Origin of the sequence: Alistipes shahii WAL 8301 (assembly GCF_025145845.1) — a bacterium.
Lineage (GTDB): Bacteria > Bacteroidota > Bacteroidia > Bacteroidales > Rikenellaceae > Alistipes > Alistipes shahii.
Genome location: NZ_CP102253.1, coordinates 113,418 through 171,088, shown reverse-complemented (window position 1 = coordinate 171,088; position 57,671 = coordinate 113,418). Strand labels below are relative to the sequence as shown.

Genomic DNA, 57,671 nt, shown 5'->3' with positions numbered 1-57,671 from the left:
ATCGCCCGGAGCCGTGCTCACGGTGTTGAACTCTCCCGTTTGCTCGTTCATTTCGCTGACCAGACGCAGATCGTTCGTCTTTTTGTCGAGGACGGCCAGCACGTCCTTCGATAGCTTTTCCTGTTCTCTTGCCATAATGCAGATAATTAAATGAATAAATTGAATGAATGGTGAAAATCCTCCGCCAAGATAAAGCCTTTTTCAGTTCATAACACCAAAGGCGCCCCTTCTGGCGGGAAGAGGCGCGGGTTGGCAGAAAATGGCATACTTTAATGTAAAAATATCTTTATCGAATAGGGATGCTAATCTCTTGAAATTTACTCCTTGATAAATTTTTCATCAATATTAGTCACAACAACTTTTGTGCTTCGATATATTCTATTGAATCCTTTTGGAGCTTGGATAATACTTTGTGTTTATCTACTTTTTTAAGTTGTCCATTTTCTGAAATAAATGCACCTCTGCACTCCTTGAAAATTTTTTGTGCAGAATATCTCGACAATCCCATATTTTGCAAAGCGATTATTTCTCTGTTTTGAGTTCCATACTCTAAAAGCATCGCCCAATTTTCTCCGGCATTATCTTCTCCCAAAATATTTTTAACCATCATATGATAATGATTGAAATATTTTTCAAGCTGAAATCGAAGAACAATCTCTATTTCATCTATAATATTCCCAATTAAAGCATTTATATGTGTTTTGTCATTTTTATCAAAATCAACCAAATCACCATTATTTATTCGAAGTTTCCGATTGTGGTCATGGAAATAGTCAATAGATTCCGAGATAATTTGGTTCAAACTACTATTGTTGATCCATTTATTCATTAACATGGCAAAATATTTCAGCGAATTTTCTTTCCCGAGATATTTGTCATTCCAACTATATAGTTTATATAGTTTTGTTAATGTTTCTAAAATATTGGGATAGTTGATTTGTGCCGGCAATAATATATTACGCTTTTGAGCATGTAAATATTTCAACTGTTTATATGCGCTATTTTGGGTCTTCAGTTCTATTGATTCATTCGCAGACAATATCAAATATGGCGTTTCATTTTGAGCCGATTTAGATTTGGCCAATTCAATAATCTTCGTTTTGTTTCGTTCTATTAAAGCTGTTATTATAGGGCTTTTATACCCATTCTTAGGTTCAAGTGTATCTATACAAATGATATTGGCTATATATCTCAATATGTTCTGTTCTATATCTGTTCCAGAAATCTCTTGTTCTTGAATAATCTTCTCAATCTTTTTCAGATTATGGTCGATTCTTTCGTATATTGTTGGTACGAGTTGTATATCTTTTTCCTTGAAAAATGATGGCTTATCCCAACTTACATCTCCATGTTTAACACAAAACACATTTCCTTGAAGCTCTTTCGCAAGACGTCCTGCTCTACCTGCCAAGTTCCAAAAGTCAATAGGTCTTAAAATCTTCTTCGCTTTTTTATCATCTAAAATAAATAGATTTTGCGTGGGCATATTTACACCTTCCAGCAAAGTTGAAGTGCAGAAAATATATTTCAGATGACCGTCTCGATATAAATCTTCTATCAAATTACGGATCAATTGCGGCATATTTCCGAAATGGTATGCGATTTCTTTTTGAACCAAGTCTGCAAGGTAGTAATCGGGGTGTATATAAGCTCTGATAATAGACGCCGCTCGCTTCAACGCTTTATTGTCGGAGCATTCTATGGTCGCCGCAAGTTCTTTCGCATAACTAATTGCTTTTGATTTCGCATTACAATATATCAAATTGCTACGTTGTCCGAAGCGAAGCAATACATCATTGATGGACGAAATATCTGCCAATACCGGATGATTTATCGGTATGAATTCATCATTCAAACAATAGGATAATTCCTTCTCTAATAAATCTATGAAATATAAGTTTTGTGCAACTGGAGTTTCTTGCGTCTTAAAAGTATTTTCTGCCTTTCCATTTCGAAACATGGATAATAAGATCTCAGGATTGGAGACATTGGGCGAGGCAAAATAAAGTTTTATATCCGGATATTTTTTCAGCGTTTTTTCAATAGACGTATAGGTAGTTATACTGCGGGCGTCTTCCGTTTGTGCTAATTTGTGCGCTTCATCCACGAAAAGGAAACCTATCGAAGGATTCTTTTCCTGCGATATGTAACTGATCAAACGCTCGGGCGTAAGAATCAGAACATAATTGCATTGTTCATTTATTGGCAGCTCCGCGATATTTGAGTTGGTGACTATTTTATAATTATTGGTTTCCAACAATGCTCCCATTTCAGATTTCAGTTCAATGGCGTATTGATTTATCAATGCACGACTTGGAACCAATATGATAAAGTTTTCCTGCGGTGTATTTTGAATTGCACATCGCAGGAACGCTTTGATGACAAAAGACTTTCCCATAGAAGTCGGCCCGGAAAAACTGAATTCGCGTGATGAAATCAATTTCGAAAACAAATCGTATTGAATATCCGTAAAAACGTGCCCTACGCCATCGGGAACTTCCTGTATAAGTTTTTTTGCTTCATTCTGAACCGAGCGATCGAACGGCAAATTAGAGGTGTTATTATTGTCGGCTTCTAAATAAGATATAGCGGGGAAATTGCCCAAGTTACTATAAACAGCTTTTGCAACGGTGTGATAGTACACATTATCCTTGTAGTAAGGATTTAGATAGGTAATGATTTTATATGCGTAATTACGCGCATCCGAGATAGAAGAGGTCGATAATAAGTCTGCAAATCGCAATAAGTCGCGAATTTCTTTTTCGGTATATTTTTCTTCGGTGTCAATATTCAATGTGCGCAAAACAGAACGTTCAACGCACACTCTGTATAATTTTAGAAAATATGAATCCGAAATAATCGTTTGGGCTATCTGATTTGCAGCTGTCATCTTCCATCTATTTTTTTAATTCAGCAATCATCTTTTTTCTCTGTTTCTTAAGCTCGGAGAATGGAACGATGTATATGTAGAAACTATATCCTCTGAAATCGTCTTGTTTAATATGATCATTTATCGTCGGAAGAATGGCCCGCACTGCGTTCTCAACTTTCTCATAGATAGTTTCTCTGAAATCTGCATTATTTAACTTCCGTTCATCATCCGTAATCTCGACATCGAATCCCAGAAATATCCCAAATGAGTGGTCGATATTTAGATCCTCATCATTTTCTCTTGGGATCAGCAATTTTTTCAGCAGGTCTACAGAATGTTCATCATGCGCCTCTTTTAAGAAATTTGAATTGACGAGTTGAATTTCATAGCGCAACTTATTCAAATCCTCTTTCAAAAGATTTTTCAAAGATTCAAAAGCCTTCTTTACGCCTTTTTTTAAGTCGGAATATAGTTTGGATTCACCGAATATGAATTGGAATGTATTGTCATCTATTTTTAATAGATGAACACCGTCCGCCCCATTTACATAATGGTTTGGATCGGTCTTCAATTCAAGTTTTGTTAACAGTTTAGGTGCTTTCAAGTGAGCCTCTAACATGGTATATAACAAAATCTCACCCAATTCTCCATCATTGCTCTCTGCCTTTCTTAAACGTTCTTTCGCTTTGGATACAAGAGTAGTGTATTTCTTTTGGCTGCACAATTCATCATATGCGCTTCGGGAAAGAGCATATGCCGTTAGAATATCTCCAAGCTCCTCTACCAAAGTAGCATATGAAAACGCATTATTCGATATTTTCAATGAGAACAAGTTCAATTTATTCCCATTCTCGATTGGTTCGTTTTCAAAGATTTTATGGAAGAGGTTCAAGAATTTTTCAGGAACATCAATTCTTAACGGCATAACGCATCTATTTATATTTTACCACTTTATGATTTCTCCGGCCGAAGTTTTCATATTCTTCTCTCCATTATAGATCGCAAAGCATTGTTCTGGGTTTGCTCCCGATAGCTTAGCCCATTTGGCGATGCCCTTGAAGAAATCCGGAGAATAGGTCGCTCCCGATTTGATTTCGTAAGCGTACGGCTTGCCGTCGATATATTGCAGCAAATCAACTTCGTTGCCGGTGCTGTCGCGCCAGAATGTTAGATTGGGTTCTTCCCCCTTGTTATAGGCTTGTTTCACGAACTCGTTAATTACAAGATTCTCGAACAAACCGCCTCGTAAAAAGTGTGTCGATACCTGCTCGGCTGTCCGTATGTCCAGCAACGAGCACGCCAAGCCCGTATCGTAGAAGTAGAGCTTCGGGGTCTTGACCAATCGTTTGGCGTAATTGTTATGATCGGGTTTCAACAGGTAACAAATGTAGCTTGCCTCCAATACGGAAATCCAAGTCGAGATAGTCGAAACGGCAACGCCGCACTCATTGGCCAGCGACGAAAGGTTGAGCAGCTGTCCGATACGCCCTGCACACAGTTTAATGAAGCGAATGAACTTGCTCAGATCGCCGATGTTCTTCATCAGACGCACATCCCGTTCTACATAGGTTTGGATATAAAACGGGTAGTAATCCGACGGTGCTATATCCTTATCATAAAGACGAGGATAACCTCCGTTGAAAATCTCGTCATCGACTGTCCGTGGAAGTATTTCGCTCTCTTTCATTTCCGCATGAGAAAACGGCAGAAGTTTCAGTATGGCAGTTCTTCCGGCCAACGATTGGTTGATATTTTCCATCAACAGGAAATTGTGCGAACCGGCCAGCAAATACATCCCCTCGCGTCCCTCTTTATCCGTATGCGTCTGGATATAGGAGAACAGAGCCGGAACCCGTTGGGCTTCGTCGATAATCGTTTTGTCCGGATAAGTCTTAAGAAAACCTCTCGGATCATCCGTTGCGAACAAACGCATATCGGGGTCTTCAAGCGAAACATATTTATAATTGGGAAAAGCATGACGCAGCAAAGTCGATTTACCCGACTGCCTGGGGCCGGTCAAGGTCACTATTGGATATTTTTGCGTAAGTTCTGAGAGCTTTTTATGCAGTGTTCGTTCAATCATACTCAATCCTTTTTTTGCAAATTTACGATTAAAAAATAAATTTGCAAATATGCTGTGGGCGGAAATAGATCTTGTACAGGGTTGTATAAGTATGAGCGTATCTAAATTTGTAAAATAGAGCATAGCGATTTTTTCAAAAAAAATCGCTATGCGAAATGGAGATTTTACCAAACCACTATCTATTCGGATTTCTCTAATAACTTTTCCGCCAATTTTTCGTCCTTCTCTATCCTCTTCATTTCAGCTTCGATGATGTCGAGCGCATCCTGCTTGATGCGGCGGTAATTCTCCTTGATCTTCTCCTGCATGATGTCCCGTCCGTCGGCGTCGAGGAACGACGATATTGCGGGTATGGGTTTGTACTCCGCCATTTCTTTTTTCACGGCGTCGTTGTCCACGACGATCCGGGCATGGAAAATCTTCTGCTCGATCTCCTCTCCGAAGTTGTCGCTCACAGCCCCGACGAACACGCCCTGCGAGAGCGTCGAGATTTTCGACGCAGGAATAAGACTGTCGAGCTGGGTGTTTATCGACGTCGAGGTATCGCTGCGGTTGATGCTCACGGACAGTCGTTTCTGCACGATCTTTCCGAATCGTTCGGAGAGTGTCCGGGCCGTTTCTCCTACGACCTGCCCGCTGAAGATATTGCCTACGGTATTCTGAATCACGGCGGCTTCCTTGTCTCCGTAGTCGCGCTTTAGCTGGCTGAAATCCTGAAAACCCAGACACACGGCAACCTTGTTGGAACGCGCCGTTGCGATCAGGTTGTCCAGCCCTCGGAAATAGATCGTCGGCAGCTCGTCGATCACCACGCAGCTTTTGAGCTGCTTCTTGCGGTTTATCAGTTTGACGATGCGCGAATTATACAATCCGAGCGCCGCACCGTATATGTTCTGCCTGTCGGGATTGTTTCCCACGCAAAGAATCTTCGGTTCCTCGGGGTTGTTGATGTCGAGTGTAAAGTCATCTCCCGACATGACCCAGTAGAGCTGCGGTGAGATCATGCGCGAGAGGGGAATCTTCGCCGAGGCGATCTGCCCCATCAGCTGCTCTGCGGCTCCACCTTTCCATGCATCCACGAAGGGCGAAAGATAGTTCTCCAACTCCTCGTGAGCCATCAATACGGTGAATAACTCCTCGTAGGGTTTGTTCAGCAGTTCGATGGCATGGGGAAAGGTACAGTATTTTCCTCCGTCGTAAATCTTCAGGAACCAGATGATCGCCGCGAGCAGCACGATCGGCGATTCGACGAAGAAATCTCCCTGCTTCTGTATCCACGAACGGTTGAGATTAAGCATGATGACATAGCTGGCCTCGTATGCGTCGGTAATGTCGGACATGAGATTCGGCGCGAGCGGATTGCATCGGTGCGAACGGCGCGGATCGTCGAAATTTATGACATAGAATCTCGGCGGCGTCGCTCCGTAAGCCTTGAGGTTCTTGCGCAAATGGTTGTAAGCGATAACCAACAGGTCGTCGAACTTGAAGTCGTAGACGTAGAGCGCATATCCCTTTTCGATGGCCTGCTTGATGTAGTTGTTGATGAGGGCATAGGATTTTCCCGAGCCGGGCGTTCCTAAAACGATACTCGCCCGGAAGGGATTCACGACGTTGATCCATCCGCTGTGCCTGCGTCTCCGGAAGACGAACTCGGTCGGGAAGTTGAACGAATCGTCGTTTTTCAGCAGGCGTGTTTCCTGCATGAAACTCTCGTTTTCGGCATTGAACGGATCATCCGTCATACGGTTTTTCAGCAGACGGCTGCTCCATAGTCCGGCCGCCAGCATGCCGAGGAATCCCGCCAGCAGCGTCGCCGTATAAAGCGCCGCCCGCAGGGTCGTAGTGACATTCATTCCGAGTAGCCAGCCGTTTCCGTAGAATAGCAGTATGCCGATGCCGCCTGCCGCGGCGATATGCTTCCACGATATTTTCTCGTCTTTCACGCCACGGTTTCCCATGCACGACAATGAGAGAAATACCGAGCAGAAAAGCTTGGTGCAGAGCGGCGATGAGAACAAGGCAGCCGTCCGCTGGAAATTTTGCAGGATGCGGTCTGCGACGGAAATCGTTCATCCCGTCTGCGCAAACCACTCGTAACAGAACCAGTAGATGTGAATGGCGAGAAACAGAAAGCTGATCGCCCGCATGAAATCCGCGACTTTGGCCAAGCCGCGCAGATCGTCTTCTTCTTGCATGATCGTAACGTATTGAGGTGGTTAAATTCTTTTCCGGATTTTCCGCCGCCGCTTCTTCCTGCGGGGGAAGAGCCGGTATTCGGGAGCTGTTTCCCACTCCTTTTCGGGCGTATATTCCATGAGTTCGCCCATTACGTCGGGCATCGAAACGTAATGGGTCTCGATGTACTCCTCGAACTCTTCGACCGAAGATAGTCCCGGCTGGGGCGGTTCGAGGGGCGGCAACGGCCGTAACTCTTCCGGCATGAGTGTGGACGCCTCTTGCTCCCGACCGTTGAACCACGCCTCGAAAGCGTCGGCCGCATACTCCTTTCCGAGCCGGGAGCCGTTGAACACCTGATGTGTCGTGCGGTCGATGAAGGTGACTCCGTAAATCCGCCCGGCGTCGTTTTCCCGGAAAACAGCGTCGATACCGCTCTCACGAAGTTCGGCCGTGAACTCCTCGCGGTTGCGGTCTCCGCTCCGGGCACGGTCGATTTCGCGGCGTGTGCGGTCGAGCGTTTCGGGATGTTGCCGAAGCCGTTGTTTCGAGGCGTCGAATTTTTCTTCCAGCGCCTTCCATCCGAAGAAATCGCCCAGCCGGGACGCTTTGACCGCGGCTCCCGTGCGCTGCCCGTCATCATCGAGCACGTGGTAAACGAGCCCCCGATATGGTCTGCCTCGCACGTCGCCTCGGATCTCTTCGGCTGCGACGCCAAAGCGTTCGAGCAACGTATTGAATTCCGCGAGGGACTGGAATCCGTACTGCTGTTTGAGCGTCATCACGACGTTGCGCAGCTGATGCTTCAGATCGCTCCGAAGGTAATCGACCCGGTGCAATTCTTCCGGTTCTGTTTGCACGCCGCCGTCTTCGGGCACATGCAGGCCGTACTCGTGTTCCAACTCCCTGCAAACCGCCATGGCGCGCCGCAGTTCGTTGTTGTGGTCGATCTTCCGGCCCTGCTCGTCCACCCTCACCGAGACGACGTGCATGTGTCGCCGTGCGATGTCTTCGTGCAGAAAGACGACGTAGGGCTGGCGGCCGTATCCCATACGTTCCATGAACTCGGCGGCAAGTCGCGTGAGCTGCGCTTCCGAAAGCCGGTCTTCGGGCGAGGGGTTGAGCGAGAAATGCACGACCGGTTTTCGGACACGGGGATTGAGCGCCGTGTAGTACCCGAAGGCTTCCGCACACTCCTCGATACTGAATCTGCCGTCGCTGCGTTCGGGTATTCCCTGCATGTATAATATCCGGCCATCGCCGGCTTCGACCTTAATGCGGTTATACTGAAGTACGCCGTAGACGTTGGCCCCGGAGTTTACTTTCGGCACCATTGCAGCAGCTCCTTCGTAAGTTCGACGACCGCCTTCACGAGTTGTTCCAGCCGTTGCGTTTCGAGCGTCAGACGGTAGAGATAGGCCAACGCTTTCTTATCGCCGAAGGTCGTGTGTATGGCTTTGACGCACTGGTTGTAGTTCACCCCGACAGCCCGGAACTGGGCGTAAAATCCCGTCAGCCGGACATAGAAATCGTAGGTGTTCTTGTCTCGAACGACGACCGTAAAAGGTCATCCGAAGATGCGGTGGCAGATGAAATCGGCTTTATTTTTCATTCCGGAGTGTTCGTACATGCGCAGGAAACGCTCGTTCTGCTCGCTTGTCAGGCGAACGTAATAGCGGTGTATGCGCGGATCGTCGAGGGCTTTGCGGCCCGCGGCGGAGGTCGGTTTATCGGCAGCATCCATAGGGCATCGGTGTTTTGAGGTTACGACTCGGGAGTAACCGTCCGCCGCGCCGCAGGTCGCGGCGGCACTTTCGGCGGCTCGGAATATTCCGAGCGGCTGAAAGTACCCCTTGCTATATGCAGGCGCATATAGAAATCCGGCCAAGGGCCGGATGAAGGTGCGCGCCTTCGGCGTCGCGGCGGGATTACTCTTTTCGGAGGCAAAGGTAGAGCATTTTATCTTATGTTGTATCAGACATATACCTGCCAACGGACGCCGATACGCGTCTTTGGGCGCCACCCGTTTTCGGAGCCGCCGAACGGGGGCGTTTTCTCATTTTCTTTGTGCGCGGATCAGTACTTACGAATCTACCTGCCCGCGTAGTCTCTTACTCCCGTACCTCCGTCATTACGCGGCTATGCGGATACGGATATAGATGTCTGCATAGATGCCGAAGTTCGTATGTGACAGCTTATATCCGTATCTGCCGACAAAAGTATGTGAATCCGCAAAAGCGTATGAATCGCCGAAGATACGTGAATACGCAAGTACGTATCCGCGTATCGAAACAAGTTAAATATTAATCGCTTAATTATTCTCGTATGGAACAGAACCCGTTATGCATCGCTTTCGCCTCCCAGAAAGGGGGCGTCGGCAAATCGACCCTCACAGTACTGGCCGCCTCGTGGCTGCACTACCTGCACGGCATCCGCGTCGCGGTGGTGGACTGCGACTACCCGCAGCACTCCATCCTCAAACTCTCGAACCGCGACAAGGCCGTCGTGCAATCTTCGGCGATCTACGGCAGACTCCTCGTTTCGCTCGCCGAGAACAAAGGGGTGAAACCTTATCGTATTCTCTGCTGCAAACCTTCCGAGGCGATGTCGGAATGGCGGAAATGGGCCGCCGTCGCCGAAGAACGATACGATGTCGTGCTGTTCGACCTTCCGGGAACGGTGGGCAATGAAGGCGTCCTCTCCACGATCGTCGAGTTGGACTACCTCTTTATTCCGATGAAGGCCGACCGCATTGTATTGGAAAGCACGCTCAATTTCGCCTCTGTTCTCAACGACCACCTGATTAAGACGGGACGGGCGCATCTTCGGGAGCTCTTTCTGTTCTGGAACTTGGTAGATCGCCGCGAGCGGACGCCGCTCTATGAACAGTACGAGAAAGTCCTCGATCAGTTGGGGCTGCGGCATCTGCGCACGCATATTCCCGTGCGGAGCAACTTCAACAAGGATATTCAGGAAGCGGGCGGCCCGGTGTACCGGTGTACGCTGCTGCCGCCCGACCGGGCTTTCGTCGCCGAGTGCGGTTTCGACCGCCTGATGACGGAGATCTGCGCCGTTCTGAAACTTCCGAGCCATGAGTAGCAGGAAGGCTCCCGCCCAACAGGAGATCGACGAAGAGTACCTGCGCAGCCTGATGGCGGCCCCGGAGCCGGCGGCTTCTTCGTCGGATACCGAAGTGTCGGAACAGGCGGAAACCCCGGCTTCGGAGCCGCGCGTCAGGCGTTCGGATGCGGAAGACTATGCGTCGCGGTTTCTGAAGAATACTCCTTCCGAAGCGCGGCAATGCGTCTATATCGACCGGCGGCTGCACCGCAAGATCACGACCCTCGTGGGCGTTGCGGGCAACCGGCGTTTTACGGTCGGGAACTTCATCGACAACGTATTGGAACAGCACTTCGAGCGGCACCGGACGGAAATACGGTCGCTCTGCTCCAAAGGACTCAATAAAATTCTATAAGGATGACACCCGTTATGAAAATCACAGAAGCCCTCGTCGTGCTGTTCCTCGTGCTGTTCTGCTACCTGTTTCTGGATAAGTTCCTCTTCCGGGGCGAGTTGGGCGAGATTTGCTTCGGCCCGATGCGCCGGGCGCTGGCGCGTTGGCATCGGCGGCAAGCCGACCGTCTCGACCCGCCGCGCCGCCGCAGGCGTCGGACGGCAGCCGTTACCCCTAAAGACGATGCGCTGGTCGTCACCCGGGACTACGGCGCCGGTCAGCGGACGCCAGCACGCGCCGCGTCACGCCACTCCCGGCGCAAGGGGAACAATTCAGACAAGAGCGACCATACATTTGTACCGGCAAGCGACAGCGATAAGGAACATCGCGCTGTGCAAGCGACCGTTCAGGGGTGGATACATAAGGAACCTACGGCGCTCACCGCGGAGGAAGAGAACACCCTGATGCGCGAAGCTGCGACCGAAGAGGTGATGGACATAGGATGCGAAACGACGGCCCCGCCTGCCGGGACGCAGAGTTTCTCTCCGCAGCAGTTGGATTGCATCCTCGCCTTGTGCAAGGGGCAGGCCGTGCCTGAAGAGCAGCGGCAAACCCTGGCCGGAGTGCTGCGTGACATCCGCCATACGGAAGTGCAGCGTACACTCATGGACGCCATCTCCGGCGCCAGCCCGATCATCGCCCGTTATCTGGACGATGCCGAGAAGGAAGCGGCGCAGCGTATAGCTGCCGCTCCGAAATAGATTGTTCAACTTAAAAAATGCGAAGCTATGAAAGCTCCCGGATACTACGATTCAGGCTGACGACAGGATGAGCAGCACGCATGAATCACGGGCCCAGCGCCCGGAGAGAAAATCTGAAGTCGAATTAAAAAACACAATCATCCATGAAAAGAAAACTCATTTTCAGTTCGGCATGAATCGCCGTATGACTGCTCGCCACGGTGCAGCACGCCGCAGCGCAGCAAGGCAACGGCATGGCCGGCATTCAGGAGGCTACGCAGATGGTCACGTCGTATTTCGACCCGGCGACCAAGCTGATCTACGCCATCGGCGCCGTCATCGGCCTGATCGGCGGAGTGCGGGTCTATCAGAAGTTCAGTTCGGGCGATCCGGATACGTCTAAAACCGCTGCGAGCTGGTTCGGAGCCTGTATCTTCCTGATCGTCGCCGCCACGATTCTGCGTTCGTTTTTCCTTTAGACGATGGCCGAATATCCGATCAATAAAGGCGTGGGCCGCCAGGTGGAGTTCAAGGGGCTGCGGGCGCAGTACCTCTTCCTCTTCGCCGGCGGCCTGCTCGCCGTTTTCATTCTCGTAGTCGTACTTTATATGGGCGGTGTCGATCAGGTGGCATGCCTTGTCGCGGGCGTGGGGCTGGGCGGTGCGCTTGTGGCGCTGACCTTCCGTCTGAACCGCAAGTACGGGGCTTACGGACTGATGAAGCTCCTCGCCGCACGGCGGCATCCGCGACGTATCGTCTCCCGAAAAAGTGTGGCAAGAATTCTAAACCAACATTAGAAACATGAATAACACCCTGAAAACCGAAACCCTCGAACGGAAATTTCCGATCTGAAAGGTCGAACACGATTGTATCCTCTCCAAAGACGCCAACATCACGGTGGCGTTCGAGGTTACGCTTCCGGAGTTGTTTACCGTCTCTTCGCAGGAATATGAAGCGCTGCACGGCGTATGGCTCAAAGCGGTGAAGGTGCTTCCGGACTATACCGTGGTGCACAAGCAGGATATTTTCGTTCAGGAGCAATATCGTTCCGACATCGGGAAAGACGATTTGAGTTTCTTGAGCCGGTCGTTCGAGCGGCATTTCAACGAACGTCCTTTTCTGCATCATACCTGCTACCTGTTCATTACGAAGACAACCCGTGCGCAAAGCCGTCGTCAGAGCGATTGCAGTGTGCTGTGCCGGGGTACGCTCGTCCCGAAAGAGTTACAGGACAAAGATACGACGACGCGCTTTCTGGAAGCTGTGGAGCAGTTCGCCAGCATCGTCCGCGAGAGCGGCCATATCCGGCTGCGGCGTCTCGGAGCGGACGAGATTGCCGGGACTCCCGAATCTTCGGGAATCCTCGAACGTTATCTCACGCTGTCACCGTCCGGGAAGACTCCGTTACAAGACATGCGTCTCGATCCCGACCGGATGTGGATCGGCGACAAGGCGTTGTGCCTGCATACGCTTTCCGATCTGGACGACCTCCCCGGCAGCGTTCGTACGGATGACCGCTACGAACGCCTCTCGACGGAGCGTTCCGATTGTCGGCTTTCATTCGCCGCTCCCGTAGGATTGCTGCTCTCGTGCAACCACATCTACAATCAATATGTGCGACAAGAGGTCGTGTAAGTAATTGTTTAACAATCAAATGAAGTAACAAATATCATTCAGATCAGATTAAACCTATTGTTCCGTCAATAGTAGCCTACGGTCACGTGCGTCGCTCAAAAGGCGGGGTGCGAAGCTGGCCGGACAAAGTAGCCCTTCCGCAAGGAGAAGCCCGAACCGCGAGGGAACGGCAACTGCTCTTAGCACAAAAGAGTCGGGGAGCGAGGCTGGGCGGTATGGTTAGCACAAGCGAACTGTTATAAGCGTCGTAATGTACGAACAAGCCAAAGTTGCTGAGAGGCTTGAACCAAAAGGTAACGCAGTCGGATAACCCTTTGTATTGTGGGGTTACACGGACAAAGCACTGCCGGCGCAACGGACAGAACCTAACCCGCTCATTTGTTACTTACGCGAAACTTGGTAAACCCGTATCTCTCCTGCCTTCGGGCAGGTAAGCCGACCGCAAGGAAAGCCGAATGAGGTGCGGGTATGGGAACGCAGAAAAAGCGAATGCCGTCCTGTAACGGGGCGGATAGGAGTTTCAACGTCACTCCGCCGCGAAAGCGGGCAGACTTCTGCGAGGTGACTCTTTACAAGAAACTATGTAGAACTTTCTAAAAGAAGGAATGCAAATGAACGAGATTAATTTATCGTGTGCGCCTGCTGACCGTAGGCAGTGGAACAACTGGACCGACATTGATTGGGCCGGATGCGAAGCTGCGGTTCAGAAGCTGCAAGGACGTATTGTAAAGGCTCAGAAAGAGGGTCGTCCGGGCAAGGTAAAAGCCCTGCAATGGACATTGACCCACTCGTTTTACGCCAAAGCGTTGGCGGTCAAACGAGTTACCTCTAACAAAGGTAAGAACACGGCGGGAGTGGATAAAGTTCTCTGGACTACTCCCAACGCAAAAATGGGTGCTGTCGCCGATCTGAAAAGACGTGGCTACAACCCGCAACCGTTACGAAGGGTACATATCAAGAAGAGTAACGGCAAACTCCGTCCGTTAGGAATACCCACAATGAAAGACAGGGCCATGCAGGCATTATACCTCATGGCTCTGAACCCGGTAGCAGAAACTACCGCCGACAGACACTCTTACGGCTTCCGTAGGGAAAGGTGTACGGTCGATGCGATAGTACAATGCCATACGATACTTTCAAAAGAGGTATCTCCGCAATGGATACTCGAGGGAGACATCAAAGGTTGTTTCGACCACATCAGCCACCAGTGGCTACTCGACAATATCCCTACGGATAAGGTCATGCTCTGTAAATGGCTGGAAAGTGGATTCGTATTCAACCGGCAACTGTTTCCCACCGAGGAAGGTGCGCCGCAGGGCGGTATCATATCGCCGACACTCGCGAATATGGCACTCGACGGCCTGCAAGCAATGCTTGCAGAGAATTTCAAACTGAGACGTACCAAAATGGGATATTTCAATCCTATGGTGAATCTGGTACGATATGCAGACGATTTTATAATTACCTGTTCCGACAGGGAAACACTGGAAACACTTGTCAGACCTGCAGTCAGTGAGTTTCTTCAAGCACGGGGGCTTACCCTATCAGAAGAAAAGACGAAGATTACTCATATCGACGAAGGATTTGATTTTCTGGGTTTCAATGTTAGGAAATATAAAGGTACGCTGCTTATCAAGCCGTCAAAGAAGAATGTTAAGGAATTCCTCGCCAAGATTAAAGCCATTATTCGTAAGAATCAGGCCATCAGGCAGGATAAACTTATCGGACTTCTGAACCCCGTCATAACCGGTTGGGGCAACTATTACAAGGGTTGCGTAGCCGCCAAAACCTTCAAGAACGCAGACGCACAAATCTTCTACAAACTGTGGGCGTGGGCATTACGCCGCCACCGCCACAAGGGTAAGAAGTGGGTTTACAACAGGTATTTTCTGTCGAAGAAAGGCCGGGCGTGGACATTCGGTACGATGCTGAAGAACAACGGGAAACCATTTCCGTACACACTGAAGTATCTATCCGATATTGATACGAAGACCAAGCCTATCAAAATCCGCAGCAAAGCCAACCCATTCGACCCGGAATGGCGACCATACTTTGAGATGCGTAACAGGATGAAAATGTTAAGCTCTCTCAAAGGCAAACAGGGCTTTCTCAGAATGTGGGAGAAACAAAATCAGCGTTGTCCGTTGTGCGGCGAGATAATCGACGCGGATAAAATCTGGACTATTGCGGAGTTATCCGACAAGTCCGGCAAATCCAAAATCATCGCCCATGACAGATGCAGTCGTACACTTACCCGTAAAATTAGAGCTTATGAGCCGGTTTCATAATAGAAACTTTGAGTTGCTTGAGCCGTATGATGCGAAAGTATCACGTACGGTTCTTAGAGGGGAAGGGAGCAGTAATGCTCCCGACCTACTCGACCTGTTTTTGGATAACAGCGACGAGAACCTCAGGCAGTTCGAACGTACGGCCCGTAACATGCAGTCGCTCGCGCAGTATAGTCGTTCGAATCAGATCAACAAGGAATGGGTGCGATACGTCGCTGTGTAAGTAATTGTTAAACTTAGATTTAACCCGTTGTTTCGTCAACGGTAGCCTATGGACAGATGCACCAATAGTAATATACTGTATCAAAGCTGTCCAGACAAGGTAGCCCTTCCGAAAGGAGCAGTCAGAACCGTGAGGGAAAGACAATGGCTGTTAGTATCATACAGTCAGGGAGCTTGGCTTGGGTGGTATGGTTAGCGTAAGCGAACTGTCGTCTAAACGTCGTAAGGTTGAAGAAGCCAAAGATACTGATAGGCTTCAGCCCAAAAGGGAAGCAGTCGGTTATTCCTCTCCATTCTGGGAATACACGAACAGAGTACTGCCGGTGTAATAGACAGAACCTAACCCACTTATAAGTTACTTGCACGGAACGTAGTAAGCCCGTATTTCTCCTGCCAATGACAGGTAAGCAGACCGTAAGGAATGCCGAATGGAGTGCGGGTATAGGATTGCAGAAAAAGCGAATGCCACCCTGTAATGGGGTGAATAGGGATTGAAACATCATCCCGCTGCGAAAGCAGGCTGACTTCTGCGGTAGGTGATTCTTTACAAGAAACTTTTAGAACTTTTAAAAGGAGAAAAGCAAATGAACGAAATTAAAAAATCGTGTGCATCGACTGACCAAACGCAGAGCAAATGGGACAGTATAAATTGGCTCAAATGCGAAGCTGCGGTTCAAAAGCTACAAGCGCGTATTGTAAAGGCTCAAAAAGAGGGTCGCCACAACAAGGTCAAAGCCTTGCAGTGGACACTGACCCACTCGTTTTACGCTAAAGCATTAGCGGTAAGACGTGTAACTTCCAATAATGGGAGTAAAACGGCTGGCGTCGATATGGTAACATGGAAAACGCCAGATGCTAAAGTGTGTGCAATAACCGAACTGAAAAGGAGAGGTTATACACCCCAACCTCTGAGACGAGTACATATCAGAAAGAGTAACGGGAAATTAAGACCATTGGGTATACCAACTATGAAAGACCGGGCTATGCAGGCATTGTATCTGATGGCACTGGCTCCCGTAGCTGAAACAACGGCTGATGCCAATTCTTATGGTTTCAGAAAAGAAAGGAGCACGGCAGATGCCGTTCAACAATGCTTCAATGACCTGGCAAGGACGACATCCCCACAATGGATCTTAGAAGGTGATATCAAAGGTTGTTTCGACCATATCAGTCATGAATGGTTGCTTGACAATATCCCTATGGATAAAGTTTTGCTCCGTAAATGGTTGAAAAGTGGATTTATTTTCAACAAGCAACTTTTTCCGACAGAGGAGGGAACTCCTCAAGGCGGCATCATCTCCCCAACTCTTGCAAATATGACTTTGGACGGACTGGAAAAACTGCTTGCCGATAGCTTTCCGATAAACCGCTCGAAGAAAAATTACTATACTCCTATGATAAATCTTGTTCGCTACGCGGATGATTTTATTATCACAGGAGAGAGTAAGGAGTTGTTGGAGAACCATGTTAAACCATTAGTCATTGAGTTTCTTCAAGCAAGAGGGCTTACCTTATCAGAAGAAAAGACTAAGATAACTCATATAGAAGAAGGGTTTGATTTTCTTGGGTTCAATATCAGAAAATATAAAGGCAAGTTTATCACAAAACCATCCAAGAAGAGTCGAAAGAGATTTTTAGATAAGGTTCGTGAAATAGTGGACAAGAACAAGTCTTCTAAGCAACAATCTTTGATACGATTGCTAAACCCAGTCATTAGAGGATGGGCGAACTACTACAAGGGGTGTTCTGCATCGGAAACTTTCCGTAAAACAGATGCACAAATTTTCAACAAACTATGGCGATGGTCTCGCAGAAGACATCCCAAAAAAGGTAAACGATGGATTGCCAACAAGTATTATCACACTGTAAGAGGTAGAAGCTGGACTTTTGCCGTACCGCTTGAAAACAGGAAAGTGGATAAATACCACACTCTTGTGAGATTGTCGGATACGAAAATAAAGCGACATATCAAAATCCGCAGTGAGGCCAACCCATATGATGCCGATTGGAAAGATTTCTTCGATCAATACAAGACCCGAAGAATGCTTGCACACTTAGACGGCAAGCAATATATCTATCGCCTGTGGAATCAGCAAATGCAATGTTGCCCTGTGTGTGGCAAGCACATCACACGGGAAACTCCCTGGAAAATTACTGAAATGACAGGGAGCAGTAGAAAGGCGAAAGTCCTAATACATGATCATTGCAGCCGAATTACTAACAGAAATAAATGGAAGTTACTATGAGCCGGCTTTTAGTTACAAATAAAAGTTTTGAATTGCTTGAGCCGTATGAGGGGAAACTCTCACGTACGGTTCTTAGAGGGGAAAGCTCCCGTAAGGGGGCTGACCTACTCGACATCGACGATTACCTCAATGAGGCGCACTCCTTCTCTCTGACCTCGATACGCGCCCATTTCAATGTCATGGCATGGGGCGAAGGGAGCGAGGAATTGAAGCAGATCCGTAACGATGTAGGGGCGCAGCTGGCACTTATGGGGTGCACGCCGCGTCATAATACCGTGGATGTTCCGACGCTTTTCTGGGCGGCAATCCCCGGCAACGAAGGGGATTTTCCCGCCGAAGAAAGTTTCTATACGTTTCTCGAACAGGGCTTGTGTCTGTTTAACGAAGAGACGAACTATCGCTCATCTTTGTCGCCTTTCGGCATTAAGATGGCGGATCGGGTGAGCGGTATCCCCATTCACCTCGACATCTCCGACTACCCGATGAAAAAAGGATGGATAAGCAACCGGAACCGTGTGGTCATCGGGCCTTCAGGGGGAGGCAAAAGTTTTATCCTCAATCATATATGCAGGCAATATTATGAACAGGGCGCACATATCGTGATTGTCGATACGGGAAACTCCTATCAAGGATTGTGCTCGCTTATCCGGCAGAAAACCAAAGGTCGGGATGGAATATATTTCACCTATCAGGAGGATGCCCCCGTTGCCTTCAACCCCTTCTTTGTCGAAGACGGAGTGTACGACGTCGAGAAGCGCGAATCGCTCAAGGCGCTGTTGCTGACTTTGTGGAAGCGCGAATCCGAGGAACCGACACGTGCGGAAGAGGTGGCCTTGTCGAATGCCGTGAACCTATACCTCTCGCAACTCAAGACCGGCACTGCGGTCACACCTTCGTTCAACACCTTCTACGAGTTCGTCGCAACGGATTACCGCTGTCTGTTGGAAAAAAAGCGCGTCCGGGAAAAGGATTTCGATATTGAAAATTTTCTGAACGTTCTCGAACCTTACTATCGTGGCGGGGAGTACGACTACCTCTTGAACTCTGACAAGCAGTTGGACTTGTTGGATAAGCGATTCATCGTCTTCGAACTGGATAATATCAGCGAAAACAAAGTCCTTTATCCTGTCATTACACTGATTATCATGGAGACCTTCCTTACAAAGATGCGGCGGCTGAAGGGTATTCGCAAAGTTTTACTGCTCGAAGAAGCATGGAAAGCTATCGCCAAGGCGGGCATGGCGGGATTTATCAAGTATTTGTGTGCGCCCGTACAAGCTGCTTAGTAAATATCCCACTGGCAAGGGATTAGGTAAGTGTTCTTTGAAAAACCTATCATCACCCGACTTATCCGAAAGGGAAACCGGACGGGGAGTGTAGCATGTCGGGAACGTCGTAAGTCAGTCAGTTACCAGACTGCCACTGAACGGCAAGATGAAACGATGGATATGAGGATGAAAACCGAATTGTTTGAACGACAGTCCGAGCTGCTCTACTTGAAGGCTATGACGTAAGGTAACTGAAATCGTCATACTGCGGTACTGCTCCGGTGTATAGGTACGGACGCAAGCAAGAACTTGCCGCAGAGCAACCATGATAAATGGTAAAGGACGGAAATCGCATCCGACAATCCATCATGCCAACAGTTACTAAGTAAGTAAACGGGGATTACCTAAACCGGAACGCCGTAAGGCTATGAGGTGCAGACCTCTGAATATCCGGCACGGTAACGGAGCCTCCGTAGTAGTCCGGGCAGGGTAACGCCCTGCACATGGCGAAGGGAGGCAGCTAATTTTCTTTAATACAATTTAATGGATAATGTGAGAGACATTATGAGAAGTCCGGAAAGAGTATTAAACAGTCTGAACGAACACAGTAAGGATTCGAGCTACAAGTTCGAACGCCTTTACCGGATTCTGTTCAACGAAGAGTTGTTCTATGTTGCCTACCAAAAGATCGCATCGAACGGAGGCAGTACGACCAAAGGCTCCGACGGTCGCAGTATCGACGAGATGAGCCTTGCCCGGATCGAAACGCTGATAGCCTCGTTGAAAGACGAAAGTTATCAGCCTCACCCGTCGCGGAGGGTGCATATCCCGAAGAAAAACGGGAAAACGCGCCCTCTGGGAATACCGGCTTTTGAAGACAAGCTGGTGCAGGAGGTAGTCCGCATGATTCTGGAAGCCATTTACGAGGGACATTTTGAGACCACCTCGCACGGTTTCCGACCTAAACGGAGCTGTCACACTGCATTACTTCATATTCAAAAGACGTTCAGCGGGGCGAAATGGTTTATCGAGGGCGACATCAAAGGGTTCTTCGACAACATTGACCATGATGTACTTGTCGGAATCCTGCGGGAGCGCATTTCAGATGACCGTTTTATCCGTCTGATACGGAAATTCCTGAAAGCGGGATACGTCGAGGATTGGACGTTTCACAACACTTACAGCGGAATGCCGCAGGGAGGTATCGTCAGCCCGATTCTGGCGAATATATACCTCGATAAATTAGACAAGTACGTGAAAGAGTATATCCGACATTTCGACATGGGAACCAAACGCAGGCCGGGCAAAGAGAGCAACGATTTGGCCAATGAACGAAAACGGACTGTGCGGAAACTGAAAAAGATAAAAGACGGGACTGAGAAGGCGGCTTTGGTCGCAAGACTCAAAGCCATCGAACAGGAACGTGCAGCATTTCCAAGCGGAGATGAAATGGACGGAAGTTACCGCAGGCTCAAATACATCCGTTACGCCGACGATTTTATTCTGGGTGTAATCGGTAGCAAAGAGGATGCACTGCGGATAAAGGAGGATATTAAATCATTCCTATCCGAAAGCCTCGCCCTCGAACTGTCCGAAGAAAAGACGCTGATAACCCATACGGGTAAATCGGCGAAATTTCTCGGATATGAGATTACGGTAACACGGAACAATCATCAACGACGGGATGTGCAAGGACGTCTGCGACGCACCTACGGCAAGCGTGTCCGGCTGAATGTCAGCATGGCAACGCTGCGGGACAAACTTCTGGAATACGGAGCTATGGAAATCAAGCTCCGCAACGGGAAAGAGATTTGGAAACCCAAATGCCGTTCAGGATTGATATTCAACGACGATCTTGAAATCCTCGACCGATACAATCGGGAAACAGTGGGATTTTGCAACTATTACCTGATCGCCAACAACTGCGTCGTACTGCACAACTTCAGATATATCATGGAGTACAGCATGTATAAAACATTTGCGGGCAAATATAGGAGCACGGTACGAAAAATCAACAAAAAGTACCGTCTCAACAAACTGTTCACCGTAAAGTACGAGCAGAAAGGGGTAATCAAGTCCCGAACCTTTTACAAGACAAGTTTCAAACGCCGGACAACGGCGTTCAACGGAAGCTGCGACATCGAACCGTACTCTATCGCAGACGCGAGCCGAACCAATTTGACAGACAGGCTCAAAGCGGAAAAATGCGAATTGTGTGGGGCAACGGGCAAGCTGATTATGCACCATGTCCGCAACCTCAAAGACCTGAAAGAGAAAGAGAGTTGGAAACGGCTCATGTCAGCCCGAAAACGCAAGACCATTGCGTTGTGTCCGAGTTGCCACAGGCTGCGGCATCTGGGAAAAGTTTAGACTGAAAAAAAAAATTAGTGGAGAGCCGGATACGCCGAGAGGTGTAAGTCCGGTTCGGGGGCGAGTTCTTGGAAACCTGCCGTAGAAATACGGTAAGGCGCCGGGTGCTTAGCCTACATAAAACCTGCCGCAAGTATTTCGGCGAGTGTATGTGCGTAACGCAGGAGTTGGACGACCTGCTGTCGTCGCCCGTCCTCAAGGAGAGCGTCATCGCCAACTGCGACTGCCGCATCCTTTTGGACATGCGTAAGTATGCTAACAAGTTCGACGAGATTCAGGAGTTGTTGGGATTGAGTGATAAAGAACGCAATCAGGTGTTGTCGATCAATCGGGCCAATGACCCCAAGCGCCGCTACAAAGAGGTGTGGATCGGACTCGGAGGCGTGCACTCTGCTGTCTATGCTACCGAAACGAGTCTTGAGGAATACCTCTGCTATACCACCGAAGAGACTGAAAAACTGGAGTTGCAACGTCTCACGGAGAAGCTCGGCGGCAATATCGAGCTGGCCATACGCCAGTTAGCCGAGCGAAAACGCAATGAAGATCATTAACCTAAAATCCGAAAATCATGTTCATATCCAAAAAAGAACTCGCCGCGCGAGACGAACGGCTGCGCCGGGCGCAGGAAGAGATCGAGTCGCTGAAACAGACCGTCCGGGAGTTGCAATCCGAGGTTGCCGACGACCGTATCTGCGGCTGCTGAAAGAACGAATACGGAGAGCGGATCACGATCCGCAAAACGGCTCCGGGATATGCCGCGACGCTTTTCTGCGGCGAGCGTCCCGTGCGGGACATGGTCATTCTCAAACGCGATGACGGTCTGTGGCTCCATGTCTTGTACGGGCAAACCGGCGGATGCGTCATTCATCACACGACCAACGATATTCTGCATATCGGATGTTTCGGGCTTTTCGTCCGCGACGACCGGCCGCAGCGTATAGGGACGGAAGTAATCCTTCAGGCTCCGGTGCGATGGGACGGCGAATAGGCTTCGGCCTGCTGGCAGCGATGCTGCTGGCAGGCCATCCGCTTCGGGCGCAGTGGGTCGTGAGCGACCCTTCGAATTTGGCGCAGGGTATCGTGAATTCCACCAGACAGGTCGTCGAAGCGTCCCGGAACGGAAGTACGCTGCTTCAGAGTTTTCAGCAGACGGTAAAGATTTACGAGCAGTCAAAGAAATATTACGATGCGCTGAGGTCGGTGCATAACCTCGTCAAAAGCGCCCGTCGCGTGCAGCAGACGATGCTGCTCGTGGGAGACATCTCCGATATATACATCTCGAACTTCCGGTCGATGCTCGACGATACGAACTACTCGGCCGAGGAACTCACGGCAATGGCCGCAGGCTATACGAAGCTGCTGTCGGCGAGTGCCGACCTGCTGAACGACCTGAAGCAGATCATCACTCCGTCGGGGCTTTCGATGACCGACAAGGAGCGGCTGGATATTATCGACAGGATCTATTACGAGATGCTCGAATACCGCAATCTTACGGAATACTATACGCGCAAGAATATCTCCGTGTCGTTCCTGCGCAGCCGTCAGCGCGGGGATTCGGAGCGTGTGCGGGCCTTGTACGGCGGCCATAACGACAGATATTGGTAACCTATGACGATGCCGTTAGCCGTAGAGTGGACGAACCTGCATCAGATTCTCCGCTCGTTGTACGCCGATATGTTGCCGTTGTGCAGCGATATGATGGGCATTGCCAAAGGACTCGCCGGGCTGGGCGCCCTGTTTTTCATCGCATACCGGGTCTGGAAATCCCTCGCCGCCGCGGAGCCGATCGAGGTATTCCCGCTACTGCGGCCCTTTGTGCTGGGGCTGTGCATCATGGCCTTCCCGACCCTCGTATTGGGGCCTTTGAACGGTCTGCTGTCACCTATCAGCAATGCCACATCGCATTTGGTCGATCGACAGGCGTTCGATCTGGAGAAATACCAGACACAGAAGGATGAATTGCAGCGTCAGGCGATGCTCCGCGATCCGGAGAAAGCCTATCTTATCAGTAATGAAGAGTTCGACAAACGGCTTGACGAATTGGGCTGGAAGCCTAAAGACCTCATGGCGATTGCCGGGATGTATGCCGAGCGAGCCGGGTATCAATTCGGTCAGAAAGTCCGTGAGGCATTCCGGACGTTTCTGGAAACGCTCTTCCAGGCGGCATCGCTGACCATCGACACCGTGCGGACGTTTTTCCTGATCGTTCTGGCGTTGCTGGGGCCCGTGGCCTTCGCCTTCTCCGTGTACGACGGCTTTCACAATACGCTGGCGTCTTGGCTGGCACGCTATATCTGCATCTATTTGTGGCTGCCCGTCAGCGACCTGTTCGGTGCGATCCTTTCGCGCATCCAGATTCTAATGCTCCAGCAGGACATCGAACGACTGCAAGACCCGACGTTCATACCCGACGGAAGCAATACGGTCTATTGCATTTTTATGATTATCGGAATCGTCGGATATTTCTGCGTGCCGACCGTTGCGTCGTGGATCATTCAGGCCGGAGGCGCCGGAAGTTACGGCGATAAAGTCGCAGGCGCAGGACGTGCCGTGGCGATGGGCGCTGCCGGAGTCGCCGGAGCGGCGGTCGGAAATGTCGGAGGCCGTATAAAAGGGGCTTTGAAGAAACGATAAAACGTAATAAAATATGGAATTCAAAACATTGAAGAATATAGAATCGTCCTTTCGCCACCTGCGGCTCTTCTGCAAGCTCTTTCTGGGAGCCTGCACGCTGATCTCGGTGGCGGCAGTGTGGACATCCTACCGCTTCGCGGAAGCCCAGCGGCAGAAGATCTACGTACTCGATCAGGGCAAGTCGCTGATATTGGCCCTCTCGCAGGATATGGCCCAGAACCGTCCCGTCGAAGCCCGCGAACACGTGCGGCGCTTCCACGAGCTCTTCTTCACCCTCTCTCCCGACCGCGAGGCCATCGAAGGCAATGTCCGCAGGGCACTGTACCTTGCGGACGGAAGCGCCATCGCCTATTACCAGAGCCTCGCAGAGAAGGGATATTTCAACCGCATCATCGCCTCGAACGTATCGCAGAATGTCGTCGTGGACAGCATCCGATGCGATTTCGACTGCTATCCTTATGCCGTGGAGACCTTCGCACGGCAGAAGATCGTCCGTGAAAGCAACGTCACGGAGCGGACGCTCGTCACGACATGCCGCCTGCGAAATGCCGTACGCTCGGACAACAACCCGCAGGGATTCCTGATCGAAGATCTGCGTATTCTCGAAAACAAAGACCTCGGAAGTTATGAGCGCTAAAGATTTACAGACGCGGGCCGAAGCGTGGCTGAAGGCCCGCATGAAACGTCTTACGCCGCGCCAGCGGCTCGGGCTGGTTACTGTGCTGCTGCTCGTCTATGCGGCGGTCGCCCTGATGATTCTGTTCGGTGGAATGCGGAGTCGGGAGACGTCGATTCCCGCCGTCGAACACCTCCGGCAGCCACTACTGCCGGAAAGGAGCCTGTTACCTCTAAACACGAGTAAAGATGACACGCAGGAGCGATAACGGAGCAGTTGAAAAACTGTCGCAACTTCTCACGCCGCAGCGCCTCCGGCAACTTAAGTTCGTAGGTGTCGTGACGGTGATGACACTGCTGTGCGGCATTTTCCTATGGTACCTGTTCGCCCCGAAACCGGCTCCGCAGCAGGCGGGAACGGGCGGATACAATGTTACGATTCCGGAAGCGACGGTAAAGCCGGCGGAAACGGACAAACGCAAGGTCTACGAACAGGAGCAGTACGAGCAGCAGCGGCGCGAGAAACTACAATCGTTGGGTGATGTTATGGACGACCGCTTGCCTGTGACCGGGGAAATGGCGGATGCTACAGTTCCGGCAGCACCGACGGCGATCGACGAATCGGATGCTGCCTACCGGAGGATATCGGGTGAAATGGCGGCTTTCTACACCCCGGCCCCTTCTTGCGGCAATACCGAGGTCGAAGCACTGAAAGAGCAGGTCGCGGCCCTGCAATCCCAGCTCGATGCCGAGCGGCAGCAGCCCGACCCTCTGGAACTGGCCGAGGAGCAATACAAGCTCGCACGGAAGTATCTCGGCGGCGGAACGGCCGCGGACGAAGAGGCCGGGCCGACGAAGCAGCGAAGGGATTCGCGTCTGTCCGTCATGCAGCCCGTTCGGGAGGGTGAGGTCGAAGCCTCGACACTCGATCCGCGGGCGGATTTCACCGTCGAACGTAACTTGGGATTTCTCACGGCAGCAGGTGATGTCGCGCATGCCGACATTCCGACTGTCAGGGCTTGTGTCGCTCAGACGCAAATCATACGTGCCGGAAGCACCGTACAGCTGCGGCTGCTGGAAGCCGTGCGCATCGACGATACGGTGATTCCCCGCAACACCCCGTTATACGGTCTTGCGACGATCTCCGGGATGCGGCTGCAAGTCATGGTGTCGTCCGTCGAATACGGCGGGCGGATCTTCGCTGTCGAAGCCGCGGCTTACGACCTCGACGGCCAGCCGGGGCTCAACGTCCCGAACTCCCGCGAGCGGACGGCCCTCAAAGAGGCGCTGGCGTCCGTCGGGCAAACCGCCGGCACGAGCGTAAACGTCACCCGTTCGGCCGGGCAGCAGGTGTTGTCCGAGCTGGCACGCGGAGGATTGCAGGCTTCGTCGCAGTATGTCGCCGGGAAGCTCCGCGAGGTGAAGATCACCCTCAAAGCCAATCATCAGTTATTATTGATTTCAAAAGAATAGAACACACATGAAACGAGACCTTATTTATCTGATCCTGATCGTCGCGGCAATCGCAGCGGTAAAGGTTACGGCGCAGATGACACCGGAAACGCCGGCTGAGATCCGGCCCCTACGTATCGAAGCGGGATTCACCAAGACCGTACACATCCTTTTCCCGTCGCCCGTCACGTATATCGACATCGGCTCGATGGACATCATAGCAGGCAAGGCCGACGGAGCCGAGAACGTCGTGCGGGTGAAAGCCGCCGTGCGGAATTTCGCAGCAGAAACAAACCTGACGGTTATCACCGAGGACGGCGGATTTTTCACCTTCGACGTGCATTATGCCGAGAATCCGGCTGTCTCGACCCTCAATCTTACAGTGCAGGAACCGCAACCAGAAAGTATGAAGAAACCGGCTGCTGTGGGCTATCCGCAGCCGACGGCCCCAGCATCCGAAGGCCGGGTGCTGCTGCGCGAGGTAGGGCGCGAGAAACCTGCGACCATAAAACGCATGTTGAGCGACATATACCGCCAAAACCGTACGGACGTGAAGGGCATTCGCACGAAGAAGTACGGCATTGAAGTCGAAGTGTTGGGGATTTACGTGTTCAATGACGTGATATACATTCACTCCTGTATCTCGAACGACACGAATATCTCATTCGAGGTAGATGCACGACATTTCATTGTAGCGGATCGCAAACTCACCAAGCGTACGGCACAACAGCAGTCGACGCTCGAAGTCCTGCGCGTATGCAACGATCCGGCAGTCGTGAGGGGACATCAGCGTCAGCGGACGGTATTCGCACTGCCCAAACTGACGATCTCCGATGACAAGGTGCTTTTGCTGGAAATCATCGAGAAGAACGGAGCCCGGCATCAGACGGTGGAAATACCAGCCGAAGAGTTGTTAGAAGCAAAACTGCTGTAACGGGAAAAATAAGATTCGATGTTCGTACACTTTCTAACGGCTATTTGCCTGACAATGGGAATATTGTCGGTACTGGTCGCCATCGGACTATGTTGGTTGATCCTCTTTCCGGAGTATCCGAAACACAGATATTGATCCGGGGTTGAACCCAATTAAAAGTGCCCGGTAAAACCGGGCACTTTTAATATTTTACAACTTACAATTCTCTGGTGTGGCGGGCAGGTCATTCCACGACTTGTCCGCCATAGTGCAATGTGCATATTTCACGATGTATCTGCCGACATAGCAGCTCGATAACCCGTTCGGAAAGATCGTGCCGCACCGTGTGCATGAAGCGGCGGTTCTCGATGCGGCTGAACAGGCTTGTGCCGTCTTCGGCGACGGCGCAGCAGATTTGCGCCTCGCGGAAACGGTCGTAATCGGTGAAATATTCCACATCGGGAGCGATACGTATATAAGATTTCATAGGTTCGTCAGATGATGTTTTGACACAATTCGGGGTGGCGGTATGGCGGGAGCCGCGGGCGTCCGCCCGTTCGCGTCTGCGGCAGTCATGCCGCAGACGGAAACCGGGACTTATTTATGGTGTCGCAAGGTCGTTGAATCGCAGTTCGATAGTTGTCAGCAACAATCCCGGCGGACAGGAATAAGTGCCCCTTATGTCCGATTCTTCGGAGAAGATATGCACGGTATAGCGGCGTGCCGCTCGCTCCCGGGAAATCCGGATACCCCAAGTATGGCCGTTTCGGCGTGCGAAAAAAATGTGATTTCCCGCACCTGTCTGGATCAGATCGAAAACGGCGATTCCATGCCGGCGAAGATCGTCGATAAATTCTTTCAGCATGATTCTATTCGGTTTTATGGGGACGGCCTGCGGGCCGTCCCCGATCAGACTTTAGGCGGCTTTCTTTGTCGTTCTCTTGGTGCTCTTACCCGTTTTGCCCTCTTTCTTGGCGGCTTTGGTCTTGGCTTTCTCCTGCGCTTCGGCCACGGCAATACGCTCGTCGAGACGGTCGTTGCGTTTCGTGTATTCCTCGTCGAACTGCGCTTTCACAACCTCGTATTTCTCTTTGTGGTGCAGGGCTGCAAATTCCATCAGCAGTTGCTTCCCCGTTTTGTCGAAACCGATGTCGGATGTAAGGCTTTTTACCAAGAAATCGCGGGTGATGAGATCGCGTTGTTCGTCGGTCAGCGCATTGACGACAGCGATTTTCTGTTCGGATGTCAAATAATACGCTTCGGGGAATCCCACGGCGGCGAGGTGTTCGCGCCGCAGGCTTCTGAGCATGATGTAATAGAGAATGTTGTCTTCCAGCTGGGTAAACGGCGTCGGGGCGATCTCCTCGTCGCGGACGATCTGCCGGACGGCTTCGACGGTTTTTTCGTGTGCGAGTTCCGTGTTGCGGATTTTCTTCTCCTCAAGGAGGGCGATCAGTTCCCTGGTTGATTCCCTGCCTTTAGCGGCTTGGTTCACATAGACCAGCCGGGCGTCGTCGCGCGAAGTCTTGACGAAGATACGGATCGCCCCGGCGTCGTGCTTGGCCAGCAGGTCGGCGGTCTTTTCCTCGGCAGCCTTTTTCTGCTGTTCATAGATCTGCATCGCCGCGGTATAATCGGCATCGGTGGCATAATCCGCCGGACTTGGTTCCGCGGGCATAGCGGGCATTTCCTGCACCTGCCCGTATTCGAACGCCTTGCATTCGACCCCGTTTTCGGTCATATGCTCTATGGCCTTATCATGGTCGTCGCATCCGTAACGGTCTTTGCAAAGGATGAATTTCGGGTTTTGCGCGAGCAGTTCTCCGCTTTTTCGCTCGATGAACTTGCGGTTCTTGGCTTCGAGGCATTCCCGGTTCGTGCATCGTCCGGCCCCCGTAGCGAACATATCGTAGGTATTTGCGTTGTACTTGCATGCGGCACACGCCGTCTGGTCGAAGCGATACCGGGCCAGATCGTTCGTATAATGGGCGTCCACCATCCGCTTGAACTCCTTTACGGAGTATTTCCGCCACCCCTCCTCGTCTTTGAGGCGGTCTTTGCAGATCGTCTTTTGCAAGTCTTTCCCGTATCGTGCCAACTCCATAGCGAGACCCAATGTAATAGAGTTTTCGCGCAGGAGTTTTTTTACGTCGGGGATCAGTTCGTTGAGTTTCATCCGGTAGTAGATATACTGCTCGCTCTTGCCGAAGCGTGCGGCCACGGCGGCGGCGTCCCCGCCGAGGGTCTGCATGGCGGCTTTGTAGGCTTCGGCCTCGTCGAGCGACGGCATCTCCTCGCGCTGAATGTTCTCCGAAAGCGCGAGGTCGAAGATCGCCCGTTCGTCGGCGGGAGCGGCATCGACGATTGCCTCGATCTCGGTCTGGCCGAGCAGTTGCACGGCGCGGTAGCGGCGTTCTCCGCAGACGATGATATAACCGCCTTGTTCTGCGGCTCGCACCCGGATGGGCTGAATAAGGCCGTGCGTGGCAATGGAGGCGGCCAGTTCCGCGAGGGCATTCTCGTCGTAACTCCGCCGCGGATTGTTGGGGTTGGGGCGGATTTTGTCAATGGAGAGCAAAACGGTCGATTTCGTGCTCTGGGTGGCGGTTGCGGTCGTGGTGTCGGTTTCGTTCGTTTTCATGGTGTGATGGTTCATTAGAATTGATATGTTATTGTGGAATTAATTGATCAGATGATATGCTGTACCGCTGGCAAGGTATTCCCATGCGTTACTTTCAGCCAGTTCTGCGAAATACTCCTCGCTGCAGCAATACCGGGCATCGTCGCGGCATGCCCGGAAAAAGGTGTCCAGACAACATTCGATCAGATCGTAGAAAGTCGTATCGTCCGGATGCGTGAAGAAGCAGTATATCGGATCGAGGATCATATTGTCCATATAATACCCTGTCAGCGGACATTCCGTCGTACAGAATAGGCGGCTTCGGCGGCGTCTTCTCCCTTTGTAGTAGATTTTCGGGACGAACAGATGCGATCCGAAATTGTTGTGTAGATAGGCGGCGAGCCGTGCTCCATGCAGATTTTCAATAGTATCTTCGTAAGGCGAATACCAGCTGAAAGAGTAGGAATAACCGTCGTATTCCCATTTATTGCACCGTATGCCGAGTAGATCACAGAAGGCATTCAGCGTTTGTTTGTTCTCCGCATTCCATCCGTATTCCGGTTCATCGTTGAGCCACTTGCGATATGCCCGTGCCCGTGCTTCGGGCGAAAGTTCGCCCAGCGAGAAAATTTGGTAGGTTACGGTTTCCGTTCTCATGATCTTGAAAGGTATTTGATCAGTTGCTTGTGGCGGTCGTACGGTATTTTGAACAGCAGGTAGGTAATGCCTATGCCGTTGCGCGATGCGTTGTGAAGGAGTTGCCGCAGATCGGGATCTTCCCCGGCCGTGACGCCGAACACCTCCGGCATGTATTTTTCCGGCAACCGGGTGCGCATCATGTAGTCGAAATCCGCCGTGCGCTGTATGATTTCTTCGTATGATTTCATAATAAGGTCGTTAAGAATGAGAGGATCGAATCACCGGACATGGCATGCGCGTTGTCCCAATTCCGCCATTGCTGTCCGTCCTTGTTTTGTAGCGAGAGGTTGAAAAGAGGGGCTTTCCCCTGCGACCATTTGCCGGAATAAATCCGGATGCTGAAAGTGCGTACATGGCCGCTGAAATCGAAAAAGGCGGTGTATTTTTCTTTGCCGTTGATCTCCAGCAGGAGCGCGGCGATAGCTGTTATCTGTTCGTTCATGCTCTCGGGTGTTGTGGGGCGGGCGGATGCCCGCCCCGGATTGAATGTTATTTGAGATAGGCGGCCAATGCGCTGCGCACCTCTTGTTCTCGGCGTTTGGAGAAAATCCACCCGGCGCACCGGGTGCCGTCGTGCGTAAGGTAGGCGCGAAACAGCCCGTTCAGATCGCGAAGCGTGTCACGCAGGGGTTTCGTATCGCCGAATACGGCGATCGACTTTTCGGAGTATTCCACGATCTCGACACGTGCGTCGGCCACGGTTTCGGGGGCGGTGGTCTGCACGGGTGCAGGGTTCTCGATGCATACATTGTCGGAATTTCCGGCCACGACGGCGAAACGCTTGATAATGCCCTCTTTGTCGCGGCACGATTCCTTGCTGACCTGCCAGCCCGAATAGCGGTGTGTACCGAGGTAATAACCGTGCCCCATGCTGTACTTTTCGCGGTGTTCGTACTCGCCATTACGCTCGGCCAGGTGTGCCGTGCCCTCGAACCGTGCCGCGGCCTTGCGCATTTCGGGGAACAGATCGCGCGTGTGGGTCGAGAATCCGAGAATAACCGTGCGCACGATGCGCGAGCCGAAATAGTCCGTATAGGGGTCGCATTCGCTTTCATGCTGTTCGCCGATGATGACGGCCACGGCATCGTCGGGAACGATCTGCCGCAGACGCTCCGCGCCGATGGTACGTAACCGTTCCGCGTCTTCCGCCGCCGCACGTCGGGCGGCTTCCTGCTCGGCTTTGAGGGCGTCGGCACGAGTGCGGAGCGCCGCGACCTCGGCGGCATCCATAAATTCGGGGTGCTCGTCGTCGTAATAGTGCCCGATACCGAATTTGTCCCGCAAGGGGCGAATCAGATCGGCAGTGTGCTCCTCGGCGGTTTCGGGGTCGATCAATCGGTAATTGTAACCGGATTGTGTGTGTGCGATTCCGGCCACGACCATGCGCTGACGCATGTTGTAAGGGCCGTCGAAAATGACGATCTGATTCTCCCGCACGCTCTGTACGTCGGTGTCGTAACTCTTTCCTGCGAATAACAATGTGACTTTTCCCATAGTTGTAAGGTGTTGAATGTTAGTAAAACAGCCGCAGAAGAAACCGCACGAGGACGACCCCAGGGGAAAGGACGAGACGCACGATGTCCCGACACCGCCGCAAGAGCCATAACGAGAGGCAGAAACCCAAAAAACCGCCCGCACCGAGATAGATGCCCGCGAGAAATTTGAACGCCGCAAACGCGCCGAAAAGCGCAGCCGCGAAACTTGCCGCAGACCTCCAAAACCCGCAGATGCCGGTGGGAGCGGTGCCGCTCCGTTTCAAAATTTCCCGTATGTCTTTGTGCTGTTTCATAACCACGACCTTTTTTTTATGCCGTATGGGCCGCGTTTGCCTTGCTTCCGTTTCTGTGGGCTATATTTCAGAGGGGCGGAATACAAACAAGATTTCAGGACAAAAAAATCAGCCGCAACTTATATATTGCGGCTGATTTATTTGTCTGAACCCGAAGGGCCCCGATCTTGGTTGTTTTCCGACCCCCTGCCATAGCTTCGCCCACGGAAACGGAAGCAAGGCAAATGCGGTGCATAACGTGCTAAACGGGGAGTAGGTAGTCTCGGAAACAGCACAAAGACATACGAGGAATTTTCAACCCGGATATAAAAAACAGATATGTCTTTTAACATATCTGCTTATCTGTCTTTGGCCGGATTGTATCTTGCTATCGGTGGCCAATAATTTCAAAATACTGCGAGCCGTAAATCCTTTGCCGTAGGCGGCGGTTATTTCCATTTTGGAACACGGCAAATTTGGTTCGTAACCAAAAATCTTACGTTACTCATCAGTAACTCACTATAAATCAGAGTATTCAAATTCAATTCATAACCTTCCTCATTCTTCCGAACCTCAACATTCCCCATTTGGGGTATAGGTTACGGATAGGTAACGTTCCTCTGTCTCATCTTGTCGTATTCCCGTCTTCGTCTGTCCTCGCCACTTTTAACCAAAATGAGGAAAGTAACTGATAACCAGCAAACTTTCCTCATTCTTCTCTCATACACTTTTTATATGTACTTTCCACTCCAGAAACAACCGATTCTGTATCGGGATTTTCAGCGTTCGACCGTTCCCAATGGCATATATTTATTCTAATTGGATATCCCATTTTGTGATTTCGAATTCGAGGTCACAAATTGCGGCCTCAAACCGATTGCGAACCGTCGGATCATTCTGTCGTATCCGCCTCCGGGTGTTCGATCCCTTCGGCTGTTTTTTCGGCCAATGCCTGTTTTGCCGTGAGCGGCGATACGATTCTTTTTCCGGTCTGGGCTTCGATCTCGCGGCGGGTATTCCCGGCGATACGTCCGCCCTGTGCCGCCACGGCACGGTTCGCTGCGGTCGTCCGCGGTTTTCGCTCTTTCGAAATTTCGGTGGTCGTCGCTTCGGCAAGCATGTTGAGCACCAGCTCCAGATTGGTCATGTTGTCGCGCAGGCTTTCGGTTTTCAGTCCCTTGTACTGCTTGTACTGGCGCGTGGTCATACCCGACCAGCCCAGCGTAATAATATCGGTCAGCGTGGCGTATTCCTGTCCCTTTTTGATACCGCGGCGTTCCCATTCGTCGGTCAGTTCCTTGCGTACCTCGATGGATTTCAGCCGCTGGTTGATCCAGTTCTCGGAATAGCCTTTGCGATGGTAGTATTCCAGCATCCGGTCGATGCCTTGTTCCGGGTCGTCGATCTCCTCCAGCCGTTCGCGGGCAAGCGAAGAGAGCCACAACTTGAACGGCTCGGCCTTCGGCGAGGGAATCGACTGCACCAGTCGGAAAAGCTGCTCTACGTCAGCCACATCGGTTAGGCGCATCTTGCCATCCGGAGCGGTCATTTTCAAACCGTGACAATTTGTCACGGTTTCATTCCCTTCAGCTTTCAGCCGTTGTTTGAGTTTGCGCCAGTAGGCTGCGGCATCTTTACTTTCGGTCAAAACTGCGATAACATCGACAATCGAAACGTACCACTTGCCCGCTTCGTCGTCCCAGACGGTGCGTACCTTACGCTCTTCAAAAAGTTGTATCGCTTGCTTTTGGGTCATGGCTCTTTTTACTTTGATTGCTTAAAACCGATGGGCCGGGGCTGTTTGCGGGCCTTTGGAACTTTGACCGACAGGGCTGCGATGGCCTCGTAGATGTTGTCAAGCTCCTTGCGCATGTCTTCCGAAAGGTCGTTCACCGCTTCGGCGTTGTCCTCGTCCGCCCGTTCCAACAGGGTCAGTTTCGCACGGATTTCGGACAGCTCGGCCGTCATAGTCGAGGTTGTCATAATGTAGTTGCGCATGGCGACGAAAGCATCCATAATCCGAATACTGACTTGTATGGCTGTCGGGCTGCGTAGCACGGCAGAAAGCATGGAGACCCCTTGTTCGGTAAAAGCATAAGGACGTTTTCGTGTGCCGCCCCAACTTGATGTTCCATTTTGGAATATCAAAAATTCCTGTTCTGTCAGTTGAAACATGAACCGTTCCGGAAAACGTTCGATATTTCGCTTTACAGCTTTATTCAGGTTGCCGGTCGTAACGCCGTAAAGCTCGGCCAAATCGCGGTCGAGCATCACGCGCTGGCCGCGGATTTCGTAGATTTTGCTTTGGATCGTAGCGAGTTCTTCCATCGGTTCGGGTCAAAATGAACGGTTATTTCTCTTCCTTCGGGAGTTTGAACCCGATGGGCCGGGGCTGTTTGCGGGCCTCGGGCACTTTGACCGACAGGGCCGCGATGGCCTCGTAGATGTTGTCCAGCTCCTTGCGCATGTCTTCCGAAAGGTCGTTCACCGCCTCGGCATTGTCCTCGTCCGCCCGCTCCAGCAGAGCCAGCTTTGCCCGGATTTCAGCCAATTCCGAAGTAACGGTTGTAGCTGTCGTAATATAATTGCGCATGGCGACAAATGCTTTCATAATAGAGATACTTACTTGTATTGCCATTCCACTGCGCAATACCGCAGAAAGCATCGCAACTCCCTGTTCGGTAAAAGCATAAGGTAGGGATGTCTTCGGCCGCTTCACTCTGGATGTCGTCACAAATTGTGATGACATATTTTTCCATTCAATTTCGGAAATGCGGAACATGAACTCTTCCGGAAATCGTTCGATGTTACGTTTTACGGCCTGATTCAATGCACTGGTCGTAACTTGGTAGAGCGCCGCAAGGTCGAAGTCGAGCATCACGCGCTGGCCGCGGATTTCGTAGATTTTGCTCTGGATCGTAGTGAGTTCTTCCATCAATAAGTTTGGGCAAGTTCTTTCCTTCAACACAAATATAGTCGCTTTTTTGCAAAAAGAAAGACGAAACCGCTCCGTTTCGTCTTTTCTATTCTTTTTTCGCAGGATAATTTATCGGTGCGAAGAATTCAGCGATTGTGATGTTATATAATTTACAGAGTTTCAGTATAGATTGTGTGTTTGGAATGGAGGTTCCTGATTCATACCGAGAAATATCTAAATGTGTAAACTCAATAACTTCTTCTTGAGAATACCCATGATCCGAACGTAATTGTTGCATACGTTCTATCAAGAGCCGTTGAAAAGTAGTATCTCTATATTTGGGAACCTTTGTTCGCATTTTTTGCAAAGGAAAGGTGATGTCTAAAATTTTATACACGTGATTTCACGTGTATTCGAAAAATTTGATTATATTTGCATACGTGGATTTCTAAATACAGAAATTATGCTACATTTGCGATTGAATAGTTCGGCGTAGCCGACGGACATAATCATAAAGGGTAAACAACTCTTTATACCTACTTGTAAACTTGGAGACCTCTTCGGAGGATGTTTAATCAGATGGTATAATGGTTGTCAGCTCCGGTTATGTCCTGTTTGTTGTTTGCAAGCAGGGCTTGACTGGGGCGCAGGACAGCTTCCATCTGAAGGTAACTCCAAGACCGACAAGTAGGGGTTGACACCGCGCCCCCTTTTTATTTCTGCGGGCGTATCATTCACTAACCCGAAACCGTCATGCGCCGCCATTCGCCGAATACATTACATCATACGGATTGCACCCGCCGAGCGACCGCCGGCAGGCGGAATCGGTATATCTTTGCAGCAGCGTTTGTTTTGGGCCCTAATACTATCGAAATTATAAATATGATACCGATTCGCTGATTTACCATCGGTTTTTCTGTCTGCTGGCAGAGAAAGATAGTTTTTTACGGGGCGGCCGCGCCCGTTGCACCCTGCCCTGGTTTCAACTATCGCACCACCGAACACATAAAAACATACCGAAAATCAGCCGACGAACCGTTCCGTGGCTGAATCCCGACTCGAATTAATAACACGGATGCGGCCGATATACGACTGAATTCTTCATGGAATCTATGTGAAGTTGCGTCACTATCCATCGTATGTCTCTGCATCCGTTTTCATATCCGGAAATTGTCTCCGACAATAAGTCCGAACCGGCTCTACCCGTATTCGGACTAATGGAAGCGCGTATTTACAAGGGAGAATACACATCGGCTGAGATGATCGTCTTAAAATCTCTTGACATTCATTACAAGCCGATGGCTTCCATTCCTTTTCATTTATTGTAGATATAGCAGCATAATTATAACATTCACCAGATAATCTTTTAGCGGTGTCCGAAGCAAGAAATTTGCCCGCTGAATCTCCGAAGTAACCTGCCGGACGGTCAGGTTGAATTTTTCCGCAATTTGATGGTAAGTCATATCTTCCAGACGGCTTGCCAAAAATACATTACGAGTAAGAGACGGCATTTTGGCCAGTTCGCGCCGGTAAATCTCGATTATCTCGGATTGGAACAGTTTGCCGATCTGTTCTTCGTTAGATAATGTATTGATACTCGATTCGATCCGCCATTGTTCTTTTCTATAAAGTTCGCTTTGGGCTTTGAGCATGGATTTCCGCTTACGCAGGTATGAAATACAGCGAGTCCTGACGTAATTGTAAATATAACCTTTGATATTCACGTCGAATTCAAGGTGATCCCGGTGTTCCCACAAATACATGAAGCCATCGGTCGTAATATCCGTTGCCATCTCCATATCATTTATATAGGAGTATGCGATTCGGATAAAACGCTCCTTGTCGTTGAACAGCCTGTCGAACTCTTCGGCTGTCAATATTTTCGTCGGCTTCCCCATCGCAATCTTTCGATACTGTTTCCAAAGATAGCGATTATTCCCGAAAATGCAAGTCGAGAATTCATCCCCGGTTTTTCGTTTCCGATGTTTTGAAAGCGCCTGCAAAAAAGAAATGAAAATATTTTTGAAACAAAATAAGGTTCCGGGAAGCAAACGCAGGCGATCAACACACTCATTGTCAATACATTGTCTAAATAAATAATTTTACATTATTATTAAATATATTTATTTATAAAAAAGGCTGTAAACTCGGTTCGCTCATGCGTTTAAAAAGAGAAAGCAATGAAGCCGGCATATAATTTAATTACAAGATAATGGATCAAGAGGTAATATACAAAGCTCTGCGCGGCGAAGCAACCCCAGATGAGCTGGAACAGGTGGCACGGTGGCATTCCGAAAATCCGGAGGACTTCCAGCGCTGCGCGGATGAGGTGCACATGCAGATCGACATGATGGAGTTGTACGGCGAAGAGATCCGTCCAGCAAGTTGGATCGCCGTGCACTGGAGAAAGGTAGTCCGTATTACCGTACAAGCTGCCGCCATGCTCGCCATCGGGCTGTTCGTCGGGGGATATATCAGCAAGGAACGCACCTACGATATGCTTGCCGAGCAAATCAACACGTTGCAGGTTCCTTACGGCCAACGCTTGAAGTTCACGCTTCCGGACGGTTCGAGCGTTCAGCTCAATTCCGGAGCAAAGATCGAATATCCATCCGTATTCAAAAAGAATCTCCGCAGAGTAAAGCTTTCCGGCGAGGCGGTATTCGATGTCGAACATGACGAGAGGTGTCCGTTCGTTGTAGAAACTTTCGCATCCGATATTCGGGTGTTGGGTACGAAATTCAACGTTGTGGCCGATGAGCGCCACCAACGCTTTTCGACTGCATTGCTCCAAGGTCGGGTGCAAATTACAAACCGGCTCGATCCCACGCAAAAAGACATTATACTGAAACCTAACGATATTGCTAATCTCTCGAACGGTCATCTTTTCATCGAACCGATAACCGATCCGGAAATATTGTGCTGGACGGAAGGTCTTATCAACATTTCGGGTCTGCCTTTCGATGAACTGATGGAGAAATTCGAGCGGGCATTCGACGTGAAGATCGACATCTCCCTTGAGAAACTTCCGAACATCAGAAACGTCAGTGGTAAAATTCGTGTGAACGACGGCATTGACAAAGCCCTTCACATTTTGCAGTATACCGCGGACTTTTCTTACAAGAAAAATTCGGAAACAAACGTAGTGACGATCTATTGATGTGAAAGCCTGATTGTTTAACGCCTAAAATGATTGCCTATGAAAACGTAACCAACATCGTTCATAGCTTGTTCAATGAAAAAGCCTGCGGAGGTAGAGATCCGCAGGCCGGATAATAGATTGAATCGAGCTTTTTTGAGACACTAATTAACCTATTATCTAAAACTTCGCAAAGATATGAATAAAACAGTATTCTTCAACAAGTTTCGAAGACTGTTTGGGTTCGTACTCACAATCTCTTTGCTTGGGAACGTATTCGCTGCATCTGCACAGAATGCCCGAATTTCCATTAAGATGGAAAACGTCCCTATTTCGCAGGTTATAAAAGAGATTGAAAATCAAACCCGTTACTTGTTTATCAACAAAGGCGTCGATACCAAAAACAAGGTCAGTATCAACGCTGTCCAAAAAACGATCCAGGATGTGTTGGCACAACTGTTCGCCGGCACGGAAATCGCTTACCGGATCGATGAATCCTACATTATCCTGACCAAAAAGAACGATGCGGGGAATCCGGTTTCCGTGACCGGAAAAATCAGGGATGCAAAAGGTAATCCGATCGTCGGAGCCAGTATCCTTGTTCAAGGAACTACAATAGGCGTCAGCTCCGACGCCGATGGTGCGTTTGCGCTTCAGGTACCCCCCCCCGCAGCAGACAGACAGCTGGAAATCAGTTTTATTGGTTATACTCCTGTGTCTATTGTCGTGGGCAGCCGGACTTCTTTCGAAATCACGCTCGAAGAGGCTGCGTCCGAGATCGAGCAGGTCGTGGTCACTGCTCTTGGTATTAAGCGTTCGGAAAAGGCCGTAGCCTACAATGTTCAGCAGATCAAGGCCGAAGACATCACAACCGTCAAGGATGCCAACTTCATCAACTCGTTGACGGGTAAAGTGGCCGGTGTCACGATCAACGCCTCATCGTCAGGTGTCGGCGGTGCCTCGAAGGTCGTACTGCGCGGCAACAAGTCCATTTCGCAGTCTTCGAACGCCCTTTACGTTATCGACGGCATTCCGATGTACAACTTCGGTGGTGGTGGCGGTACGGAGTTCGATTCGCGCGGTGCTACGGAATCCATCGCAGACCTCAACCCCGAGGATATTGAGTCGATGTCGGTGCTGACGGGTGCTGCCGCGGCCGCGCTCTACGGTTCGGAAGCCGCGAACGGCGCTGTGATGATTACGACGAAAAAAGGCCAAGCCGGGACTCTGAAAGCTACGTTTTCGAGTAATATCGAATTTCTCGCACCTTTCATCCAGCCGGAATTTCAGAATCGCTACGGTACGGGTTTGAACGGCCAGCGCAGCGGCTCGAGCATTTACAGTTGGGGCGAGAAATTACGCCCTGAAGCCCGTTACGGTTATACTCCGGACGATTATTTCGAGACGGGACACGTTTATACGAATGCTGTTACGGTTTCTGGCGGTACGGACAAGAACCAGACCTATTTTTCGGCTGCTTCGGTCAATTCGGACGGCATTATCCCCAATAACGAATACGACCGTTACAACTTCACGTTCCGCAATACTTCGTACTTTCTGAAAGACCGGCTCAAGCTCGATGCGAGCGCCAGCTACATCTATCAGAAAGACCAGAACATGACCAATCAGGGAGTCTATTCGAACCCGCTGGTTCCGGCCTACCTGTTCCCGCGGGGTGAGAATTTCGACCTTTACCGTCGCTTCGAGCGTTACAACGAAGGGACGAAACTCATGGAGCAATTCTGGAGTGCGGATATGGAAGGCGGTGATTTGCGCATGCAGAATCCCTACTGGATCAACTACCGCAACCTGCGCAATACGGACAAGAAGCGTTATATGCTGTCGTTCTCGGCCAGCTACGACATTCTTCCGTGGCTTAATGTTGCCGGACGTGTCCGCATTGATAATTCGAATTCGCTCTACACGCAAAAACTCTATGCCTCGTCGAACACCACGATTACGGAAGGCGGCAAAAACGGCCACTATACCGAAGCCCGTGCTTACGACACGCAGACCTACGCCGATCTGATGGTAAACATTAACAAGACTTTCGGCGAGGATTGGTCTCTGAACGCGAATATCGGCGCCTCGATCAACAATATCAAGACCGATGAGTTGTCATACCGTGGGCCGATTCAGGAGAACGGACTTCCCAACATATTCAATGTTTTCGATCTGGATGACACGAAAAAACGTGCCGAAAAGGTCGGCTGGCACGACCAGACGCAGTCGATTTTCGCCTCGGTCGAAGTAGGTTGGAAACAGATGCTTTACCTCACGGTGACGGGGCGTAACGACTGGGCTTCGCAACTGGCCAATTCGCCCGAGTCGTCGTTCTTCTATCCGTCAGTAGGCCTGTCTTGGGTGCCTTCTTCGACATGGGATCTGGGCAAGACGTTCAGCTATCTGAAGATCCGCGGTTCGATCGCCTCGGTAGGTATGCCTTTCCCGCGTCACCTGACGGTTCCGACCTACGAATACGACGCTACGAACAAAGTGTGGAAGGACAAGACGCACTATCCGATCGGCGACCTGAAGCCGGAGCGTACCATTACCTATGAGGTCGGTCTGGATGCCCGTCTGTGGCAGCATATCAACCTTTCGGCTTCGTGGTATCAGGCCGACACGAAAAACCAGACCTTCGACCCGTCACTTCCGCCCTCGTCGTCCTATACGACCATCTACCTGCAAACCGGACACGTTCGCAATACAGGTGTCGAGCTGTCGCTCGGGTATGACAATCAGTGGCGGAATTTCCGCTGGACGACGAACTTCACCTACTCATGGAACAAGAACGAGATCATCGAACTGGCAGCCAATGCCGTGAACCCGGTTACGGGCGAAGCGTTGAATCTTACCAAGTTGGACATCAAGGGGCTGGGTAAGGCGAAGTACATCCTCAAGGAAGGCGGTACGCTGGGCGACCTTTACACGACGTCCAACCTTCGCTTCAACGACAACGGTTATGTCGAGGTGGACAAGAACGGCAACCTGCTGATGACCGACGAAGGCGAGGACATCTATCTCGGATCGGTTTTCCCGAACCACAACCTCGCATGGCGCAATGACTTCAGCTATAAGGGTATTAACCTCGGCGTGCTGTTTACGGCCCGTCTGGGCGGTGTCTGCTATTCGGCGACGCAGGCCAACCTCGACCTGTACGGCGTCTCGGAGGCTTCGGCCGCGGCGCGCGATGCGGGCGGTGTTTTGATCAACGGCCGTGAGATGGTCGATGCCCAGAAATGGTATCAGGCGATCGGCTCGCAGTCGGGTTTGCCGCAGTATTATCTCTATTCGGCGACGAATGTCCGCTTGCAGGAGTTGTCGCTGGGTTACACTTTCCCGCGCAAGTGGTTCCGCAATAAGCTGGGGCTTACCGTGTCGTTCGTAGGGCGCAATCTGTGGATGATTTACTGCAAAGCGCCGTTCGACCCCGAAGCCGTCGCTTCGACGGGGCTGAACTATCAGGGTATCGACTACTTCATGATGCCCTCGATGCGCAACCTCGGTTTCAATGTCAAATTCCAATTCTAAAGCGCAGCAACCATGAAAAAGATGAATAACAGATGGCAGTCGGTGCTGCTTTCACTGGCGCTGTTCGGATTGGCAGCCTGCACCGGCGATTTCGAAGACATCAACCGCAATCCCAATCAGGTTACGGACGACCAGATGGATGCCCTGAATTATAAGACCGGAACGAAGTTCAAAGCTCTTCAAAGTCTTGTGATTCCGGTGCAGGAGCATATGTATCAGTTCAACGAATCGCTTTCGGGCGGGCCGTTCGGCGGTTACATCGGTGCTACGGTCGATACGTGGCAGACCAAGTTCGAGACGTATAATCCGTCTGCCGACTGGCGCAAATGGCCTTTCGCCAACGTCATCACCGAGACCTATACCCCCTATAAGGGCATCGTCAACGGCACGGAAGACGAAGTGGCCATCGCTTTCGCCCGCCTGTTGCGAGTGGCCATCATGCACCGTGTGACGGACTCCTACGGTCCGATTCCCTATTCGAAGCTGGAGAGCAACGAGTCGGTCTATGTGGAGTACGATTCGCAGGAGGCGGTCTATACGAAGATGTTCGAGGAGCTGGACGAGGCTATCGAGATACTGGGCCGCAACACGACGCTCCCGGCCGAAGCGTGGAGCCGCTACGACGGCGTCTACTACGGCAATATCGCGCAGTGGCTCAAATATGCCAATTCGCTCAAGTTGCGCATGGCCATGCGTTTGTCGTATGTGAAGTCCGACGTCGCCCGTGCGAAGGCCGCCGAGGCTATTGCCGGGGGTGTTATCGAGGCTAATGCCGACAATGCGGCGATGCACGCCGCGGAGAACCGCACGACGCTCATCTACAACGACTGGGGCGACCACCGTGTCGGAGCCGACATCCTCTGCTACATGAACGGCTACAAAGACCCGCGTATGGAGAAGATGTTCCTTGCGAACGATGTCGGCGACTATGTGGGTATCCGTATCGGCATCGATGTGACGAGCAAGTCGCAGGCCATGTCGAAGTATTCGAATATGATCGTTGCGAGCGATACGCCCTATTTATGGTTCAATGCCGCGGAAGCGACCTTCCTGCATGCAGAGTACGAACTGCGCTGGGGATCGGCCGAGACGGCGAAGACGCTCTATGAGCAGGCTGTCCGACTTTCGTTCGAGGAGCGGGGAGCATCGGGGGCCGACGCCTATTTGGTCGACGCCACGAAGAAGCCTGCACCCTATACCGATCCGCTGGGCAACTACAGCGCATCTGCCCGGAGCGAAATCACCGTTCCGTGGGAAACGGCGACGGACGGCAGCGATACGGAGGCCGTTCAGGAGCGCAACCTCGAACGCATCATCGTGCAGAAATGGATCGCTATCTTCCCGTTGGGAGTCGAAGCATGGTCGGAACACCGCCGTACGGGGTATCCGAAACTGCTGCCTGTACCTACCGACAAATCGGGAGGTTCCGTCAATGTGGAACAGGGCGCACGCCGTCTGCCTTACCCTGTCGAGGAGTACCAGCAGAACAACGCCAACCTTCAGGCGGCCATTCAAACGCTCGGTGCAGAGCAACAGAACGGCGACCGTTCGGGCGACGTCATGGGAACCCGCGTATGGTGGGATTGCAAACCGTATAACAAGTAATCGCTATGAATATGAAACCAAACCGAATGATACGTTTCCTCGCTTTTTGCGCTGCCGTCGCAACGTTTGCGGCCTGCAACGACTGGACGGAGATGGAAACGGTGGACAGCAAGGTGGAAAAGCCCTGGGAGCAGGATCCGGCACTATGGGCCGAATACACCGCGGCGCTGAGGGCCTATAAACAGTCAGAACATTTCATTGTTTATGCCCGTCTGCACAACTCGCCCGAGAAAGCATCGAGTGAGCAGGATTTCATGCGCTGCCTCCCGGATTCGCTGGACATCGTGACGCTGACCAACGCCGATAACTTCTCGAAGTTCGACGCCGAGGATATGGACGTCATGCGCGAGAAGGGGACGAAAGTACTTTATCAGGTCGATTATGCCGCACGCGCGGAAGAGTTCGCCGATATGCAGGCGCTCGATGCCTATCTGGATCGGGTTGTCGCCGCCGTCGCCGCCAACGGCATGGACGGCTACTCGTTTACGACCGACCCGCTGGCGACGGATGCCACAGCCCGCATCGTCGAGAAATTCGCTGCGGCGAAATCCGAGGGCCAGCTCCTCGTCTTCGAGGGCAACCCGCTGTCGCTGGCTGCCGCCGACCGTCCCAAGGTCGATTTTATCGCCCTCGATACGGAGAAACTCGAAAATGTGCAGGAGGTGAAGCTCCAGGTGCTGAATGCCACGGGGTATGCCGGTATCGCGCCGGAGAAGCTGCTGCTGGCGGCCGAGATCAGCGCACCCCTGCTGGATGAGGATCGCACGGAGTTCGCGGCCGTCGATGAGATGTCGCGCCGCGTCATCGAATTCGGCCCGCTGGGCGGTCTGGCAGCTTACAACATTTCCGAAGATTACTATCATGCGGAGATGAACTACCAGACGATCCGTGGGGCGATCCAGACGTTAAATCCCGCTAAATAGTGAACGCCATGAAAAAATACGGAAAATATCTGATTGCAGCCGTCGCGGGGCTCGTGTTTTTCGCGGCCTGCGATAATTATGAGGCCGACGACCACAAGTTCGGAAACGCCGTTTATCTCGACGTCGCGGAAACGAACGAGGTGCAGCTTACGACCTTCGGCAACAATAAACCGACTTACGACTGCGCCTTGCAGGCGGAGCTGACCTATCCTGCGGGACAGGATGTGGCGGTGACGCTCACGGTCGACCCGTCGCTCGTCGGGACGTACAACGCCCGCTACGGTACGCAGTGGCCGATGCTCGATGCCAAATACTATAAGCTGTCGGCCGAGAGTGTCACGATCGCCGCGGGAAAAACAACCTCGGATGTCGTGACCCTGCAATTCAAGGAGCTGATGGGCCAAGGCGAGGAACAGACGGGAGCGCTTCCTATCGACGAAACCTATCTCGTCCCCGTGCGCATCGGCCATGCCTCGATGGACGTGCTTCACGGTTCCGACGTCGCCTATTATGTCGTGAAACGATCCTCGGCCATCACCGTCGCAGCGCAGCTCACCGACAACTGGATCGAGTTCCCGACCCTCGACAAGTATTCGGAAAGCAGCAAGGCTTGGAACGGTCTGACGGCCGTGACCTACGAGGCCCTTATCTACCTCGACGATTTTGCGACGAGCAACGCTACGGGCAGCCCCGTCAACATCTCGTCCATCATGGGTGTCGAGCAGTATCTGCTGCTGCGTATCGGCGACACGAATTTCGAGCGTCAGCAGTTGCAGTTCGACGGATCGGGTGCCGGCTCGTCCTTCGGGAAGATTCCCGGACGCGATGCGACGAAGAACCTCGAAAAGGGGCGCTGGTACCATGTCGCCTGCACATATGACCAAGCGGCGCGTACCGCACGCATCTATGTCGATGGCCAGATTCAGAGCGAAGCGACCGATGTCGGCATCTCGGCGCAGAGCAAGAAGAACCAGATCAATCTGGCCATGCGGGCGCTCTACGACCTGTGGAATACGGCTCCCGACAACGAAAAACCGCAGTACGAGACCGACGACACGGGTTACAACAAGCTGGGCGAGGCTTACCAGTTCTTCCTCGGCCGCTCCTACGACGATTACCGTCCTCTGAACGGCAAGATCGCCGAAGCACGTGTCTGGTCGGTGGCCCGTACGCCCGAACAGATCTGGGACAATATGTACGACATTCAAAACCCGCAGGACGATCCGACGCTTCTTGGCTATTGGAAGTGCAACGATGCCTCGGGCAATACGGTCAAGGACTATTCGATGTACCGCAATGACGGCGTAGCCAAGTACGATATTATCTGGCCGCAGGGCATCGAGATTCCGAAACTTAACGAAAACAACGAGTGATTATGAAGACGATTTTTAGTTTGCAAACGGGAATTGCGACGCTTCTCTGTACGGCGGCACTCGCAGGCCTTATGGCCTGCGACGCCGACACCGTAGAGCAGCAGGGCGGGAAACTTCCCGACAAGGAACCGTTGGAGAATATCTATGGAAGGTTGCGTAGCAGCAGTATGTCCGACGACAAGGTTCGTATTCGGATGACGGAAGGATCCGGGTTCGTAACTTCCAACTTCTATTACCAGTTTTCAAAAGCGCCGGCTTCGGAATTATCCCTCGACGCATGGATCGACGGTTCGCTGCTCGATGGGTGGAACGAGGCGAACGACGAGCAGCGAACGTTGCTGCCCGAAGGCAATTATGATTTTCCTGACGGCAAAACGCTTTCGCTCTCGGCAGAAAATCAGCGTTCTGCACTTAAACGCATCCGCTTCATGGCCGAGAATCTGGCTCCGGGCGAATATTATCTGCCGCTGACGGTGGCTGAAGAGGCCGGAACCGAGGAGCATCAGACAATCAATTATCTCATTTCAATTCGCGCACGACAACTCGGGGAGTACAAGCTCAATGCCGACCAGGTATTTGCCGTATTCTATCTCGACACGGAAAAATACCAGCCGTTGTTGGTGGATGAATACCTCATGTCCAAGCTCGATGTCAATACGTGGGAAAATGCGTGGAGCGAGCGGGAAGACGGCTTGCGGACGATCGGTAACATTGTCAATTTGAACAAGGTGGTATTGGATTACGATGCGGAGACGGGACGCGCCCTGTTGAATCTCGGAAACGACATGCGCTATGTCCTCGACCATATCGACAAATATATCAGGCCCTTGCAGGATAAAGGCCGTAAGGTCTGCATTTGTCTGGAAGGTGGCGGAACAGGGCTCGGATTCTGCAATCTGACCGACGCCCAGATTGTCGATTTCGTAGCCCAGGTGAAGACCGTTATCACGGAATACGCACTCGACGGTGTGAATTTCTGGGATCGCAATGCCGCCTACGGCAAGGAGGGAATGCCCGCCATGAACACGACCTCCTATCCGAAACTCATCAAAGCGATGCGGGAAGCGCTCGGCAATGACAAACTGGTGACGCTGACCGATTACGAAGCCCCCACCGAGTATTTCTGGGATACCGGGGCGACCGGAGGCATCGAAGTCGGGCAATACCTCGATTACGCATGGTCTGGGTATCTGGACAATGAGAAAAATGTTCAGATTGTCGATCCCTGGCATCAGGGGCAGCAATATGTCTCGACGGATCATCCCCGCAAGCCTATTGCCGGCCTCGATCCTGCGAAATACGGATGTATCAATATTCCGTGGTATCCGCAGGGCCCGAACACTATAAATGACTATTTCACCGATATTTTCTTCTGGCGTCAGGCAGGAAACAAGCAGAGCAATATTCTGGTTTTTGAAAGTCTGCGGACGCTTCTTCAGGATAATTTCGAAAGCACTTGGGCTAGCAGCATTCAGGTTGGATATACGTATTTTGCCGACGATGGCGCTTGGATGATCGAGGATACACCTTGGGGCCCCTCCATTATGAGCGATAATGAATATTCATTCGATACATCTCTTTTGGGCAAACTCCCGAATGGTGGTACAGGATATAACAAATGGTTAAAAGACTGGTAAACTTACAGGCATGCCTATTTCGGTCTAAACGACATATTCTTTAACCCTTAAAACTCATTGAATGACAGAAAAAACAAAAACCAAAACCCAAAACAAACCGATTAACCAGTTATTGATCCTTTAAAACTAAAAACGACTATGAAACGTTATTTTGAAATTTTTGCAGCCCTTTTCTTGGGTACTACGATGATGTTCTCGTGCCAGCAGGCCGAGGAGCCGACGATGGATCAGGGCACAGTTCCCCAAACCCGTGCTTACGGCGATACGCCCGTGGTGGCCATCTATGTCGAGACCAACGACACCAACCCGCTCAATGCCGGAGATTACATGCTCTCCAACGGCAAACCCTTTGCCGGTATCGTGGAGCTGTTTGCCTCGAACATCCACAAGCGGACGGTGAACGGAGTGGTAGAGCCTACGCTCTTCCTGAATGACAAGATGACCAACCTGCTCGAAAACGGCGGTTATCAGACTTACGTGAAACCGTTGCAGGACAAGGGCATCAAGGTGCTGCTGACCGTGCTGGGCGACTGGCAGGGCATCGGTGTCGCCAACATGAACGATACCCAGACCACACAGTTCGCCAAGATCCTGGCCCATGCTGTGGAAAAATACGGTCTGGACGGAATCGGATTCGATGATGAGTATGCTAATTATTCGTCTACCAATTCTACTTCGTACAGCGAAATCATCACCAAACTCCACGCGCTGATGCCGGCCGACAAACTCATCACCGTTTTCGACTGGGGGTATACCAACACGCTGAACAGCGAGGCTAAAGCCTGCATCGACTATGCGTATCATGGCTATTTCGGTTCGAGCTTCATGACATCCGGTCTGGTGGACAAAACCCGCTGGTCGCCGGTATCGACGAATCTCGGCTCTGCTCCCAACGCAGCGACGCTGAATTCGCTGGCCAAGCGTGCCAAAGCCCAGGGCTACGGCGCATTCATGTTCTTCAACCTGCGTCGCAGCAGCAACGTTAATCCGCTTAACGGATTCAACGCTACGGCAAGCGGGCTTTACGGTCTGACCGTTACCTGTGAGAACGGCGATCGCCCTCAAGACTGGACTTTTGTATCGTCGGGGTATGAGATCAACATGGACGAAGTGGAATAACTCCGCAAAGAGATATGTGCGAATAGACCGATTTAGGATGGTTATCTGCTTGTAAGCTATAACCAGTTTCCCGACCCGCACATCCTTCGGGGTGTGCGGGTTGTTTTAACTGAAGAAGGGATATAAAAACGTTCCCCCTATCCGAAAGACGAATGGGGAAACAGAAACTACCGCAAATACATTGACCGATTCGAGTCGATATATACCCGTAAGTGACCTTTCAATCTAAAAACTCTCCGTAGCCGGTTTGTGATAGTATTTATTTAATAACGCACGAATTGATGAATTCGTATTCAAATTATATTTAGTTGGTACAATAATAAGTTGAGATAGTATAAAATAAGCACGGACTCAACCTATTGACACCTGAGGAATGCTACAACCCGATGAACAGATAGGAGAGCCCGTGCTGTTTTTACACGATTCTCCTATCATCCCGTCCATCTTGTCTTGGTAGCATTTTCAGGTGTCGATGACAGGATTCGACAGCTATTTGCTGTTTTGCAAAGATAAGAAAAATTATCCAACAGATACTTTGTGAATACGAAAAATACACATGATTCTGCAATACGGAGATCTGTCTTATGAAAACGCTTATTCATACCCGTATATACGCGTTGCTAACTCAAAATGAATCGAATCCGTCGGAATTAGCCCATGCATACGAAGAGTTTATCGAGACGATGACCGAGATGGTTGCTAATTTCGATAACCGGGATGATATTTTGAGAATACTGTATTACAGCCGGGTTGAATTCGACGTATTGTCCCATCCATCGTTTAATCGATATTCGAACAATGTTTTAAGGACGACGTTCATCTATAAAATCATGTATATTCTGGATTGCGAAATCAATATCGTCAGCAATAGTACGAAATATAGCTCGAACCAAGACTATTCGTTCCCTTTATCCTATCAGGACGGCGAGTTGCTGTGGACAGGGACGCAGCAAGAGCTGCTGGAGCTTGCCGTTGCCCTTCATAAAAACGGGATTATCATGTACGGCAACCGCAAGGCGCGTTTCATCGAGATCGTCCGTGCCTTGTCTTCTACATTCCATATCACGATCAACGATGTCTATGTCAAGAAAACCAGGATGCTTGACCGCAGCACGGCGGTCACACCTTTTCTGGATAAATTGAAAAAAGCCTATGAGCAAGTCGTCGAAAGACACCTGCGATAGAGAGAGCGGAGACCTGTCAAGGACGAGAAAATCAGAAAGTTTTTCTCCGTTTGCAAAATTTCAACAGTTTATTTTTCAGTTGATTATATTTTCATACTTTACAAAAAACTTTTTGATTTTTCCCGAGAGGCATCCGGAAAAGTGTACTTTTCAGTGATTTTGTATTATACATTTGCAGCAGAAAGCGACGCATAGTGCATCGCTGCATTCAAAATCCAAATAACATGAAAAACATCCTTTTAGCCGTTGCAGTCTTCGCTGCCGCATTCGTTTCCTGCAACAAGGAGACCGAAGTCGTACCTTCCCCCAATTCTTTCACCGATGGGGCACGTATCGCACTTACGCTTACCGATGATGCTGCCGACACCCGCTCCTTCTTCGATTCGACAGCCTCGGCCGAGGCATGAGAGTCTTCGTTGTCGTCACTGTCGATTTTCGTCTTCGATAATGCCGACAACTTCGTTATTCGCCGGGATTTAACATCCAGCGAGCTGGCCGCGAAATCGGCGACATTCTCCCTACCTAAATCTCTTGCCAGCACCCCCTGTTCATTCTACGCCATAGCGAACTACGACGCCTCGTCGGCCAAGACCCGGGCGGCCCTTACGGCCCTTGTGGAGAAGTCGGCCGCCGACTATAACGGCACCTTTGCCGAGGTGTCCACCGCAGCCAAGCGTTCGGGCGGCTTCGTGATGTCGGGCATGAAATCGCAGACCGTCGGGGCCGTGAACTCCACGACCAATGTCGGCATCACACTCAAACGCACTGTCGCTAAAGTAGTCCTCCAGACGACCATCGACCCGTCGTTCGCCGACAAATATGCAGGAACGCTTACCATCAACTCGGTAAAACTCTCCAAAGCCGCCTCGCAGTCGCTCGTCGTGGCCGGAACGCCGACACCCGGGGCCATGACCTTCAGCCACACGCAGACTCCCGCCACGGCTTCGGGAAAATGCAATGCGCTGTTCTACTGTTTCGAGAATGGAGCTTTGCCCGCGGGCAGCCGCGTTCTGCTGGAAATTAACGCCACATACGATTCGGACGGCAGCACCTCGACTACGGACGACCGCTCGGAGGTGACCTATTCGGTCGAGTTGACGGGTAAGGCCGCGGGCGAGATTCTCCGAAACGGCTACTACCGTGTCGCGGCCAATATCACGGGTCTTGTAGGTCAGGATTGCGCCGTATCGGTCACCGTCGCCGATTGGGAGACGCCCGTGACGCAGAACGTCGAACTGGGGGCATAGCCCTCTTGTTTTGGCAGCTCCCGTCCCTCGCGGGCGGGAGCTGTTTTCAATCCCTTTTTCAGATTTTTCCGACTATGAAAAAATATCTGTTGATACTCGCTGCCATCCTGTTGCTGTGGGGCTGCATCGCCGAGGACAGGACAGAATGTACAAATCCCCGCGGTGTCTTCGTCAGCCTGACGGTACGGCCCGAAAGGATGTCCTCCGTAACCCGCTCTGCGGATGAAACGGCCATCCGCGACCTGAACCTCTACCTTTACGACGATAACGGCAATGTTGTCCTGCACCGTTACCAGACCTCCGCAACGCTGCGTTTCGAATGCCTGCCGGGCGATTACCGGATGTGCATTGCCGCCAATCTGGGCCGCGATATGGGCGAAAACCCGACATGGGAAGATTTCACCGTTACACACGCCGACAAGTACGATGTATTGCCTATGGCCTATGAGGGCGATATAACGATAATTCCCTCGGCAGACGGGATGCTGACGCTGCCTGCCGTCGAAGTACAACGCTGCGTGTCGAAAATCTCCTATAACATTACCGTTGCTCCGGCCGTTGCCGACATCGAACTGCGTTCCGTGCAGCTTCTTTCCGTACCGCGTTCTGTATCTGTGTTCGATATGGCGGCCGCACCGTCGGATGATCCCGACGACTATACGGATTGTCCGGAGGTGGAACTTTCCGGACAGCAGGCCGCGGGCGACTGCTATCTGCTACCCAATATGCAGGGAACGGTGGCGGCCATTACCGACCAGCGTCAGAAGAACCCGGAGAATGCCCCCGCGAATGCCTCGTATCTGCTGATCCGCGCCGTGCGCGGGTCGAAAGTATTGGCTTATTATATTTATCTCGGAGGAAACAACACTTCGGATTTCAACGTCCGGGCGAACGTACACTACCGGTTCAACATCTTGATCCTGGGCGACAGCGAGGTCGATACCCGCATTAGCAGCTATGCCGTCAATGTGCATGATACCTACGAAGAAAACTCGGTCGGCGGATATTGCACCTACAATCCGTTTCAGATGCTCGCTGTGGAGATCGACGGGAGTCCCGCACCCCTGACGCTTCGGGGACGTATCGGTGTCGCGCAGGGCAACGCCGGAGCATTCTGTCTGAACGGCTCTCCCGTAGGCGAAGGCCGCGACCTTACGCTTCCGGAACAGCCCGGCCCCAATGTCTTCGGCGTGAACTACGCTCCGGGAATCTATACGACGGTCAATTCGCAGGTGGTCTATACCGTCACGGTCGAGGATGATGCGGGATTTGCACAGTCGTTCGACATCGGACACCGCTTCGCCAACCGCCTCGACGTATATATTCACCCCGCGACGGCTGAAAACGGAAACGGTACGGTAACCGTCGCCGGAGCGTTGTATGACGCTGAAACTTCTTCCCTGACGCACGACCGGGTCGTCCTGTGCCATGAAAAGGGATGCACGCTGACAGCCGTACCCGAAGCCGGATACCGCTTCGAGGGATGGTATTCGGCAGCCGACTACAAGACACGGCTTTCGACCTCGGCTTCGTATGCCTACATTCCGACCTCGCCCGAAGCCGCGATCTTCCCGAAATTCACGGTCAATACCCGGCCGCTCGACGACGGGGGCACGGCCAACTGCTATATCGCGCCGGAGTTGAATACCTCCTATTCGTTCGACGCTACGACGATGGGCAACGGCCGTGCAACGACGAATATCCGCCCGGAGCCCCTGCGGGGTGCGGAAGCACGGGTGCTTTGGGAAACGGGCACGACCCGCGGAGCGATCGTCGAAAGTGCGGAGCTGACCGGCGACGGACGTATCGTATTCCGAACCGGCATGACCTGCGGTAATGCCGTGATCGGTCTTCTCGACAGCCGCGGGGTATGCATATGGTCGTGGCACATTTGGTCGGTGGATTACGAGATCGAGGCCACGGCCCAGACCTACGCTTCGGGAGCTGTCTTTATGGATCGCAACCTCGGGGCCCTGGCTACGGACTGCACGCAGGCCGCTGCCAAAGGACTCTATTACCAGTGGGGCCGCAAAGATCCGTTTTCGTATCCGGCGCTGGCCACGGACGCCTACACGCAGGCTCCGACCGTCTATGCTCCGGGATTCGAGTATGCTGAAAGCAATCCCCGAACCTCCGGAACTGAATCGCCTTACGACGTGATGACCCTCGAATGGGCCACAGCGCATCCAACGACCTATATGGACGGTGTATTTTACGAGGATTGGGAAGAGTGGACGTCGGTCGCCGACTGGCTCTACGTCCATCACCCGAACCTCTGGGGCAACGTCACGACCGGGAAGAACAATATCAGCCGCACCAGCCATAAATCCATTTACGATCCCTGCCCTCCGGGATGGAAAGTGCCCGGTGCTGAGGATTTTGCGGGAATAGAGCGGATAGGCGTATCGGCACCTTATTACGTTACAATCCGCTGTAACAGCACGCAGACGGCGAAAATACCTTTGGGCGGAACATTCTACGAAGGACGTTACGACCGCAACGGGTCGCTCGGAAGGCTCTACACGAACGCTCCGTATTATCTTCACTGGGACGACCTGACCGGCGTGTTCCATGACGTAGCCTGCACCTCGATCCTATTCGATACGAGCAACTACCCGCCGTTCGTCAACACAACGGATTTTTACCGCTATGCCGCCAATCCGGTGCGCTGCATCCGGGAATAAACCGAATTAACTTTCAACAATGAACAAACAACGAATCATACTGTTCCTGCTGCTGTCGGCGGCCTTGTGGGGTCTGCCCCGCAGGGCTGCGGCACAGATCTTCGCCGTAAGGGCCAACGCCCTTGCCGCATGCGGCGCGACGCTGAACGCCGGGGCCGAAGCGGCCTTGACGGACAACTGGTCGCTGGAGCTGTCCGGCTACTGGAACCCGGTGCAAACCGCATCCCTCTCGATGAACTTCCATGCCGTGCAGCTCGGCGGCCGCTACTGGTTCTACGAATCCTTCGTGGGACACTTTCTCGGACAGCACCTTACCTATGTCGGTTACGACCTCGGAAGCCGAACGAAACGCTATAAAGGTCATGCCTGCGGTCTGGGTGTCAGCTACGGGTATGCGTGGATGCTCTCGAAACGCTGGAACGTCGCCGTCGAAGCCGGCGTAGGGCTTTACCGCACGAAGGACACGCGCCGCGACCCCACGGTCGGGGACTGGGACGACGAGTATATCTACCATTACCGCCGCTGGACGCTCGCGCCGACAAAGTTAGAGGTATCGTTTTCCTACATCTTTTAACGATGAACACACGTAAAATCATAACTGTAGGAATCACCGTCGGGGTTTTATGGATGATGTTCGGCTGTTCGGTGGCCGGACGGCTTCAGCGGCAGCAGATGACAGCCTCGCTCTCGCAGCTTACCCGCGCCGAACGGCAGGAGCGGCAGCAGGACTACCGCCCGCAGGTCGTAAAACTCCAGCGTGACAGCAACACATTCTTTCTTGCACCCGTGGATACGCTTGCCGACGGAGAACGCGTGATGGCGCTTCAGATCGAGCAGGTGACGGTCGTGGCGAAGATGCGGTCTATTCCCGAACGCAACGGGCGCGTCGTGCTGGATTTCATCGTGACGCTGCCCAGGCAGTTGTTGGGCAAGAGCCGCAGCGTCGTCATTACACCCATTCTGCACAAGCCCGACGAATCCGTGGCGCTCGAAGATCTGGTGATCCGCGGCGGACGCTTCTCGCTGCTGCAAGAGCGCGACTACTGGCAGTACGAAACCTATGTCGAACGCTTCCGCCCCGATACCGTGGGGCGCGAGGCGGCCTTCAACCGCTTCGTGAAGTTTCCCTATCCCGAAGACGTCCGGCTCGACTCGCTGGTCGAAGGCAGGAGCACCGTCACGTACTATTACTCGCAGGAGGTGAAAACGGATGAGACCTCGAAGAAGATGCTCGTAACGCTTCAGGGGCAGGTCTTGGCTGTGGACGACAGCGCCTACCGTCTACCGCCGTCCGATACGTTGAGCTACGTCGTATCTTCGATGCTCTCCTTCGTAGATACTATGCCGCGTTACCGTATCAAGGTCATCGACAAGTTCGTGACCGTAGAGGATCGTAACTACATTCAGTTCTTCGTGGGCGATACCCGTGTGGTCGATACGCTGGGCGACAACCGGCGGCAGTTGGACAAGATCTCTGGCCTGATGCGGCAGATCGTCGAACAGCAGGAGTTTTATGTCGATACCATCACGCTGACGGCGGCATCGTCTCCGGAGGGAGCCTATACCTTCAACGCCCGGCTCTCGCAAGGAAGGGCCGCGGCGCTCAAACGCTACCTTGTCCGCCGATACGGCAAAAGCATCGATACGATACTCACCGTGCGGTGGGTAGCTGAGGATTGGCAGGAGCTGACAAACCGCATCCGAACAGACCGGGAGATCGGAAATCGTGACGCTATTCTGGAACTGATCGCTTGGGAGAAGAATCCCGACCGACGGGAGCAGGCCATCCGGCAACAGTTTCCGAAAGAGTATGCCTATATCCGTTCGGTAATCTACCCGCAGCTGCGGGCCGTGAATTTCCGCTACAACCTGCGGCGCAAAGGGATGGTCAAGGACACGATACACACCACGGAATTGGATACGGCCTATGCCCGCGGCGTGGAGCTGTTACGGAAGCGCAAATACGCCAAGGCGCTCTATATTCTCAACGACTACAACGACCGCAACACGGTCGTGGCGCATCTGTCGCTGGATCATAACGAGCGGGCGATGGAGCTGTTGGCAACGATGCCCAAGGATGCCGTGACGGAGTATCTGCGGGCCATCGCCTGCTCGCGGCTGGGACGCAAGGCCGAAGGGCGGAAGCATTTCCTCGAAGCCTGCCGCTTGGACGGGCGTATGGAATATCGGGGTAATCTCGACCCGGAGATTGCCGAACTCTTAAAACAATAGTCATGCGGATCGGACTGGTGGATGTGGACGGGCATAACTTCCCGAACATAGCGCTGATGAAACTCTCGGCATGGCACAAGCGCCGGGGCGATACGGTGGAGTTCGCCGATCCCGTGGCGGGTCGTTACGACAAGGTATATATGTCGAAGGTCTTTACCTTTTCTCGGGATTGCACCGACCGTTACGATTGCGAGGTCGTGCGTGCCGGGACGGGTTACAGGGACTATGCGACGATTCTTCCCGAAGAGATCGAACATATATGCCCGGATTACTCGCTTTATGGGGTCAAGGAAGCCTATGGGTTTCTGACGCGCGGATGCGTGAACCGCTGTTCGTGGTGCGTCGTGCCCCATAAGGAAGGTGAAGTCCGGGCACACGCTGACATCGAAGAATTCCTCGACGGGCGTAAGCGTGCCGTGCTACTCGACAACAATGTCTTGGCTTCGGAGTGGGGACTTATGCAGATCGAGAAGATCGTCCGCATGGGCATCCGGGTAGATTTCAACCAAGGACTCGATGCCCGGCGTATCGCCCGCACACCGGAGATCGCCGCGTTGCTCGCACGGGTCAGGTGGATACGTTTTTTGCGCATGGCCTACGACAGCCGTGCCATGCAGGATGACGTTCATAAAGCCATAGAACTCCTCCGTAAGCACGGCGTTCCGGCCCGGAAGCTCTTCTTCTATGTGCTGATAAGGGATGACTCCGAAGATGCGCTCGGACGTATCCGGGAGCTGAAAGCGTTGGGGTGTCAGCCTTTCGCGCAGCCGTACCGGGATTTCGAACACGAGGGGAAACCCTCGCGGGAGCAATGGCGGCTGGCCTACTGGTGCAACCGCAAGCCGCTGTTCTACTCCGTGGATTATGAGGAATACCGAAAAAAACGAACTTAACGATTGAACTTATGAACAGACTGAAAATCAAATATGCCGTCGCGTACGGCTTTCTTGCAGCAACGGCGGTCGCGCTTATCGCATCGCTATTTGCAGGCTGTCATGTCTATGAACATGAAGAGGTGGAAATTATCCGCTGTCCGGTGATCGAAGCCGATACGATCGACATTCCCGGCTGGGATAAGGAAATCGCAACCCCCGAATTTTAACCGCTGTCACGATGAAAAAACTGTTGATTTGGCTCCCGGGCATGCTTTCGATGCTCGCAGCCTGCACCGAAGCGGTAGAGATACCGGTTCGGGCGCCCGAAAAACAATCGCCCGTCAGGGTCGAACTGCATCTGACGACCGAGCAACAGCAGGCCGCCACCCGCGCAATGGACGAAAATTGCATTCGGGATGTGAATTTGTATCTGTACGGAGATACAGAATATCATTTTTATTTCCCCTCCGTTTCCTCGCCGCTGGTGTTCAACGTCCTTCCCGGCAATTATCGGAGTTATGCGATTGCGAAAGCCGGACAGGATCTGGGAGATAAAAATGCGTTCAAGATCCAGTTTTACGAAACAGCGGTAGACGTGATGGTCTCTTCGGACGCTATCCCGATGACGGATCGGGGAACATTGGCGATCGATGGCGCTGGCCGGTGTACCCCCTCATCGCTTCGCGTAACGCGCAGTGCGGCGAAGATCGCCTATACCATCGAGGTCGCCGACGCCGTCGCACCGTCGCTCCGTCTTCGCTCTGTGCAGTTCTGCAATCTGCCGCGGACGATACGTCCCTTCGATTCGGGCAGTATTTCCTCGACGGTCGAGGCGAACTACTATGACGGCGAGGCGATGCCTGTCGGCAATGAACGGAGAACCGCGGGTACAGCGTATCTTTTCGAGAACTTGCAGGGCTCGGTAGACACGATCACCGACCAGAAGGACAAGTGCCCTGAAAATGCTCCGGCCTGTGCCACCTACCTGCGGATTCTCGCGGAACGGAGCACGGACAAAGCCCTTGTCGAATACATCGTTTATCCGGGTGAAAATAACACGTCGGATTTCAATGTCCGCCGAAACACGTGGCATAATCTGGAGCTTGTTATCATGGGCGAAAATGAGATCGACAACCGGGTTCTCGTCT

Annotated in this window: 49 protein-coding genes and 5 pseudogenes (2 of these 54 cut by a window edge); 33 read left to right on the top strand and 21 right to left on the bottom strand. The window is 51.8% G+C overall.

The annotated features are described in order from the left end of the window. The 7 genes and pseudogenes from NQ492_RS00820 to mobA all read right to left on the bottom strand — a co-directional run. On the bottom strand, positions 1-135 hold the 5' portion of the coding sequence (locus NQ492_RS00820) for a hypothetical protein (protein WP_138265192.1). Its footprint begins 96 nt before the window's first position; 135 of the gene's 231 nt are visible here — the first part of the coding sequence; its start codon is at positions 133-135; its stop codon lies off the left edge, out of view. 214 nt (positions 136-349) lie between these two features. Continuing rightward, positions 350-2,890, bottom strand: coding sequence for a DEAD/DEAH box helicase (locus tag NQ492_RS00815; RefSeq protein ID WP_044054139.1), 2,541 nt, complete (start codon positions 2,888-2,890; stop codon positions 350-352). Between the two features lie 7 nt (positions 2,891-2,897). Further along, the gene (locus tag NQ492_RS00810; protein ID WP_015546603.1) at positions 2,898-3,797 is read right to left on the bottom strand and encodes a HamA C-terminal domain-containing protein; all 900 of its coding nucleotides are present in this window, start codon (positions 3,795-3,797) and stop codon (positions 2,898-2,900) included. An 18-nt stretch (positions 3,798-3,815) separates the two neighbouring features. After that, the gene (locus NQ492_RS00805) at positions 3,816-4,955 is read right to left on the bottom strand and encodes an ATP-binding protein (RefSeq protein ID WP_044054141.1); all 1,140 of its coding nucleotides are present in this window, start codon (positions 4,953-4,955) and stop codon (positions 3,816-3,818) included. A 179-nt stretch (positions 4,956-5,134) separates the two neighbouring features. Beyond that, positions 5,135-7,150: pseudogene (mobC, locus tag NQ492_RS00800) on the bottom strand (conjugal transfer protein MobC). 21 nt (positions 7,151-7,171) lie between these two features. Beyond that, a complete protein-coding gene (mobB, locus tag NQ492_RS00795; protein WP_015546607.1) occupies positions 7,172-8,464 on the bottom strand; it encodes a conjugal transfer protein MobB in 1,293 nt (430 codons plus the stop codon). Continuing rightward, positions 8,449-8,874 (bottom strand): annotated as a pseudogene (mobA, locus tag NQ492_RS00790) (conjugal transfer protein MobA). The gene mobB and the pseudogene mobA overlap by 16 nt, the downstream one beginning before the upstream one ends. A 581-nt stretch (positions 8,875-9,455) precedes the next feature. Between mobA and NQ492_RS00785 the strand changes: the two are divergent. The 11 genes and pseudogenes from NQ492_RS00785 to NQ492_RS00735 form a co-directional block, all read left to right on the top strand. After that, positions 9,456-10,229 (top strand): ParA family protein, encoded by a 774-nt coding sequence (locus NQ492_RS00785; protein ID WP_015546609.1) that lies wholly within the window; start codon positions 9,456-9,458, stop codon positions 10,227-10,229. Next, the gene (locus NQ492_RS00780) at positions 10,222-10,605 is read left to right on the top strand and encodes a DUF3408 domain-containing protein (protein ID WP_015546610.1); all 384 of its coding nucleotides are present in this window, start codon (positions 10,222-10,224) and stop codon (positions 10,603-10,605) included. Before NQ492_RS00785 ends, NQ492_RS00780 begins: the two co-directional genes overlap by 8 nt. A 14-nt stretch (positions 10,606-10,619) precedes the next feature. Then, a complete protein-coding gene (locus tag NQ492_RS00775) occupies positions 10,620-11,345 on the top strand; it encodes a hypothetical protein (RefSeq protein WP_015546611.1) in 726 nt (241 codons plus the stop codon). Positions 11,346-11,545: 200 nt separating this feature from the next. Continuing rightward, positions 11,546-11,803, top strand: a complete 258-nt coding sequence (locus NQ492_RS00770; protein WP_019150812.1) for a DUF4134 domain-containing protein — start codon at positions 11,546-11,548, stop codon at positions 11,801-11,803. Positions 11,804-11,806: 3 nt separating this feature from the next. After that, complete coding sequence (locus NQ492_RS00765; RefSeq protein WP_015546613.1) at positions 11,807-12,121, top strand: DUF4133 domain-containing protein; 315 nt, start codon at positions 11,807-11,809, stop codon at positions 12,119-12,121. Positions 12,122-12,125: 4 nt separating this feature from the next. Beyond that, positions 12,126-12,941 (top strand): annotated as a pseudogene (locus tag NQ492_RS00760) (TraG family conjugative transposon ATPase); the annotation flags it as partial. Between the two features lie 629 nt (positions 12,942-13,570). Beyond that, the gene (ltrA, locus tag NQ492_RS00755; RefSeq protein ID WP_259873416.1) at positions 13,571-15,247 is read left to right on the top strand and encodes a group II intron reverse transcriptase/maturase; all 1,677 of its coding nucleotides are present in this window, start codon (positions 13,571-13,573) and stop codon (positions 15,245-15,247) included. Between the two features lie 806 nt (positions 15,248-16,053). Beyond that, the gene (ltrA, locus tag NQ492_RS00750; RefSeq protein WP_004319152.1) at positions 16,054-17,715 is read left to right on the top strand and encodes a group II intron reverse transcriptase/maturase; all 1,662 of its coding nucleotides are present in this window, start codon (positions 16,054-16,056) and stop codon (positions 17,713-17,715) included. Between the two features lie 113 nt (positions 17,716-17,828). Further along, positions 17,829-18,992 (top strand): annotated as a pseudogene (locus tag NQ492_RS00745) (TraG family conjugative transposon ATPase); the annotation flags it as partial. 555 nt (positions 18,993-19,547) lie between these two features. Next, the gene (locus tag NQ492_RS00740) at positions 19,548-21,353 is read left to right on the top strand and encodes a reverse transcriptase domain-containing protein (protein ID WP_044054582.1); all 1,806 of its coding nucleotides are present in this window, start codon (positions 19,548-19,550) and stop codon (positions 21,351-21,353) included. 113 nt (positions 21,354-21,466) lie between these two features. Beyond that, positions 21,467-21,904, top strand: a pseudogene (locus NQ492_RS00735) (TraG/VirB4 family ATPase); the annotation flags it as partial. Here NQ492_RS00735 and NQ492_RS00730 read toward each other — a convergent pair. Continuing rightward, complete coding sequence (locus tag NQ492_RS00730; protein WP_044054581.1) at positions 21,901-22,245, bottom strand: hypothetical protein; 345 nt, start codon at positions 22,243-22,245, stop codon at positions 21,901-21,903. The pseudogene NQ492_RS00735 and the gene NQ492_RS00730 overlap by 4 nt on opposite strands. Before the next feature lie 80 nt (positions 22,246-22,325). Between NQ492_RS00730 and NQ492_RS00725 the strand changes: the two genes are divergently transcribed. From NQ492_RS00725 to traN, 6 genes are read left to right on the top strand one after another with little or no spacing between them, the layout of a single operon-like run. Beyond that, the gene (locus tag NQ492_RS00725; protein ID WP_015547844.1) at positions 22,326-22,958 is read left to right on the top strand and encodes a DUF4141 domain-containing protein; all 633 of its coding nucleotides are present in this window, start codon (positions 22,326-22,328) and stop codon (positions 22,956-22,958) included. Positions 22,959-22,967: 9 nt separating this feature from the next. Beyond that, complete coding sequence (gene traJ, locus NQ492_RS00720) at positions 22,968-23,987, top strand: conjugative transposon protein TraJ (protein ID WP_044054869.1); 1,020 nt, start codon at positions 22,968-22,970, stop codon at positions 23,985-23,987. Positions 23,988-24,000: 13 nt separating this feature from the next. Beyond that, positions 24,001-24,624 (top strand): conjugative transposon protein TraK, encoded by a 624-nt coding sequence (gene traK / locus NQ492_RS00715; protein WP_015547842.1) that lies wholly within the window; start codon positions 24,001-24,003, stop codon positions 24,622-24,624. Then, positions 24,614-24,871, top strand: coding sequence for a hypothetical protein (locus NQ492_RS00710; RefSeq protein WP_015547841.1), 258 nt, complete (start codon positions 24,614-24,616; stop codon positions 24,869-24,871). Before traK ends, NQ492_RS00710 begins: the two co-directional genes overlap by 11 nt. Beyond that, entirely contained in the window at positions 24,852-26,075 is a 1,224-nt protein-coding gene (gene traM / locus NQ492_RS00705; protein ID WP_044054580.1) for a conjugative transposon protein TraM, read from the top strand. The genes NQ492_RS00710 and traM overlap by 20 nt, the downstream gene beginning before the upstream one ends. Before the next feature lie 7 nt (positions 26,076-26,082). Then, entirely contained in the window at positions 26,083-26,988 is a 906-nt protein-coding gene (gene traN / locus NQ492_RS00700) for a conjugative transposon protein TraN (RefSeq protein ID WP_015547839.1), read from the top strand. Positions 26,989-27,211: 223 nt separating this feature from the next. Here the strand turns inward: traN and NQ492_RS00695 are convergent, their stop codons facing one another. The 13 genes from NQ492_RS00695 to NQ492_RS00635 form a co-directional block, all read right to left on the bottom strand. After that, the gene (locus NQ492_RS00695) at positions 27,212-27,454 is read right to left on the bottom strand and encodes a hypothetical protein (protein ID WP_015547838.1); all 243 of its coding nucleotides are present in this window, start codon (positions 27,452-27,454) and stop codon (positions 27,212-27,214) included. A gap of 114 nt (positions 27,455-27,568) precedes the next feature. After that, on the bottom strand, positions 27,569-27,832 hold the full coding sequence (locus tag NQ492_RS00690) for a hypothetical protein (RefSeq protein ID WP_157359499.1): 264 nt from the start codon (positions 27,830-27,832) through the stop codon (positions 27,569-27,571). A 51-nt stretch (positions 27,833-27,883) separates the two neighbouring features. Next, the gene (locus NQ492_RS00685) at positions 27,884-29,608 is read right to left on the bottom strand and encodes a ParB/RepB/Spo0J family partition protein (RefSeq protein WP_015547837.1); all 1,725 of its coding nucleotides are present in this window, start codon (positions 29,606-29,608) and stop codon (positions 27,884-27,886) included. Positions 29,609-29,647: 39 nt separating this feature from the next. Then, positions 29,648-30,244, bottom strand: a complete 597-nt coding sequence (locus NQ492_RS00680; RefSeq protein ID WP_015547836.1) for a hypothetical protein — start codon at positions 30,242-30,244, stop codon at positions 29,648-29,650. Next, a complete protein-coding gene (locus NQ492_RS00675; RefSeq protein ID WP_015547835.1) occupies positions 30,241-30,474 on the bottom strand; it encodes a hypothetical protein in 234 nt (77 codons plus the stop codon). Before NQ492_RS00675 ends, NQ492_RS00680 begins: the two co-directional genes overlap by 4 nt. Then, positions 30,471-30,728, bottom strand: a complete 258-nt coding sequence (locus tag NQ492_RS00670; protein ID WP_015547834.1) for a hypothetical protein — start codon at positions 30,726-30,728, stop codon at positions 30,471-30,473. Before NQ492_RS00670 ends, NQ492_RS00675 begins: the two co-directional genes overlap by 4 nt. Before the next feature lie 47 nt (positions 30,729-30,775). Further along, on the bottom strand, positions 30,776-31,780 hold the full coding sequence (locus tag NQ492_RS00665; RefSeq protein WP_015547833.1) for a hypothetical protein: 1,005 nt from the start codon (positions 31,778-31,780) through the stop codon (positions 30,776-30,778). Between the two features lie 19 nt (positions 31,781-31,799). Continuing rightward, positions 31,800-32,075: a hypothetical protein gene (locus tag NQ492_RS00660; protein ID WP_259873409.1), complete on the bottom strand. Its 276-nt coding sequence runs from the start codon at positions 32,073-32,075 to the stop codon at positions 31,800-31,802. Between the two features lie 871 nt (positions 32,076-32,946). Then, positions 32,947-33,810: a BRO-N domain-containing protein gene (locus NQ492_RS00655; RefSeq protein ID WP_015547832.1), complete on the bottom strand. Its 864-nt coding sequence runs from the start codon at positions 33,808-33,810 to the stop codon at positions 32,947-32,949. Between the two features lie 8 nt (positions 33,811-33,818). Beyond that, entirely contained in the window at positions 33,819-34,382 is a 564-nt protein-coding gene (locus NQ492_RS00650) for an ORF6N domain-containing protein (protein ID WP_015547831.1), read from the bottom strand. A 22-nt stretch (positions 34,383-34,404) separates the two neighbouring features. Then, positions 34,405-34,989: an ORF6N domain-containing protein gene (locus NQ492_RS00645; protein ID WP_015547830.1), complete on the bottom strand. Its 585-nt coding sequence runs from the start codon at positions 34,987-34,989 to the stop codon at positions 34,405-34,407. Positions 34,990-35,077: 88 nt separating this feature from the next. Continuing rightward, a complete protein-coding gene (locus NQ492_RS00640; RefSeq protein ID WP_229028890.1) occupies positions 35,078-35,269 on the bottom strand; it encodes a helix-turn-helix domain-containing protein in 192 nt (63 codons plus the stop codon). A gap of 1,021 nt (positions 35,270-36,290) precedes the next feature. After that, complete coding sequence (locus NQ492_RS00635) at positions 36,291-36,974, bottom strand: sigma-70 family RNA polymerase sigma factor (protein WP_259873408.1); 684 nt, start codon at positions 36,972-36,974, stop codon at positions 36,291-36,293. A gap of 209 nt (positions 36,975-37,183) precedes the next feature. On the opposite strand from NQ492_RS00635, the gene NQ492_RS00630 reads away from it, so the two are divergent. From NQ492_RS00630 to NQ492_RS00555, 16 genes are all read left to right on the top strand, one after another. Continuing rightward, the gene (locus NQ492_RS00630) at positions 37,184-38,131 is read left to right on the top strand and encodes a FecR family protein (protein ID WP_015547829.1); all 948 of its coding nucleotides are present in this window, start codon (positions 37,184-37,186) and stop codon (positions 38,129-38,131) included. A 177-nt stretch (positions 38,132-38,308) separates the two neighbouring features. Then, positions 38,309-41,644: a TonB-dependent receptor gene (locus tag NQ492_RS00625; RefSeq protein ID WP_371300296.1), complete on the top strand. Its 3,336-nt coding sequence runs from the start codon at positions 38,309-38,311 to the stop codon at positions 41,642-41,644. Positions 41,645-41,656: 12 nt separating this feature from the next. Beyond that, entirely contained in the window at positions 41,657-43,249 is a 1,593-nt protein-coding gene (locus tag NQ492_RS00620; RefSeq protein WP_055203581.1) for a SusD/RagB family nutrient-binding outer membrane lipoprotein, read from the top strand. Between the two features lie 26 nt (positions 43,250-43,275). Next, complete coding sequence (locus NQ492_RS00615) at positions 43,276-44,172, top strand: glycoside hydrolase family 18 (protein ID WP_015547828.1); 897 nt, start codon at positions 43,276-43,278, stop codon at positions 44,170-44,172. An 8-nt stretch (positions 44,173-44,180) separates the two neighbouring features. Then, a complete protein-coding gene (locus NQ492_RS00610) occupies positions 44,181-45,545 on the top strand; it encodes a DUF1735 and LamG domain-containing protein (protein ID WP_044054868.1) in 1,365 nt (454 codons plus the stop codon). Positions 45,546-45,547: 2 nt separating this feature from the next. After that, positions 45,548-47,182, top strand: a complete 1,635-nt coding sequence (locus tag NQ492_RS00605) for a BT_3987 domain-containing protein (RefSeq protein ID WP_044054574.1) — start codon at positions 45,548-45,550, stop codon at positions 47,180-47,182. Between the two features lie 138 nt (positions 47,183-47,320). Then, complete coding sequence (locus tag NQ492_RS00600) at positions 47,321-48,301, top strand: EndoS/ChiA family endoglycosidase (protein WP_015547826.1); 981 nt, start codon at positions 47,321-47,323, stop codon at positions 48,299-48,301. A 584-nt stretch (positions 48,302-48,885) separates the two neighbouring features. Beyond that, entirely contained in the window at positions 48,886-49,485 is a 600-nt protein-coding gene (locus NQ492_RS00595; protein WP_015547825.1) for an RteC domain-containing protein, read from the top strand. A 224-nt stretch (positions 49,486-49,709) separates the two neighbouring features. Further along, a complete protein-coding gene (locus tag NQ492_RS00590; protein ID WP_015547824.1) occupies positions 49,710-49,892 on the top strand; it encodes a hypothetical protein in 183 nt (60 codons plus the stop codon). Positions 49,893-49,901: 9 nt separating this feature from the next. Beyond that, complete coding sequence (locus tag NQ492_RS00585; protein WP_044054573.1) at positions 49,902-50,732, top strand: DUF4906 domain-containing protein; 831 nt, start codon at positions 49,902-49,904, stop codon at positions 50,730-50,732. Between the two features lie 74 nt (positions 50,733-50,806). Continuing rightward, on the top strand, positions 50,807-53,416 hold the full coding sequence (locus NQ492_RS00580; RefSeq protein WP_015547823.1) for a DUF4906 domain-containing protein: 2,610 nt from the start codon (positions 50,807-50,809) through the stop codon (positions 53,414-53,416). Between the two features lie 19 nt (positions 53,417-53,435). After that, the gene (locus NQ492_RS00575) at positions 53,436-53,990 is read left to right on the top strand and encodes a DUF3575 domain-containing protein (RefSeq protein WP_259873407.1); all 555 of its coding nucleotides are present in this window, start codon (positions 53,436-53,438) and stop codon (positions 53,988-53,990) included. A 2-nt stretch (positions 53,991-53,992) separates the two neighbouring features. Further along, entirely contained in the window at positions 53,993-55,648 is a 1,656-nt protein-coding gene (locus tag NQ492_RS00570) for an OmpA family protein (protein ID WP_259873406.1), read from the top strand. A gap of 2 nt (positions 55,649-55,650) precedes the next feature. After that, positions 55,651-56,541 carry a radical SAM protein gene (locus tag NQ492_RS00565; protein ID WP_015547822.1) on the top strand — a complete coding sequence of 297 codons (891 nt, stop codon included), beginning with the start codon at positions 55,651-55,653 and terminating at the stop codon, positions 56,539-56,541. Between the two features lie 11 nt (positions 56,542-56,552). Continuing rightward, a complete protein-coding gene (locus tag NQ492_RS00560; protein WP_015547821.1) occupies positions 56,553-56,750 on the top strand; it encodes a hypothetical protein in 198 nt (65 codons plus the stop codon). 11 nt (positions 56,751-56,761) lie between these two features. After that, positions 56,762-57,671, top strand: partial view of a DUF4906 domain-containing protein gene (locus tag NQ492_RS00555; RefSeq protein WP_015547820.1) — the start only. It continues 1,034 nt past the right edge of the window; the window shows 910 of its 1,944 coding nt (coding positions 1-910); it begins with the start codon at positions 56,762-56,764; its stop codon lies off the right edge, out of view.

Coding starts and splice junctions, on each gene's coding strand:
- NQ492_RS00815 (WP_044054139.1), bottom strand. CDS start 2,890: ATGACAGCTGCAAATCAGATAGCCCAAACGATTATTTCGGATTCATAT.
- NQ492_RS00810 (WP_015546603.1), bottom strand. CDS start 3,797: ATGCCGTTAAGAATTGATGTTCCTGAAAAATTCTTGAACCTCTTCCAT.
- NQ492_RS00805 (WP_044054141.1), bottom strand. CDS start 4,955: ATGATTGAACGAACACTGCATAAAAAGCTCTCAGAACTTACGCAAAAA.
- mobB (WP_015546607.1), bottom strand. CDS start 8,464: ATGGTGCCGAAAGTAAACTCCGGGGCCAACGTCTACGGCGTACTTCAG.
- NQ492_RS00785 (WP_015546609.1), top strand. CDS start 9,456: ATGGAACAGAACCCGTTATGCATCGCTTTCGCCTCCCAGAAAGGGGGC.
- NQ492_RS00780 (WP_015546610.1), top strand. CDS start 10,222: ATGAGTAGCAGGAAGGCTCCCGCCCAACAGGAGATCGACGAAGAGTAC.
- NQ492_RS00775 (WP_015546611.1), top strand. CDS start 10,620: ATGAAAATCACAGAAGCCCTCGTCGTGCTGTTCCTCGTGCTGTTCTGC.
- NQ492_RS00765 (WP_015546613.1), top strand. CDS start 11,807: ATGGCCGAATATCCGATCAATAAAGGCGTGGGCCGCCAGGTGGAGTTC.
- ltrA (WP_259873416.1), top strand. CDS start 13,571: ATGAACGAGATTAATTTATCGTGTGCGCCTGCTGACCGTAGGCAGTGG.
- ltrA (WP_004319152.1), top strand. CDS start 16,054: ATGAACGAAATTAAAAAATCGTGTGCATCGACTGACCAAACGCAGAGC.
- NQ492_RS00740 (WP_044054582.1), top strand. CDS start 19,548: ATGAGAAGTCCGGAAAGAGTATTAAACAGTCTGAACGAACACAGTAAG.
- NQ492_RS00730 (WP_044054581.1), bottom strand. CDS start 22,245: ATGCAGAATATCGTTGGTCGTGTGATGAATGACGCATCCGCCGGTTTG.
- NQ492_RS00725 (WP_015547844.1), top strand. CDS start 22,326: ATGGGACGGCGAATAGGCTTCGGCCTGCTGGCAGCGATGCTGCTGGCA.
- traJ (WP_044054869.1), top strand. CDS start 22,968: ATGCCGTTAGCCGTAGAGTGGACGAACCTGCATCAGATTCTCCGCTCG.
- traK (WP_015547842.1), top strand. CDS start 24,001: ATGGAATTCAAAACATTGAAGAATATAGAATCGTCCTTTCGCCACCTG.
- NQ492_RS00710 (WP_015547841.1), top strand. CDS start 24,614: ATGAGCGCTAAAGATTTACAGACGCGGGCCGAAGCGTGGCTGAAGGCC.
- traM (WP_044054580.1), top strand. CDS start 24,852: ATGACACGCAGGAGCGATAACGGAGCAGTTGAAAAACTGTCGCAACTT.
- traN (WP_015547839.1), top strand. CDS start 26,083: ATGAAACGAGACCTTATTTATCTGATCCTGATCGTCGCGGCAATCGCA.
- NQ492_RS00695 (WP_015547838.1), bottom strand. CDS start 27,454: ATGAAATCTTATATACGTATCGCTCCCGATGTGGAATATTTCACCGAT.
- NQ492_RS00690 (WP_157359499.1), bottom strand. CDS start 27,832: ATGCTGAAAGAATTTATCGACGATCTTCGCCGGCATGGAATCGCCGTT.
- NQ492_RS00685 (WP_015547837.1), bottom strand. CDS start 29,608: ATGAAAACGAACGAAACCGACACCACGACCGCAACCGCCACCCAGAGC.
- NQ492_RS00680 (WP_015547836.1), bottom strand. CDS start 30,244: ATGAGAACGGAAACCGTAACCTACCAAATTTTCTCGCTGGGCGAACTT.
- NQ492_RS00675 (WP_015547835.1), bottom strand. CDS start 30,474: ATGAAATCATACGAAGAAATCATACAGCGCACGGCGGATTTCGACTAC.
- NQ492_RS00670 (WP_015547834.1), bottom strand. CDS start 30,728: ATGAACGAACAGATAACAGCTATCGCCGCGCTCCTGCTGGAGATCAAC.
- NQ492_RS00665 (WP_015547833.1), bottom strand. CDS start 31,780: ATGGGAAAAGTCACATTGTTATTCGCAGGAAAGAGTTACGACACCGAC.
- NQ492_RS00660 (WP_259873409.1), bottom strand. CDS start 32,075: ATGAAACAGCACAAAGACATACGGGAAATTTTGAAACGGAGCGGCACC.
- NQ492_RS00655 (WP_015547832.1), bottom strand. CDS start 33,810: ATGACCCAAAAGCAAGCGATACAACTTTTTGAAGAGCGTAAGGTACGC.
- NQ492_RS00650 (WP_015547831.1), bottom strand. CDS start 34,382: ATGGAAGAACTCGCTACGATCCAAAGCAAAATCTACGAAATCCGCGGC.
- NQ492_RS00645 (WP_015547830.1), bottom strand. CDS start 34,989: ATGGAAGAACTCACTACGATCCAGAGCAAAATCTACGAAATCCGCGGC.
- NQ492_RS00640 (WP_229028890.1), bottom strand. CDS start 35,269: ATGCAACAATTACGTTCGGATCATGGGTATTCTCAAGAAGAAGTTATT.
- NQ492_RS00630 (WP_015547829.1), top strand. CDS start 37,184: ATGGATCAAGAGGTAATATACAAAGCTCTGCGCGGCGAAGCAACCCCA.
- NQ492_RS00625 (WP_371300296.1), top strand. CDS start 38,309: ATGAATAAAACAGTATTCTTCAACAAGTTTCGAAGACTGTTTGGGTTC.
- NQ492_RS00620 (WP_055203581.1), top strand. CDS start 41,657: ATGAAAAAGATGAATAACAGATGGCAGTCGGTGCTGCTTTCACTGGCG.
- NQ492_RS00615 (WP_015547828.1), top strand. CDS start 43,276: ATGATACGTTTCCTCGCTTTTTGCGCTGCCGTCGCAACGTTTGCGGCC.
- NQ492_RS00610 (WP_044054868.1), top strand. CDS start 44,181: ATGAAAAAATACGGAAAATATCTGATTGCAGCCGTCGCGGGGCTCGTG.
- NQ492_RS00605 (WP_044054574.1), top strand. CDS start 45,548: ATGAAGACGATTTTTAGTTTGCAAACGGGAATTGCGACGCTTCTCTGT.
- NQ492_RS00600 (WP_015547826.1), top strand. CDS start 47,321: ATGAAACGTTATTTTGAAATTTTTGCAGCCCTTTTCTTGGGTACTACG.
- NQ492_RS00595 (WP_015547825.1), top strand. CDS start 48,886: ATGAAAACGCTTATTCATACCCGTATATACGCGTTGCTAACTCAAAAT.
- NQ492_RS00590 (WP_015547824.1), top strand. CDS start 49,710: ATGAAAAACATCCTTTTAGCCGTTGCAGTCTTCGCTGCCGCATTCGTT.
- NQ492_RS00580 (WP_015547823.1), top strand. CDS start 50,807: ATGAAAAAATATCTGTTGATACTCGCTGCCATCCTGTTGCTGTGGGGC.
- NQ492_RS00575 (WP_259873407.1), top strand. CDS start 53,436: ATGAACAAACAACGAATCATACTGTTCCTGCTGCTGTCGGCGGCCTTG.
- NQ492_RS00570 (WP_259873406.1), top strand. CDS start 53,993: ATGAACACACGTAAAATCATAACTGTAGGAATCACCGTCGGGGTTTTA.
- NQ492_RS00565 (WP_015547822.1), top strand. CDS start 55,651: ATGCGGATCGGACTGGTGGATGTGGACGGGCATAACTTCCCGAACATA.
- NQ492_RS00560 (WP_015547821.1), top strand. CDS start 56,553: ATGAACAGACTGAAAATCAAATATGCCGTCGCGTACGGCTTTCTTGCA.